The sequence below is a fragment of the Alteriqipengyuania abyssalis genome (assembly GCF_019857185.1).
Classification (GTDB): domain Bacteria; phylum Pseudomonadota; class Alphaproteobacteria; order Sphingomonadales; family Sphingomonadaceae; genus Alteriqipengyuania; species Alteriqipengyuania abyssalis.
In genome coordinates this window covers 111604-164609 of sequence record NZ_JAHWXP010000002.1, presented here as the reverse complement: position 1 = coordinate 164609, position 53006 = coordinate 111604, and the positions used below count along the sequence as shown (strand labels likewise).

Below are 53006 nucleotides of genomic sequence, written 5' to 3'. Positions count from 1 at the left end.
CAGGAAGCGGTGATTGCCGCGCTCAAGGAAATCTACGACCCCGAAATCCCGGTCAATATCTACGATCTGGGCCTGATCTACGGCGTCGAAGTCTCCGAGGACAAGGACGTGGTCGTCACCATGACGCTGACGACGCCGCACTGCCCGGTGGCCGAATCCATGCCCGCCGAGGTCGAGATCCGCACCGGCTCCGTCCCCGGCGTGCGCGATGCCGAGGTCAATCTGGTGTGGGACCCGCCGTGGGGCCCGGACAAGATGACCGACGAAGCGCGGCTCGAACTGGGAATGCTATAAACTGTCGTCCGAAGTGATACTTCGGACGAGTTGGGATTGATCGATATGGCTACGAAAACTCGCGAACGGCCTGCCGCCGTCACACTGACGCCCGCCGCTGAGCAGCGCGTGGCCGACCTGATGGCGAAGGCACCCGACGATGCGATCGGAGTCAAGCTCTCGACGCCCCGACGCGGGTGCTCGGGCCTCGCCTACTCGGTCGACTATGTGAACGAGGAACAGGGTTTCGACGAGAAGATCGAGACCCCTGGCGGCACCTTCTACATCGACGGAGCCTCGGTCCTCTACCTCGTCGGCAGCGTGATGGACTGGGTGGAGGACGATTTCTCCGCCGGGTTCGTGTTCGAGAATCCCAACGCCAAGGGCGCGTGTGGCTGCGGCGAGAGCTTCATGGTATAGGGGGCAGATGAACCCAGCCGCCAAAATCGTTGCTCGAATGGTCGCGCTTGCGGTCGTTCACGGCCTTCGCAGCAGGCAGAGCCGCATCTCGATGGAAGAGCAGGCCCCCTGGCTGTTCCAGAACCGGCAGCCGAAACGGCGTCGCAAGCCACCTGAGGCAGGAACGCCCGTCCCGGCAGTGCCACCGCGCGGACCGTTGCCCATGCAGGGTGGGGCCGAAGCCCCGCTCGATTTCCGAAAAGGCTGACGCGCTAGCGCCGCAGCGCCTTGGCGCAGGCGCCCCGGTCCACATCCAGCGCATCGCTCGCGCGGCGGGCGTCGACATAGGTCGCGGTCGGCTCTGCGCCGGGCGATAGCGGGTAGAGAAACACGTCGAGCACGCATTGCTCGCCTGCGAATTGCAGCTTGCGCGCATCCCCTTCCAGAACATCCAGCCGGGGCTGGCCGAAGATCTGTTCCAGCTGGCTCGCCCGCGATCCGATCACGAAGGACAGCGCGGGGTCGTTCATCACCTTGGGCGCGATGAACGCGCCGGGCACGCTCGGCCTGGGTTCGCTCGGCGGGATCGGCGTGGTCCGGGGCGGCGGGCCGCTGGTGCGCGGTACGCTCGGCTGGCCGGTGCGCGGCGCAGGTGCACCCGGCGCGGCGCAGGCGGCGACCAGCGGCAGCAGCGCGAAGCCGAGTAGGGTCTTGGGAAGATCAGGCATCGCGCATGCGTCCTTGAACGAGATGGGTTGCAGCGGCCGCGCCAATGATCGGCGCGATGAAATTGAGCCCGGGTACGGTCAGCATCCCGGCAATGATCAGCCCCAGCGCGAAACGCGTGCCGCGGCCGATCGGCGGTTCCTCGTCCGAATCCTTGCGATGGCGCAGCCACGCCATGTCGCGCAGTTCGCGCCCCAGCAGCCAGGCATTGACCAGCGCGAACAGGACCACCGTGCCGAAGCCGGTCACCAGCAGCACCAGCGCCAGCGGCAGGATCAGCAGGTTGACCAGGATCACCCGCACCGCGCCCTTCAAGCTGATCCACATGCTCTCCGCAAAGCCGATCCGCCGCGCGCTCTCCAGCGCCTCTGGGTAATAGCGCGCCTCGACCGCCTCGACCACGTCGTCGGCGAAGAACTGGATCGCGGCCAGCGCGGTCACGCGGAACAGCAGCCACCCACCCAGCACCACCGTCAGCAGCGTGCCGATCGTGGCCAGCGCGCTCGCGACATCGGGTGGCAGGTTGGCATCGACCAGCGCGCCGAGTCCGCGGTCGAGCAGCCAGGCGAGCCCGAAATAGACCGCCACCCCCAGCAAGGCGAACAGCAGCACCGTCACCAGCAGCGACTTGATCAGCAGCCACAGCACGCGGGGGTCCGCGAGTTGGGCGAAGGCGCGGGCGAGAGAGGAGGGGAGCGATGTCATCGGGCGGGCCTTTTTCCGTTGGCGATGGCGCCAAGTCAATCGCCGCAGCGCGATCACCGGCTTGGCCTTGGCTCGCTTCATCGCTAGGCCCCCCACCAACATCAACGCATTGCTTGCATTCCCTACAGGAGACCGCCCCTATCATGGCCGACCCCAAATTCGACGTCATCGCCATCGGCAACGCCATCGTCGACGTCATCGCCCCGGTCAGCCACGAATTCCTGAAAGAAGAGGAATTGCCCGCCGGCTCGATGCGGCTGATCGACGCGGAACGTTCGGTCGATCTCTACGGCAAGATGGGCCAGACCAAAGAAATCTCCGGCGGCGCGGCGGCCAACACGCTGGCGGGTGCGACCATGCTGGGCCTTAAGACCGCCTTCATCGGCCAGGTCGCGGACGACCAGCTGGGCGAGATCTACCGCCACGACCTCACCTCCGTGGGCGTCAGCTTCGATACGCCTGCGCGCCCCTACAGCGACAAGGAAAGCGAGCCGCCGACCGGCCGCTGCCTCGTTCTCGTCGACCCGGATGGGGAGCGGACGATGAACACCTCGCTCGGCGCATCGCAGTTCCTGCCCGCCGAAGCGATCGACGACGATCTGATCCGCAGCACGAAGGTGCTGTTCCTCGAAGGCTACCTGTGGGACCCGACTGAACCGCGCGAGGCGATGAAGCGCGCAATCGGCGTGGCGCGCGATGCGGGCGTGAAGATCGCCTTCGCCACCTGCGCGGACTTCTGCGTCCACATGCACGGCGGCGATTTCCGCGCGCTGATCAATGACGGGCTGATCGACATCCTGTTCGTGAACGAGGAAGAGGCGGGCATCCTCGAAGGCTCCGACCCCGACACCGCGTTCGAAAGCCTCGCCAACGACGTGCCGCTGGTGGTGATGACCTGCGGGCCCAAAGGCGCGGTTGCCGCCCGTGGCGATGAGCGCGCGAGCGTGAAGCCCGAGCCGGTCGAGAAGGTGCAGGACCTGACCGGCGCAGGCGACCTCTTCGCCGCCGGCTTCCTCTCGGGCTATTGCCGCGATGCCTCGCTGGAAGAATCGCTGATCCGTGGTGCCGTGGCAGCCGGCGAGGTCATCTCGCACTGGGGCGCCCGGCCCGAGGCGGATTTGCAGGCGCTGGTGGCGAAGCGGCTGGGGTAAGGACTACAGCGAGATCAACTTGGCAATTGGGTCTCAGGCTCTCGCTCTTATCCGATCGATTAGCAGCGCCAGTGCCGTGATCGCGAAGGGTGAGACAAGCATCAGCAAGCCTATCCCGATATTGGCATCGCCCGAGCCATTTCGTGCCGAGACCGCAAACGTTCCCCACGCGCCGAGTGTCGAAACCAGTGCGAAGAGCCACGGAGTGCGGCGTTCAATGCCCGCAATCGTGAATACGAGAAACGGGAACGCTACCCACACGACATTGAACAGCAATGGCCACTTTTCGTCGGCAAGCTCCGAATAGCGCAAGGTCGCGCTGCGAGCGATTGTCAATGCGCCTAGTACAGTCGCAAGACTGAAGGCGATTGCGAATGCAATCGCTGCCAGTCGAGAGGCAAGCTTCGTCATTGCATTGAATTAGAGTGGAAGCACGCCCACGGCAATTAGGGGGGCAGTCTTTTATCCGACGGTTCCCTTCTCCCGCTCTACCTCCCGCCAGCCGATATCGCGGCGGCAGAAGCCGTCGGGGAAGGTGATTGCGTCGACGGCCTTGTAGGCGGCTGCTTGTGCCTGCGTTGCGTTGCTCCCGCGTGCGGTCACGTTGAGCACACGCCCGCCGCTGGAGACCAGCGCGCCGTCCTCACCCCGCGCGGTGCCCGCGTGGAAGACCTTCGCGCCGTCAGACTCGGCATCGCCCAGCTCGATAACGCCGCCCTTCTTGGGCGTATCCGGATAGCCCTCTGCCGCCATCACCACGGTCAGTGCGGTGTCGTCGGAGAAGCGCACCGGATCGGCCTTCGACAGGTCGCCGGTCGCGCAGGCCATCAGCAGCGCAGGCAGATCGCCTTCGAAGCGCATCATCAGCACTTGGCACTCGGGATCGCCGAAGCGGATATTGTACTCGACCAGCTTGGGGCCTTCGTCGGTCAGCATCAGCCCGGCATAGAGCACGCCGCAATAGGGCATCCCCTCTGCGCCCAGCGTGCGCACGGTGGGGACCACGATCTCACGCATCGCGCGGTCGACCAGATCCTCGGTCAGCACCGGGGCGGGGCTGTAGGCGCCCATGCCGCCGGTGTTGGGGCCGGTATCGCCTTCGCCCACCCGCTTGTGATCCTGCGCGGAGCCGAAGGGGAGGATGGTCTCGCCATCGGTCAGCGCGAAGAAGCTTGCCTCCTCGCCGCGCATGAACTCCTCGATCACGACTTCGGAGCCGGCCGAGCCGAACCTCCCGTCGAACATTTCGGACAGCGCGTGCTGCGCGTCCTCGCGCGTCTCGGCGATCACCACGCCCTTGCCCGCCGCAAGCCCGTCCGCCTTGAGCACGAAGGGCGCGTTGAAGTGCTTGAGCGCGCCCCATGCCGCTTCGAGCGAGGTCGCCCGCTCGTACCGCGCGGTGGGGATGTTCGCGCGCGCGCACAGATCCTTGGTGAAGCCCTTGCTGCCTTCGAGCTGGGCGGCGGCCCTGCCGGGGCCGAACACCGCGATGCCCTCGCCGCGCAGATCGTCCGCCAGCCCCGCGACCAGCGGTGCTTCGGGGCCGACCACGACGAGGTCGATGCCCTTCTCGTGGCAAAAGCCGATCACGGCCTTGTGATCGCTGGCGTCGAGCGCGACAATGTCCGCGTGATCGGCGATGCCCGGGTTGCCCGGCGCGGCGTAGAGCATGGTGCACGAGCGCGCGGCGGCCAGCTTCCACGCCAGCGCATGTTCGCGGCCCCCCGATCCGAGCAGAAGGATATTCATGAGCGCTTCCTATTCCGACGATGCTGACCCTTCGCTGCTAGCGAACAGCAGACCGGGCGACAATTCCGAGCCGCTGAGCGTTAGCGATCTCTCGCGCAGCCTCAAGCGCGTGGTGGAAGATCGCTTCGGCTTCGTCCGCATTCGCGGCGAGCTGTCGGGGGTGAAGCGGGCGGCTTCGGGCCACCTCTATTGCAGCCTCAAGGACGACAAGTCGGTGATCGACGGGGTGATGTGGAAGAGCGCGGCTCCGCGCCTCGCTTTCCGGCCCGAGGACGGGGTCGAGGTGATCGCCAGCGGCAAGGTCACCACCTATGCCGGGCGCTCCAAGTACCAGATCGTGATCGAGCGGATGGAACTGGCGGGCGAGGGCGCGCTGCTCGCGCTGCTGGAGAAGACCAAGGCGCGGCTGGAGGCTGAGGGGCTGTTTGCCGATGCGCGCAAGAAGCCGCTGCCCTTTCTGCCGCGCACGATCGGCGTGGTCACCTCGCCCACCGGCGCGGTGATTCGCGACATCCTCCATCGCCTGTCGGACCGTTTTCCGAGCCACGTGATCGTGTGGCCCGTGGTGGTGCAGGGAGAGACCGCGAAGGGGCAGGTGAGCGCCGCCGTGCGCGGGTTCAACGCGCTTGAACGCGGCGGTGCGATTGCGCGGCCCGACCTGCTGATCGTCGCGCGCGGGGGCGGCTCGATTGAGGATTTGTGGGCCTTCAACGAGGAAGAGGTGGTCCGCGCGATCGCCGAATCGGAGATACCCGTGATCTCCGCGGTAGGACACGAGACCGACACCACGCTCGCCGATTTCGCCGCCGACCACCGTGCGCCCACCCCCACCGCCGCCGCCGAACGCGCGGTGCCGGTGCGCGCCGAACTGGCGGCAGGGATCGCCGATCTCGGTGCGCGGCAGATGCGCTGCGCGACGCGGCCCGTGGCTCTGGGGCGAGAGCGGCTGGAGGCCTGTTCGCAGCGACTGCCCAGGCCGGACGCGCTGCTGCAGGCGGCTGCCCAGGCGCTCGACGATGCGACTGAACGCCACCGCCGCGCGCTGGTCGACCGGGTCGCGATCGGCCGCGCCACGCTCGGCGAAGCGGCGGCGCGGCTGAGCCCGGCGACGCTGAATTGGCGGCTCGGCCAGGCGCGCGAGCGGCTGGAGCATGTCCGCCTGATGCCCGCCACGCTGACCACCCGCCACGCCCGCGCGACCGAGCGACTGGCGGCAAATGTCGCGATGCTCCGCTCGCTCGACCCCGATGCGCCGCTGGGGCGCGGCTATGCGATGGTGTTCGACGGGCAGGGCGCGCTGGTCCGCAGTGCCGGGGATGCGCGCGCGGCAGGCACGCTCAGCCTCAAGTTCGCCGACGGGCGGGTTGCGGCAAGCACTGGCGATGCGCCGCCACCACCCGCAACGCCCGCCCCTGCCCCAAAGCCCAGGCGGAAGAGCCCCCCGCCGCCCTCGGGGCAGGGCGACCTGTTCTGAAGAGGGTGTTTCGGCGGCGCAGGATCGCTATATTGCGGCCATGCTTACCACTTCCAGCGATCAGCCTGCCAAGCTTCACTATGGCCCCAACTCCTTCCGCGTGATCCGCAACGGGCGCTTCGTCCCCTGCGCGGTGACTGGCGAGCCGATCCCGCTCGACACCCTGCGCTACTGGAGCGCGGAGCATCAGGAGCCCTACGCGAGCTGCGAGATCGCGACCCGCCGCCTGACCGGCCAGGTGTGAGCTTGCAGTCCACGAAGCTTGCCGCCGCGACCGGTGCTTCGCTCGCGATCCTGCTCGGCAGCTGCTCGGCACCCGGCGATACCGGAGGGCCGCGCGAAGTCGTCCAGCCCGTCGTCGCGCCGAGCCCGAGCCCGGGCCCGACACCCAAGCCTGTCGCCACGCCGACGCCGGCGCCCACGCCTGCCCGCACCACCTTCGCCTTTCGCGGGGAGCTGGAGCAGGGCGGCTGGATACGCGGGCAAGTGCCCAGCAACACGCGCAGCGCGCGGCTGGGCGAGCAGTCGCTGCGGTTCGACGAGGATGGCAATTTCTTCGCCGCGTTCGATCGCGATCAGGGCCCGCAGACGCAGCTGGTCGCGACGCTGGAGGATGGGCGCACCATCTCCAGCCCGCTGACCATCCGCCCACGCGACTGGCAGCTCGAATATATCAACGCACCCTATCGTGCCGGGCGGAGCAGCGCGGAATTCCAGCGGCTGCGCGAGGGCGAACTGGCGCAGATCGTCGCCGCGCGCGCAAAGCAGACCGGGGCGGACGGCTGGCGGCAGGACTTCATCTGGCCGGTCACCGGGCGCATTTCCGGCCGATTCGGTTCGCAGCGGGTCTATCAGGGCAAGCCCGGCCCCTATCACTCCGGCCTCGACATCGCGCCGGGCGCAGGCGTGCCTTACGTCGCGCCTGCCGACGGGGTGGTCACGCTGGTCGCGCAGGACCCCTTCACGCTGGAAGGGCGGCTGCTGATGATCGACCACGGGATGGGGCTGAACAGCGCCTTCCTGCATTCCGCGACCATCGTCGTGCGCGAGGGGCAGCGGGTGAAGCAGGGCCAGTATCTCGGCACGATCGGCGCGACCGGCCGAGCGACCGGCCCCCATCTGCACTGGAGCCTCAAATGGCAGGATTCGCGGCTCGACCCGCTGCTGTTCGTGGGGTCGATGCCCGACTGACGGCGCGAGGGCCGAATCGCCCTTGCCGCCTAAGCCCTGACACACCTGACACACAGTCCAGGGGCTGAAAAACCTCGCCCGCTGTTGGCGTAAATCCCGCGGGTGGACCGACGATGTGAAAGAGCCGCGCCAGGCTAGCGCGGGCGCGCGATGTAGGACAGCAGCGCGTGTCTTGCAGACATACGTAGGGCGCGTTTCGCAGCAACCTGCGAACGCGCCCGACCTGATTCGAATGTGAAAGCCGAACGGCTCAGGCGGCGGGTGCAGCCGCCTTCTTGAGCTCGCGCTTGACCTTGAGCGCACGGGCCGAGAGCTTCTCGTCCTTGGTCTTCAGCAGCCAGTTGTCGAGACCGCCATTGTGCTCGACCGAACGCAGGCCCTGCGTCGAGACGCGGAACTTGAAGCTGCGGTCCAGTTTTTCACTCATCAGAGTGACGTTCTGGAGGTTGGGCAGGAAGACACGCTTGGTCTTGTTGTTCGCGTGGCTGACATTGTGGCCGACCTGGCGACCCTTGCCGGTCAGTTCGCAGATGCGCGACATGGCTTATCTCTTCTCAAAAATGGTGATCGGTCTGTGCCGGAAAGTCGCCGCGCTTAGCGGCCAATTGCCGAATCGTCAACAAGGACTCGCGCTTGCGAGCCGCTCGCTGCGCTTCTAGCGCATTTTTCATCATGACGCGATGGCCCTTGCCCGATCCGATGCAAGCCGCGCTGGCACAGGCGCAACTGGCCGCCGATGCGGGCGAAGTGCCGGTCGGCGCGGTGGTTATGCGCGATGGCGAAGTGATCGCCTCGGCGCACAACGCGCCGCGCACGCTCGCCGACCCGACCGCCCATGCCGAAGTGCTCGCGCTGCGCGCCGCAGCGAAGGCGCTGGGGCAGGAGCGACTCGAGGGCTGCGACCTGTGGGTGACTCTGGAGCCCTGCGCGATGTGCGCAGGCGCCATAGCCCACGCGCGAATCGGGCGGCTGTATTACGGGGCTGCCGATCCCAAGGGCGGCGCGGTGGCGCACGGCGCGCGCGTGTTCGACCACCCGCAATGCCATCATCGGCCAGAGGTCTATTCGGGCATGGGGGAGGAAGAGGCGGCGAAGATGCTGCGGGAGTTTTTCAGCGAGCGCCGGGGCTAGAGGCCCCGCCAGATCTTCGCCGGAGCATCATCCGCTGCCCCGCGCGCCGAGCGCTTGCATGCCGCCGGAAGCCAGTCGCGGCCATAGCAAAGCCGCAGCTCCTCCAGCCAGCCGCGCTCATTGAGCATCACCGCGATCATCTCGGGCCGCCAGTTGGTGTTGGCCTGCATCCACGCCTCGCGAACATCGCCTGCGGTCAGCCCCTCCTTGCGCGAGAGGCGATCGAGGTCGGGCCAGTCGAGGCTGCGGTGGAGGATGCGGGTGATGCGGAAATAGCGGTCGGGCCGGTCCGCTATGCAGCTGCCGTGCTTGGCCCATTGCCGCATCGCGAGGCTGGTGGAGGGCTGAACGCACATCTGCCGGGCGAGCTGCGCGCCTGTGGGGCGGACGTTCCGCGCGGCGCACCATTGCGGCCAGCTGCGGGCACCTTGCGGCCAGAGTCCGTGGAGGATCAGCCCGAAGCTGCCGTTGCGGCCCGAGCATTGCTGCGCATGGCGTGGCGATTCCTTGCGGGTGCGGCAGAACTCGGGGCTCCAGCTGAGCGAGAGGACGTAGCCGGTAACCGGCATCGCGCGGGTCGGCCCCTCGCGCGCGATACCGGGCACCGCGACGCTGCGCGGCGGTGTGCACTGATAGCTCTGCGCGCTGGCGGTGCCCGTCAGAGCGGCGCCCAGCGCCAGCGCCAGCGCGATTCTCCGCATGGCTCAGGCGGCGGGAGGCGGTGTGTCGTCCGTCGGCCTGTCGTTGAGCCAGCGGATCGCATCGCCGCGGAACAGCATGGCCACCGCCAGCGCCTGCGCAAGCAGGCCGACCAGGCCGTAAATGCGGGACAAGACCAGCGGCCCGCCGAAATAGTCGCCCATCCCGATCAGCGAGAACAGGAAGAAGGCGACGATCACCCACTTGGCGATCACCACCCTGCGCTGCGACACCAGATACCACAGCAGCAGGCCGATCAGCACGCCGACGGCATAGCCGATCCAGATCACGCTCGGCGGCACGGCGACGCCGGTCTGGGCACCTTGCGCTGCGAGCTGGGCCTTGAGCGTGGGATAGCTGCTGATGAAGGCCAGCAGGCCGAGAAACATCGACCCGAGGTAGAAATAGTCGAACAGTTTGATGGATTGCGGCTTCACCGATGTGCTCCCCTGGGTGTCCCGAGGGGGCGAAGGTGCCGCATGGCGCGGGTCTCCGCAAGCCGCGGCTCACGCCAAGGTGGTGAAATCCAGCCCGATATCCGCTGCGGGCGCGCTCTGGGTGAGCCGCCCGACCGATACATAATCGACCCCGGTCGCCGCCTTGGCGCGGATCGTGTCGAGGTTGATCCCGCCCGATGCCTCGGTCGGGACGCGCCCCGCAACCAGCGCGACCGCTTCGCGCAGGGTATCGGGTTCCATATTGTCGAGCAGCAGGCGCGTTGTGCCCGCATCCAGTGCGGGCCCGATCTGGTCGATCCGGTCGACTTCGCAGATGATGTCGGCGACGCCCGCATCGCGCGCGCGGCGCACCGCCTCGCCGACCGATCCGGCCACCGCGACGTGATTGTCCTTGATCATCGCGGCATCCCACAGGCCCATCCGGTGGTTCGCCCCGCCGCCCATCCGCACCGCGTATTTTTCGAGCATGCGCAGCCCGGGCAGGGTCTTGCGCGTGTCGAGCAATGTGCATTCCGGATTGTCCATCGCCTGCACGTAGCTGCGCACCAGCGTGGCAATGCCGGACAGGTGCTGCACCGTGTTGAGCGCGGCCCGCTCCGCGGTCAGCAGCGCGCGGGCATTGCCCTCGATCCGCATCAGGTCGGTGCCAGGCGCGACCTGCGCGCCGTCCTCGACCAGCTGCTCGATCGTGCATGTCGGGTCGAGCGCGCGGAAGAACGCCGCTGCGATCGGCAGTCCCGCCACGCTGATCGGATCGCGGCTGTCCATCACCCCGGTGAACTTTGCATCCGCCGGGATGACGGCTTGCGAGGTCACATCGCGCCCGCCGCCGGGCAGGCCTTCGCCCAGATCCTCCGCCAGCGTTGCGCGCACGAAGGCATCGAGGTCGAAGCCGGCGATCTGGAAAGCCATACACACTCCCGCTCGCCCTGAGCTTGTCGAAGGGCCGCACTTTTATCTGAAAGGCACCGCGCAGGAAGGAAAAGCGATCCTTCGACAAGCTCAGGACGAGCGGTGCTTGTGAGCAGAGAGCCTAGTGCACGAAGCGCGCGACGACGTCGCGGTAGGAGCGCGAGACCTTCACCTCCGCGCCCGAGCTCAGCACCAGGAAGCACTCGCCATTGGTGTGCGGCTTCACCTGGCGCACCTGGTCGAGATTGACGATGGTCGAGCGGTGGACGCGCTGAAACTTGCGCGGGTCCAGCCGGCGTTCGAGATCCTTCATCGTCTCGCGCAGGATCAGCGAGTTGTCACCGGTATAGATGCACATGTAATCGCCCGCGGCCTCGATATGCTCGATCGATTCGACTTCGACGCGGAAGATCTTGCCCTGATCCTTGACGTTGAGCAGCTTCTCGAACCGGTCCGAACCGTCGGCCGCGCCGTCCTGCAGTTCCTCGGCCGCTTCGGGGGCGACTTCGGCGAGCACGTTCATCAGCTTTTCCGCCTCGTCCGCGCCGCGCTTTTCGGTCATCCGCTGGCGCACCCGCTCGATCACGTCGGCCAGCTTGTCCTCATCGACCGGCTTCATCAGGTAATGCAGCGCATTGGCCTGGAACGCGCGGATCGCGTGTTCCTGAAACGCGGTGACGAATACGAACAGGGGCGGTTCGATATCCATCACGCCCTGGACCACGCCGAACCCGTCGAACCCGGGCATCTGAATGTCGAGGAAGACGAGATCGGGGCGCAGCGTCTTGATCTTGCGGATCGCCTCGCGCCCGTTCGAGCAGGTGTCGATGATCTCGACATCCTCGAACTTCTCGAGCCGCAGTTGTAGGCCCTGAATGGCCAGCTTCTCGTCGTCCACGATGATCGTCTTGATGGTCATTTTTCTCACTATCCAATCGGGCTGGGGCCCATGGCGCGGGGGTACGCCGGTGAATCAACGGACCGCCCATCATCCTGTTTCCGGGCCTCCTGGCTGCCATCTGCCGGCTGTACGCCCCGCGCTTGCGGAAGAAGCGAGGGATGGGTGGTCAGCTCGGGTGGCGGCACGAGCGCGGCGGCGGGTTCTTCGCCTTCGCGCTCGAAGGGTATTTCGACCACCACGGTGAAGCCGCCCTGAACCGGGGAGCGGATTTCGAACAGGTGGTTGTCGCCATAGGCCTGGGCGAGCCGGTTGCGGATATTGGCAAGGCCGACCCCGGTCGAATCGGGGCTGTCACTGCGCGGGAGCCCGGTGCCGGTGGCATCCAGCGGGGTCTTGAGACCGGGCCCGGTGTCTGACACCACCAGCCGCAGGCGCGAGCCGGACAATTGCGCGGTGAGCGAGATTTTCGCGCCCTCCTCCAGCGGGGAGACCGCGTATTTGATCGCGTTTTCGACCAGCGGCTGCAGCAGCAGCGAGGGCAGGCACGCCTCGGCAGCTTCGTCCGCGATGTCGAATTCGGTCTGCAAGCGCTCCTCGAACCGCATCCGCTCGATATCGAGGTAGAGTTTCAGCGTCTCGACCTCCTGCGCCACGGTCACCGTGCCGCCCGGCTGCGAGACCAGCGTGTGGCGCAGGAAGCGCGACAGGCGGGTGAGCATCGCATTGGCCGGCTCGGTCTGCTTGAGCAGCACCAGCGTGGAGATCGAGTTGAGCGTGTTGAACAGGAAATGCGGGTTGAGCTGGTAGCGCAGCATCGCCAGCTGCGCGCTGGTCGCCTGCGCCTCCAGCCGTTCAAGCCTGTCGGCCTGTTCTTCCAGCTGGAGGAAATAGTTGATCGCGTAATAGAGCCCGGTCCAGGCACCCAGCAGCGGGCCCTCCACCGCAAGGTAGAGGAAGAACAGCTGGGTCAGCGTGGTTTCGCGATCGAAATAGTACAGCCCCGCAACCCATGCCTCGATCAGGACCAGCGCACTCAGCGCGATGGCGAGGGCGATTGCGGTGAACCCCCAGGTGACCAGCGGCTGCCGACCCATCAGGTTGCGATAGATCACCGACAGCACGAGGCTGAGCGACAGGCCGGTCACGGTGGCCGGGAGCACGATCGCCAGCAGGCCGAGGCCCTGCCCGTTGACGAGGCCCTGCACACAGCGCAGCAGCATCGCGCCGCCCCAGCCCGCGAATTGCAGGTTCCAGAAGGCGCGGTTCTTGTTCGCGAAGAACGGGGCGGGGCGATAGGGCAGCACGGCCATGGCCCCCATTTAGCGCAACCGGTCGCATTCTCACAAACTTTTGCGCAGGCCACGGCGATCGGTTGGTTTCGCGCGCCGGGGAGAGGACCGGCGCAGCCTCTGCAACCGCAGAATATCCGGGCCACCCCTCAGCGTAGAATGCGCTGGCTAGCGCCCGGCGAGATCCTTGCCCGGCAGCTCTTCGCGCCGGAAACCTGTTGCCCAGTCGGCCCCGTCGCCCTGTGCCAGCTGCGCCTCGATCAGCGGGATTTCGGCGAGGATGAATTCGGCCCGTTCGTCCCACCCGTCATGGCTGCGCGCGCGCAAGATCCAGCCGCCGTGGCGCGGGCCCCAGCGTTCGAAGAAATGCGCCCCCGCAACCGGATCGAAGCCTGCATTGGCGAGCAGCCATGGCATCAGCCGGTCCGCCTCGCGCTCGGTCAGGCGTACGGTGCTCTGCTTGCGCCCGCCATTGGCGTCGAACCATTCGCGATGGCGCAGGATGTTGTGCGCGAACTCGTGCCCCAGCACCGCGGCGAGCAGCGGATCGGGATAGTCGATCCCGGCAAATTCGGGACCGATCACCACCCGGTGCCCGTCTGCCACCGCGCGGCCGCCTTCGCCGATCTCGAACCGGCTGCGGCAGGCGGGTTCGCCGGTGATGGTCAGCGTGACCGGCCCGTCTGCGCGCCGAACGGTGAGCGGAAGGGTGCCGGTCTGCGCGAGCAGGCTTTCGGTCTTCGCGCGGATCGTCTCGATCCGCTCCCACGACTTGGCCTTCTTGGTCGGGATATCGGCAATGACGAGGTCGCCCACAGCAAGCACGGTATCGTCCACTTGCAGCCCGGCGCGTGCGGCGGGACCGTCCGGCACCAGCGCCTGCACGCCGATGTCGCCGGTCAGGCCGAGCAGGCTGCGCAGGGTATCGCCCTCGCCATAGGCGCCCATATCGTGCAGCAGCAGCCCGGCAGTGTGCGTTCTGTCCGCGCAGAAGCGCGCATTGCCAGTGACCAGTCGATAGCCGAGCCGTAGGACGCGCTCGTCCTGTCGGCGCAGTTCGGCGATGTCCGGGGGCAGGGCTGCGCGCGGCGCGTCGACCGCAGCCGGAGGAGCCTCGGGCGCCTGTGCCTGCGCGGGCAGCGCGCCGAGCCCCGACGCGAGCGACAGGGTAGCTGCCGCGATGGAAACTGGGCGGATCATGGCTTTGCGGCGCTGTCCTCGATCGCCTTGGCCAGACGCTCGGTACCCTGCGCGCCCTGCAAAATCCGGTTGCCGGTGATCCACGCGGGCGTGCCGGTAAAGCCGAGATCCTGTGCGAGGGCGGCAGTGCGCATCAGCTCCATGGTCACATCCTGCCCCTGCGCATCCTTGCGCGCGCGCTCCATGTCGAGGCCGATCGCCTGGCCGACCTGGTCGACCGTCTGGCTGTCGGCCACCTCCTTCGCGTAGAGCGCATCGTGGAACGCGGCGTACTTGCCCTGCTTGGCAGCGGCGAGCGCCATCCGCGCGGCGACGTCGCTGCCTTCGAAGATCGGCCATTCCTTGATTACCACGCGCAGTTCGGGATCGCGCGCGATCAGCTCTTGCACATGCTGCAGGCTCATCCGGCAATAGCCGCAATTATAGTCCGAGAACTCGAACAAAGTGCGGCTGCCCTTCGGATTGCCAAGCACTGCGCCGGGGAACGGCTCGCGCCACTCATCGCCCGCCTGTGCCAGCCGCCGTTCGGTTTCGCGCGTTTGCAGTTCCTCCGCCATGCGCGGGAGGATTTCGGGATTGTCGAGCAGGTAGGCCTCTGTCCACCGGTCGCCGAGGCCGGTCGCGGCGAACAGCCACGCGCCGAGAAAGCCGCCGAGCAGTGCGAGTGCGAGCACCCCCACAAGGCGCAGGATTTCGTTCTTCATGGGAAAGGCCCTCTAGCTGTCTTCGCGCGCGGCTTCGAGTGCGGCCTGCGCCTGCATCCGCACATCCTGCGCGCGCAGCCAGTCTGCCGATCCTTCGGGGAGGGCGGATTCGGCAAGCTGGGCGCTGCGCAGCGCCTCGATATACTGGCGCTGCATCACCTGCTGTTCCGCGCTGGCGAGATGCGCGCGGGGCATGTCGCCCTTCGCGGCATAGACCATGCCCAGCTGATACCAGGCGAAGGGATTGCGGCGGTCCTTGGCAACCGCGGCGCGCAGCACGCTTTCCGCCTCGTTGTAATGGCTGCGATCCTCGGTCGCGATCAGCGCATGGCCGAACAGCGACGCGATCAGCGGTTCGCTGTTGGTCAGCTCGGTCGCGCGGCGCAGTGCGGGCAGCGCTTCGTCGGGCCGTCCGGATTCGAGCAGCACCTGGCCGCGCAGTTCGAGGAAATAGGGGTTGTCGGGATCGCTGGCGATCAGCGCGTCGGTTTCGGCGAGTGCCTGATCGATCCGTGCATCCTTGTGATAGGCATAGGCACGGGCATAGCGGGCTGGGACATCGGTCCGCGTCACCGGATAGGCTTTGAGCGTGCGGGCGGGCTCGGCGAGATAACCGTAAAGCTTGGCACGCACGCGTTCGAAGCGGGCCTGCAGCTGCGGATCGGGCGGCGTGTTCCACGCAGGGTCCTTCTCGTACACTTCGCGCAGGCGCGCGATGCGATCGCCCGAGAGCGGGTGGGTGCGGTTGAACCCGGCCTCTTCGCTCTGGCTGCGGCTGTAGCGGTATTCCTGGTTGAGCAGCTTCCCGAAGAATTCGAGCGAGCCCTTGCCGGTGATCCCCGCGTCCGAGAGAAACTGCGCCCCGGCCGCATCGGCTGAGGATTCCTGCGCGCGGTTGAAGGCGAGATACTTGCCCATCGCCGCGCGCTGGCCGGCCATCATCGCGCCCATCGCGGCATCGCCCCCGCCTGCGGCGGCCAGGGCCACCCCGATCAGCAGAGAGAGAATGGAGATGGTCTGCGCCGCGCTCGCCCCGTCGGTGTTGATCACGTGGCCGCCGGTGATGTGGCCGAGCTCGTGCGCGATCACCCCCTGAACCTCGTTGGCGCTGTCCGCCGCGTTGATCAGGCCGGAGTGGAGATAGACCACCTGCCCGCCTGCAACGAAGGCGTTGATCGACGGGTCGTTGACCAGCACCACGTCGACATTGCCGGGCCGCAGCCCCGCTGCCTCGACCAGCGGATCGGCAAGGTCGCGCAGCAGAGCCTCGGTCTCCGCATCGCGCAGGATGCTCTGCGCCATCGCGGGCTGGGCGGTCAGCGAGAAAGCGATCAGCAGCGCGACGAATCGGGCCAGAGCGCGCCGCAGCGCAAGGTGCGGCGTGATGCGGGGGAGGTGCGCGATCATGCCGGCATGCTAGCCCCCGGCGGGCTGAATGTCTCCTGAAGCTTGCGCTGCGGGAGGAGCCGGGTCGCGGACTTCGCGAGTGGGCGGGCTGTCGGCATCGCGGGTCGCCGCCATCTCGCGTGCGCGGCGCTCCGAACGGACGCGTTCGCGTGCGGCATCGCGGATCTGCTCGCGCAGGAACCCGGAGACCTCGTCCTTCACCCGCCGGTCGTAATCGAACGGCTTGGCGAGGCCCATGACCAGCGTAATGTGGCCGATGTCCTCCAGCACCACGCGCCGGACGGGTGCGCCCTTCGCGGCGAGCGCATCGTAGAGCTTGCGCACATTGTCGGGGCTCACCTGCTCGTCGTCCGCACCGGTGATCAGCAGCATGGGCGGCGCATCCTTGCGGGCGAAGCGGATCGGCTGGGTCGCGGCGAGCGGCTTCGCCTCGCCGAACGCGTTTTTCATCCCCTCTCCTTCCAGCGGCAGAAAGTCGTACGGGCCGGCCAGCCCGATCACGCCGTCGATCGTGTCGTCGGGCAGGCCCAGGCGGCGGGTCCAGCGGCGGTTCAGCCCCAGCATCACCGCATTATAGGCCCCGGCGGAATGGCCCATCAGATAGATCTGGTCGGGATCGCCGCCATATCTGGCGATGTTCTGCGCGGTCCACTTCACCGCCGCCGCGCTGTCCGCCAGCATCGCCGGATAGCGCCCTTCGGGGACCAGCCGGTAACCGGCATTGACCACCACGAAGCCGCGCGGGGCGAAGTTGCGGCCGATGAAGCCGTAAGCCTCGGGGCTGCCATTCGCCCAGCTGCCGCCGTGGAAGAACACCAGCACGGGCAGCGCAGCATCGCTGCGCGCCGCTTCGCTGCGGGTAATGGTGAGAACCTGATCCTCGTGCCGCCCGTAGGCGATCGGCCCGCGCACCTCGACATCGTTGCGGAAGGTGAAGGCGAGGTCCGCCTTGTCGAGCAGGTGGTGGCGCAGATCGGGCCAGACCCCGTGGTACAGGTTGTATGCGAGGATCGTCAGCGCGAGGACGAAGATCATCTGGACCAGGCAGCAGCCGCCCGGTTCCTTAGGCTTCTTCTCCATTTCGCGGACCCACCGTTTCCACGATGCGCGATGTTTCCCCATGCGGTGCCACCCCTGCTGCTCTCAGGAAATCCCGACCGATGGCATAGCTGTTCCCCAGCCACAGGGGCACCCCAAAGCTCTCTATGACCCGTTTCGCGTCAAGTTCCTTTTCCGACAGCGCCTTTTCGGTGGTGCGGATGAACACCGCCGCGATCCGATCGGGCTCGCGCGCGACCGCTTCGGCGAAGGCGGGCAGGTCGCCCTGGGTGTCGTCGCCGATGAAGGCGAAACGCAGGTGCGAGAAATGGGCGAGGATCTCGCTGATCGCCTGATGCTTGTGCGCGCCGTGGCTCTTCTTGCCGATGGTCGCGCGGTTGAAGCCCCAGTTGCGCAGGAACAGCGCGCCGAGCGGCAATTCGCGCGATTGCTGGAACGCGACGAGGTAGGAAAACAGGTTCCACGGCGAGGACGAGATGTAGAAGAACGGCCGGTGCGTTGTGGGAATGACGGCACCGGTCGGCGGTTCGGACTCGCTCACCGTCAGCCCGCCGCCGATCGCGCCGTAGAAGGAATCCGCGCCCTCCACCAGAATCCGCTCGTGCGGCATCTGCGCGAAGATCCGCTTCCAGTTGCGCACGACATTGTGCCACCCGCCGGTGATCCCGGTCTCGATGATCGTGTCGTCGATATCGGAGATCACGCCGATCTGCGCGTCGGCCCCCGGCACCAGCACATGGCCGGTGACGCTCTGGTGCCCGTCGCGGTTATCCCACCCCAGCCGGACGACCTCCCACGCGGTCTGTGCGGGATAGGGCCAGTCGCCTTCCAAATCGATCTCGAAGCGGAAATAGCCGTCGTCGTCGGAGGTGGTCGTGTAGCTGAAATCCTCCCCGTCGGAACGGGTCAGGCACAGGGTCACGCCGACATTGCGCACTTCCGAGGCGAAGAACTGCGACATCATCACGCGGAACGTGCGCCACCGTCCCGCTTCTTCGAACTCGGGCGGGCGCGAGCGCTGGGTCCGCCCCACGAGCACCAGCCGCTCGCGGTTGCGATACCCGAAGAAGGGTTGCACGCGGACCGGTCGGCGAGTGAAAATCCCCATCCAAGGCGCGCTAGCGGGCCTCTCGCGCGGAGTGAACCCCTCAATGCCGCAAGATGCGGCAGAAACGGGGGTTATCGCGTGGCGTGGGTCAGATGTTTCGCTGCGCGGGCGAGCAGACGCTCGTCATCGGCGACTTCGCCGAGGAAGGCGATCGCCCCGTCGGCATCACGGCGGATCACGCAGACGGAGAACTCCGCGCCCTTCACCGGAATCGCCTCGATCGGCTGGGCGGGCAGGGTGGCCAGCTTGCGGCGCACGCGTGCCTTTGCGCCGCCGGCGGCGGGCTTGCCCGCGGCTTCGCGGCGGAAGGTCCGCTCGCGCGAAACCACGCCTTTCAGGCCGCCCTCCGCCGCGTCGAGGAAAGCGGCGAGGGCGCCATGGGCGATCCGCTCGCGCTGGGCGAAGGCGAGCACTGCGGCATATTCGGCGATGCGCGACTTGTCGTAGTCCGTCCCGAAGACGAGCTTGACCACCGGGGTCATCGGCGCGCGCGGCGCAGCCTCGATTGCATGTTCGTGCAGCAGCGCGGCAAAGGCCTCGGGCTCCGCCTGCGCGGCGAGGGCGACATCATGCGCACGCGACACCGCAGCGTAGAGCGCCACGCGGCTGCGCGCATCGGCCTGCCCGGCGGCTTCGACCAGCGCGCGTGCCTCGGCGAGGCAGGCGTGGAGGCCGGTCGTGTTTGCGGACGTTGGTGGTTGATCGTTTCCGGTCGCGCGCGACATCGGCGGCGAGAGCGGGCCGCCGCCGACATGCGCGTCGAGCCGGGCGAACGTGGGGCTGGGGACGGGGCTGGGCACCGGTCGCGCGGTTTCGCGTGCGCTTTCCTCACCATGGGACTGATCGGCGGAAGAGCCGGGGCCATCCGCCCAGCGCGTGATCGACGGGGTTGCGGTGACCCGCCTCGCGGGAGCGGGCAGTTCGTCGTCATCTTCGCTCTGCGGGCGCGGCCCGCTGTCGAGCGCCTGATCGATCTGGAGCAGCAGCGCGTCGGTGGTCAGCTGGTCGGCGACTTCCTTCCAGTTGATCACGCCGTAGATGAAGTCGATCGTCTCGTCGTCGGACGAGAAGGGCAGCAGGATCCCGCGATAGAGCACGGTCGAGCCGGTATTGTTGACGAACTCCGCCTCGAACCCGATCGGTGCCTCGTTGGCGAGGATTTGCAGATAATGGTCGGTGATGCGGCTCAGCAGCGATCGGCTGGGCACGTCGGCCAGCGTCCGGATCGGGTGATCGCAATGGCATTCGCCAGCCAGCCTGTCGCCCAGGAACACGATCGCAGGGTCTTCCACGCCGCTGGTGAAGTCCAGAAGCACGCTGTTTTCGCTGAAATCGGGCAGCCGGTCGGATTCGATATCCTCGACGCTGGGGAAGGTCCGGTCGCCCAGCAGCCCTGCCCAGTAATTATAGGCGCGCACCTGCATCCGGCGCTCGTCCTGGCCCACAAGGGTAGGCGGGGTCTCGTCGACCGACAGCTCGCCGTCGGTGTCGCTCTCCTCCCACGACGTGTCGTCCGGCAGTTCGTCGAACACGCCAGGATTTCCGCGCAAGCTATCCATCACAAAAACAGACCCTTTTCAAACTTCGGGTCCGTTGTGCAGCACCGTGGTAAATTTAAGGTTATGATTTGCTTCGGGAAGGTGCCGCGCCGACGCGGATGGCCCTAGCGGCTGAGATAACGCATCCGGATCGTCTGATAGACCGGCGCATCCGCCCCCACGGTGAAGGCCGCGGCGGAGAACTGCGGCGGGCCGAAGCGGACCTTGGCATCGCGCGAGAAACCGAACCCCTCCTTGGGGATGAACAGCGTCTTGTCCGCCTTGCCGTTGCCGTTTTCGTCATGCAGCAGCGAGATCGCATATTCGCCCGGCTGAACGTCGTTGAACACGATGGTAACCCGCGCATTGGCCCGCACGACCCGCTTCTGCGACGTTTCATCGTGGCCGCAATCGGGGAAGGTGCCCGATCTGTCTGTCAGGCAGGCGAGCACGGTGCCCTGCGTCGAGCGCAGGTCCACCACGGTCACCACCACATCCTGCCGCACGCCCGGCGCATTGCCGAGCGTGAGCATTGCCGCGGTGGCGAGCGTCAGGGTTGAAAGCTTTTCGAGAGACCTCGATCGGTTTTGCATAAACGATCCCAGAACCGGAAATAGAGCCCGTAATTGCATTGGTAGCGTTCGTGGTGGAGCTGGTGATGGCTCGCGGTGATGATCCATCCGCCCACGGGCGAGCGGACCAGCCATCGCGGAAACATCTCCCACCCCATATGATTCGTCACCCCCATGACGGTCATCACGGTCAGCACCACCCCCAGCATAGCGATGTGAATCGGCACGAGGAAGACGAGCAGGGGTATAACCACCGCACCTGTGAGTGCTTCTATCGGATGAAAGCTCATCGCGGCCCATGCGGTCGGCGGGCGGCTGGCATGATGGACTGCGTGGGCCACGCGGAACACGCGCGGTTCGTGCATCCAGCGATGCGTCCAGTAGAACCAGGTGTCGTGCGCGAAAAGGTAGAGGAACACCGACAGGGGCAGATACCATAGCGGGTAGGCGTTCCAGTCGGCGTAGATGCGGGTCCAGCCCAGGCTGTCCCAGCCCCAGGCGACCACGCCTGCGGGAATGCCGTAAATCGCGGCGGAGACCAGCGACCAGCCGATCTCGCGCCGGATCTGTGCGCCAAGCCCCGCGTGATGGCCGGGTCGCACCCGCGTGGTCAGCGCGGCGAAGGCCCCGCTGATCGCGAGATAGCGCAGCGCCACGATGGCGACCATCGCCATGGTGGAAAGGATCAGGGCCAGCAGCATGATGGCGCGCCTTATGCCGCGCGCGCGAAGATTAGGCGAGGGGCTTGTGCGAAGCCCCGGCATGCGGCCATTTTACGTCGCTGCTCCGCTATTTCTCGCCGCCCCAGGGCGCGCAATCGGGATCGCAGGCGACCGTCGATCGGCGCATAACGGTGCGCGCGAGCCGCTCCACCTCGACCTTGCGCCGCGCCGGTGCCAACGGGTGGCGCGCCGCCGGGCGGATGATCTCCGCATCGTAGCCATCGGCGACGATCAGCCCGCACCGTTCGGGCAGGAAGGCCTCTCCTTCGAGAATTCCCCGGTCGAGATGCGTGCCGATGCCCCAGTAGAACTTGTCGCAATGGTCCAGATAATCGGTCCACTTGGCATCGCCCGTCAGGTCGGCGCGCGACACCTTGATCTCGACGATGATCACGTGGCCCTTCGCATCGATTCCCATCAGGTCCGCGCGGCGCCCTCCGCGCAGCGGCATCTCGGTGGTGCACCAGATATCGTTGCGCGCAAACAGCCGCATGATCCCACGCGCCGCGCCGCTCGCATCGCACGGATGCTGCGCCGCCGGGGATGCCGGGCTGGTGGAAGGGTCGAGCAGGAAGGACGATTCGGCCATGCGGCTCAAGAACAGGAGGTGAACACCGCTGTCAAGCGCGGTGTGGTCAGTGGCGTGTCGCCAGCGCCGCTTCGCGCAGGGTCGCCGCGCGACCGCGCTGGTATTCGCGCCACAGGCAGTTCGCTGCGGGGCGCGGATCGGCGCTCGTGCCGTGCGCGGCGAGCAGCGCGTCGAGCCCGAAGCGCATCGTCGCGACCAGTTCGTCGAGCGCCAGGATAGAGGCTTGCGTGCGGCCGGCGTCGGCTCTGGTGAGGCGGGCGATCAGCATTCGCGCCGAGGCGTCGTGCTCGGGCGCAGGCTGGCCCGCCAGCAGTGCGAGCACCCGGGCGGCATCTTCCACCGCCGTCCATTGCTCGATCAGGGTCGCATTGCCCCGCTCGAACCCGTCGCTGTCGTTACCGGGCGCGCGAGCGGGCGGATGGCCGGGAAAATGATCGGGGGCAAGATCGCTCATGGCCGCACGAAGCTAGCGATCGTCCCTTGCCAATCCGCTAACGCGCGGCAAGATGATGCGCGGTGCGGATTTTCCGTTGGCGCACAGCCGTTCGCTTTGCTAAGCGCGCCATCCGCATCGCGCGATGCACCCGTAGCTCAGCTGGATAGAGCGCTGCCCTCCGAAGGCAGAGGCCACAGGTTCGAATCCTGTCGGGTGCGCCAGTTTCTCAGAGCAGCAGAATTGCGCCACAACGCTTTCCCATCGGCGGAGCAGGCGTGACTTCGTGCCCGGTGGTTTTCCGGGCACGAGCCGCTGGTCCTGGTCCGGTCAGAAGTCGGCGGAGATCGATGCGCGCACCGTGCGCGGGCGGCCCTGCAGCAGCGCGTTCGAGAAGGTGTCGAAGGCAGAGGCCCAGTAGGCTTCGTTGCCGACATTCTCGACCGCGAGCCTGAGCGTGACCGGCACATCGCCCGCCGCGAAGACGTAGCGTGCGCCGAGGTCGAACACCGCCCAGCTATCGATCTCCAGCGTGTTGGCCGCATCGACATATTGCTCGCCGGTGTAGAGCGCGCGGCCCGTCAGCGTGAGGCCCGGCACGAAGGGCAGGTCCCATTCGAGATCCGCATTGGCCGCGAACTCAGGCACGCCCGGCACGGTGTTGCCGCCGTCCAGCTTGGCGTCGGTGTAGGCGAGGCCGGAGATGATCCGCAGCCCGCGCGTGATGTCTCCGTTGAGCGTGAACTCGATGCCCCGGTGCCGCTGGTCGCCCAGATAGCCGAACTCGCCGCTCGGCAGGATGCCTTCGCCCGGCCGCTCGATCTGGTAGGCGGCGAGCGTGGCGAACAGGCCGCCAAAGGCCAGCTTGCCGCCCACTTCGTACTGGATCGAGGTGCGCGGGGCGAGCGTTGTGCCCGGATTGGTGACCAGCGAGGGGTCGAGCGGCGCGCTCGGCCCCTGTTGCAGCGCTTCGATCCGGTTGGCGTAGAGCGAGAGGCCGGGGGCGGGCTTCACCACGAGGCCGACGACCGGGGTGATCGCATCCTCATTATACTCGCTGTCGAGCGCGCCGCCGAAATAGCTGAAGCTGCGCTGGCGGATCGACTGCATGCGCAGGCCACCGGTCAGCAGCACGCGATCGTCCCACAGGCCGAAGGTGTCGGAGGCGAAGGCGCTCATCAGGCGACGGGTCGCGATCGGATAGGGATCGTCGAGATCGCCGCCGGCAAAGGCGGTCGGTTGGGGCGAGACCTGGACCGGATCGTAGAGATTGGTTGGGAAGGCGGAGAAGAAGTCGTAAGCGGTGCGATCTTCCTGCCACGCGATGTTGCCGCCGAAGTTGATTTCCTGCGTGATGGTGCTGCCCAGCCGCACGCGCACGCCCGCCTCGAGCGCCTGATTGCTCGCCTTGAACGGAATGTAGGAATGGAAGCCGCTGGTCCCGTCGCCGGTGATCGCGTCGGTCACCTGAATGCCGCCGTAAACGCCTTCCTCGTCGCCCTCGCGCGCGCCCGCCTTGGCGTAGAGCGTGGCGTTAGGGGCGACATCGTATTCCACGCTCGCCACGCCGAACAGCTCGGTCAGCTCGCTGTAGCTATAGTCCTGCGCGTAGTTTGCATCCGGCTGGGGCACGGCGGGGATCGCGCCGCTCGCAATCGTCACCTTGGGCCGCAGATTGTCGACCCGGATGTCCTGGTAGGCGAGGTCGAGCGTGGCGCGCAGGTTGCCGCCGTCGTAATCGAACCCGGCGCCGATCACCTGCGTGCGGCGATCCTCGCCATCGACCGCAGTCTCGCCATCGCGAAAAGCGCCGTTCACGCGCACGCCGAACTGGTCCGCATTGCCGAAGCGGCGGGCGACGTCGACGCTGGCACCGAAGCGCGAGCTTTCGCGGAACCCGGCGGTCACGCGGGTGAGGTCTTCGTCCGCCCGCTTGAGGCGCAGGTTCACGCTGCCGCCGAGGCCCGATCCGCCCGGGGCCGCGCCGTTGAGGAAGGCAGTCGCCCCGTTGAGCACTTCGACTCCGCCGAGCAGTTCGGGCGCGACCAGCTGGCGCGGGGTGATGCCGTAGAGGCCGTTGAGGCCGATATCGTCGCCGAAAAGCGGGAAGCCGCGAATGACGAAGAGTTCGGAGGCATTGCCATAGCCGTAGGAGGTGCGGATCGTCGGATCGTTCTGCAGCACCTCGCCGAGCGAGAGCGGCTGCTGGTTGAGGATCAGGCTCTCGTCATATGTGCGTACCGCGAAGGGCAGGTCTTCGGCGGGCTTGTTGCCCAGCACGCCCGCACTGCCGCCATTTTCCACTGCACTCGCGTTCTCGCGCTGGGCAGTGACGACGATCTCGCTCTCATCCTGCGACTGGGTATCCTGCGCAAAGGCGGGAGTCGCGAGGACGGTCGCGATGACGAAGGCTGGCAGGCTGTTACGCACGGTCATGGGAGGGGGCTTTCGTTCTTGCAGGGGAGTTGATGGGGCGGGCGGGCCTGCCCGCGCGCCAGTAGGCAAAGGCGATGGTGACCGGCGCGGAACCGAGCAGCAGCCAGGCGAGCACATCGCGCGCGCCGTCGCCAGTCAGCCCAGCGACCAGCCCGATCAGGCTCAGCACGGCGATGAACATCGGCCAGGCGAAGATCGCGCGGGTGCTGCGGGGGTGGCGGCGTGCGCTCATGCCGGTGCCCTCGTGGTGCCGCCGCTGCGGATCTCCGCGATCCGGCGGTCGATCGCACCGGGTCGTCGCCTGAACCACAGCAGCACGCCGGTCCACAGCACCCAGATCGTCGCCAGCGTCAGCAGCGCCCAGACGATCTTGAGCGGGAGGCCCGCGTAGTCGCCGAAGTGGAGCGGCTTGGACATCATCAGCGCCTGGTTGATCGCGGGCATCCGCGCCACATCGGTCACCGCGGCGGTGCGCGCGTCGACCAGCGCGGGGGTCAGCAGATATTGCGTGAGCGGTCGGTCGCCCTGGAAGAAGATCGCGTAGTGATGCGCGCTGCTCCACCCGCCGCCGGGAAAGCCGATGAATTGCGGATTGCGCCCGGGCAGGGTCTCGCGTGCCGAGGCCATTGCCGCGTCGAGCGATCCGTAGTCTGCCGGATCGAGTGGCGCCGCGCCTTCGTAGGCCTGCGTCATCTGCGCCACCTGCGTGTCGCGCCAGTTATCGGTCAGCGGATCGGCGAAAGCGTTGATCGCGCCGGTCAGCCCGATCACCAGCGCCCAGGCGAGAGTCACGATGCCGAGCATGTTGTGCTGGTCGAGCCGGGCGACGCGCTTCGACTTCTCCAGCCGCAGCGTGGCAAAGCCGAGCTTGCGCATGAAGGGCGCGTAGAGGACCGTGCCCGAGATCAGCGCGATCACGAAGCTGATCCCCATGACGCCGAGGAACAGCATTCCCGGCAGGCCCAGCAGCATGTCCGTATGCAGCTGCAGGATCGTCTCCATCACGCCGCCAGAAGGTGCCGGGCCCAGCGAGTCGCCGGTCGCGCGGTCGAAGAACAGGAGCGTCATCCTGTCGCCGGGTGCATCGGGCGAGGGGCCGGTGGTGACGGTCAGCAACGGGCTGTCCTGGCTGAAGGCCATGAACAGCGGTACTTCGCCCGGCCGCTCCGCCAGAGCCTTGGCGAGCATGGTGTCGAGCGGCAGACCACCTTCCGCCGAGGGCGCGCCGGCGAGCGTGCTGTCGTAATCTTCCCCCAGCGCGGCATCGATCTCGTCATGGAAGATCAGCGGCAGGCCGGTGATGCACAGCATCAGCAGGAACAGCGTGGGGATCAGGCTGCTCCACTTGTGAACCACGTACCAGAATCGGATTGCGCCGCGAGACATGGCCGCCCCGTAAACCGCGAGCCATGTAAGTGCAACGCATTCGCATTATACGTGCGCTGGGTTTTTGCCGGAGCGCTTGACCCTGCGCGCGGGCTTATGCAGCATCGGTTGCAAAGCGCCACGTAATCGCGAAGGCGCATGGGAGAGAGACATGAGCGACGATATTCTGACCGAGGTGAAGGACGGCGTTCTCGTCATCACCATCAACCGCCCCGACGCAAAGAACGCGATGAACAAGGCCGGCGCGGAAGGCATCGCCGCCGCGCTCGACCGGCTCGATGCCGAAGACGATCTGCGCGTTGCGATCCTGACCGGCGCGGGCGGCACCTTCTGTTCGGGCATGGACCTCAAGGGCTTTCTGCGCGGCGAGAGCCCGATCGTCGAAGGGCGCGGCTTCGGCGGTCTGACGCAGAAGAGCCCGGCCAAGCCGATCATCGCCGCAGTCGAAGGCTATGCGCTGGCAGGCGGGCTCGAACTGATGATCTCGTGCGACATGGTGGTTGCCCATAGTGGTGCGAAATTCGGCATTCCCGAGGTCAAGCGCGGCCTTATCGCGGCGGCCGGCGGCCTGATGAAACTGCCCGACCAGATCCCGCCCAAGATCGCGATGGAGCTGGCGCTGACCGGCGATTTCATCGACGCGCCCCGCGCCTACGAGCTCGGGCTGGTCAACCGGGTGACCGATGGCAGCGTCATGGACGGGGCGATGGAACTGGCGAAGGCGATCGCCGCCAACGGCCCGCTCGCGGTGAAAGTCTCCAAGCAGGTGATCGAGGAATCGCGCGGCTGGAGCCTCGAATCGCGGTGGGACGAGCAGGGCAAGCTGATGCCGCAGGTGTTCATGAGCGAGGACGCGCGCGAGGGCGCGGCGGCCTTCGCCGAGAAGCGCGCACCCAACTGGAAGGGCAAGTAATGGCGGGCCCGCTCGCAGGGCTGCGCATCGTCGAATTCGCAGGCATCGGGCCGGGTCCGTTTTGCGGCATGATGCTGGCCGACCACGGCGCCGAGGTGATCCGCATCGACCGTGCGAGCGGCGGGCGGGGTGGTTCGCAGCCGATCTCCAACAAGGATATCCTCGCGCGCGGGCGCAAGTCGATCGCGCTCAACCTGAAGGAAGAGCAGGGCATCGCGCTCGCGCGCAAGCTGTGTGCGAGCGCGGACGGGCTGATCGAAGGCTTTCGTCCCGGGGTGATGGAGCGGCTGGGGCTGGGACCCGACGCGCTCCTCGCCGACAATCCCAAGCTGGTCTACGGGCGGATGACTGGGTGGGGGCAGACCGGGCCTTATGCCCCTTACGCGGGGCACGACATCAATTACATCGCGCTTGCCGGGGCGCTCGCCCATTTCGGGCGCGCGGGGGGCAAGCCCACGCCGCCGATCAACATGGTCGGCGATTTCGGCGGCGGCGGGATGATGCTCGCCTTCGGGATGGTCTCCGCGCTGCTGAATGTAGCGCGTGGCGGTGAGGGACAGGTAATCGATGCCGCGATGACCGATGGCACCGCGGTGCTGATGAGCATGATCCACGGCATGGCCAACCAGGGCGTGTGGCGCGAGGATCTGGGGGCAAACCTGCTCGATACCGGCGCGCATTTCTACGATGTCTACGAGACGGCGGACGGCAAGTTTGTCAGCATCGGCAGCATCGAGCCGCAATTCTATGCCGAGCTGCGCGCGCGGCTGGGCCTCGGCGAAGACCCGGACTTCGATGCGCAGATGAACCCCGCGCAGTGGCCCGCGCTCAAGGACAGGCTCGCCGCGATCTTCAAGAGCAAGACCCGCGCCGAGTGGGACGAGGCTCTGGAACATACCGACGTCTGCTACGCGCCCGTGCTGACCATGAGCGAGGCGCGCGAGCATCCGCACATCGCCGCGCGCGAAACGTTTATCGATGTCGCCGACAGCCCGCAGCCTGCGCCCGCGCCGCGCTATTCAGGCACGGCAACCGCGAGGCCTTCGCCCGCGCCGATGCCGGGCGACGATAGCGACGCGATCCTGCGAGAGCTGGGGATCGGGCAGGCCGATATCGCAGAATTGCGGGAAGCGGGAGCAGTGTCCTGAAGCGGGGCGGCGATCAGCCCCCCGCGCGGCAGGCGTCCATCTGCTCCCTCGCGCTCTCGGCGTTGGCTAGCGGGATCGTGACTCGCTGCGGTCCGTCGAGGGTGTCGCCGTCGATCACCACGTCGATGGACCGTTCGAGGTCGCCGAAGGGCAAAAAGCTTCTTTCCACTGACGTTATCAGCACGCCGTTGCCGCCGTTCGGATCGAACTGCGCAAATTGATCGTAGATCGGCCGGAGCATCCCGTATCCCTTGTCAAACCAGATCTTGATCGTCCCGCGTTCCTGCGGCAGCGCCCAGCCACTCCGCGAGAGGGTCATCCCGAGCAGCCCGTCGGGGCGGTCGAACAGGGTCAATGCGCCCTCCGTCTCGCCCGATTCCTCGGGTCCCAGCGGCAAGATCATCGCGCAGACGTCCCCCTCGCGACCGACCTGCCATTCGCCCAAGGCTTCAGGCTGCCAGGAAGAAGGGATCGTCGCTGGGTTCGCAGCCGCTGCAATCATCAGTGCCTTGCCAATGAACATCGATCGAACTCCCCATCACGATGTGCAGAATGAGTCCGGTCTAGGCCGGGCGAGATGAACGGTTCCTAGCCGGTTTTTACTCGCGCGTAGTGCCACGCATATCCATTGCAGTTCGCAACCGATTTGATAGGCTCGCCCGCAAAACGAAAACCTTTGGAGAGGATCGAGATGCCCGCACTGGACGTACCGCAGCCCGCATTCATGGACGAGGAAGAGATCGCGGTGTTCGCCGACGCGGTCGGCAAATTCTACGAAAAGCACGCACCCGAATCCCGCGTCCTCAAATGGCGCGATGATGGCCAGGTCGACCGCGATTTCTGGCGGGAGGCTGGTCAGGCCGGGCTGCTGGGCGCTTCGGTGCCCGAGGAATATGGCGGCCACGGCGGCGATTTCCGGCACGAAATGGTCGTGATCGACCAGCAGGGCCGGCACAATGTCGAAGGCTTCGCCGCCAGCCTGCACAACACGATCATCCTGCCCTACCTCGTGCGCCACGGGACCGAGGAGCAGAAGAAGAAATACCTGCCGCGCCTCGTCAGCGGCGACCTCGTCAGCGCGATCGCGATGACCGAGCCGGGCGTGGGATCGGACCTGCAATCGATCACCACCACCGCGCTGAAGGACGGCAACGGCTACAAGATCAATGGGGCCAAGACCTATATCTCCAACGGCCAGATCGCCGACTTCATCATCGTCGTCGCCAAGACCGACCCGAACGAGCGGGCCAAGGGCATCTCGCTGATGCTGCTGGAGACCGAGGGGGCCGAGGGTTTCCAGCGGGGCAAGAAGCTCGACAAGATCGGGCTCGATTCGCAGGACACCAGCGAGCTGTTCTTCGACGATGTGTTCGTTCCCGCGGAGAACGTGCTCGGCGGGGAGGAAGGCAAGGGCTTCTACCAGCTGATGGGTGAGCTGCCGCAGGAACGCCTGATTATCGCGATGGGCGCCATGTCGACGATCGAGCGCGCGCTGGAAGAGACCATCGCCTTCACCAAGGAGCGCAAGGCCTTCGGCAAGACGATCTGGGATTTCCAGAACACCCAGTTCACGCTCGCCGAGCTGAAGGCGCGGGCGACCGCCGGCAAGGTCTTCGTCAATCACTGCATCGCGCAGCATCTGGAGGGCAAGCTGGACGTGCCGACCGCGTGCATGGCCAAGCTGTGGCTGACCGAACTGCAGGGCGAAGTGGTCGACAAGTGCCTGCAGCTGCATGGCGGATCGGGCTACATCAACGACTACCCCATCGCGCGCATGTTCCGCGACAGCCGGGTCAGCCGCATCTTCGGCGGATCGAACGAGATCATGAAGATGGTGATCGCGCGCAGCATGTAACCGCGACCTTGCAACCATGTTAACCTATGTTGGTGGGCGTGTCCCAGCTCGGGTTCGCGCCCTCTGGGCGACTTGAGCAGGCGCCCGGACGGTGTTTGATTAACGCTAGTCAGACATTTGCCGAGCACCGATTCGGATCGTCAAGCAGGGGGAAAGCGCACATGGCCGTCATCGCCGTCTACAGCATGAAGGGTGGAGTCGGGAAAACGACCATGGCGGTGGATCTCGCCTGGCGCTTCTCGCAGACCGGCGGCCACGAGACCCTGCTCTACGATCTCGATCCGCAGGGCGGGGCGGGTTTCCTGCTGGGCCATGAAGAGCGCAAGGTGCAAAAGGCAATCTCCGCCTTCCATCACGCCCGCGCCCCGCGCGACCTGATCGAGCCGACGAAATACGACCGCCTCTCGCTGATCGGGGCCGACCAGAGCCTGCGCGATCTCCCCGTGCAGCTGGTCCGCATCGGCGCGAAGAAGCGGCTGGCGCAGATGCTGTCCTTCATGAAGGGCGAGTATCCGCGCATCGTGCTCGACTGCCCACCGATGATCAACGAGGTGAGCGAGCAGATCATGGAAGCCGCCGACCTGATCGTGGTCCCGCTGCCCGCCTCGCCGCTGGCCGCACGTGCGTTCGGCTTCATCCGCAACGAACTGGCGAAGCGCCCCGGCCATCCGCCGGTGCTGCCCGTGCTTTCGATGTACGACCAGCGGCGCAAGCTGCACCGCTGGGTGCGCGAGAATGCGGGTGCCAACTGGCCGATCGTCCCGGCGAGTAGCTACGTCGAGCAGGTCGCGGTGCGGCGCGAGCCGATCGCCGCCTTCGCCAACTGGTCGCCCGCCGCCAAGGGGCTCGAACATCTGCACCATGCGCTCGAGGCGAAGCTGGATCAGATGGGCCTTGGCGGAACGCCTCCGGGCGGTGGCAAGCGTGCGCTTCCCGGCCCGCAAAGCCGCCCGCTGGCCGCGCCACAGGCCGAGGATTCGCGCGTCGTGCCGATCCGCAGCGCGAGCTCTGCCGGACGGCGCGATACGCCCGGCATGATGCAGGCCCCCCGCCGCGCGTCCGAAGGGCTCACCCGCAGCGCCTTCAGCTTCTGAGCCGATCGCATGATGCCGCGCGCACTAGCGGCGCGCGCAACTTGTCATTCATCCCCTTGCGCCTACATTCACAGGCGAAAGGACTCGGTTTTTCATGAGCGAACAGAACACGCCCGACGGGCAGGGGCCTGGCGGTCCGGGTGGCGGCGGGCCGAACCCGTGGATCCGCAGCCTGATGATCTGGGGCGGGGTCTTCCTCGCCCTACTGCTTGCGGTCTCGATGTTCGGCGGTGCCAGCCAGAACACCGGCACTACGATCAGCTATTCCGATTTTCGTGACCGCGTGGCCAGCGGTACGGTCAAGGAGGTGCAGATCTCCGACGACCGGATCACCGGTGTGCTCAAGAACGACGAGACGTTCAACACCGTCCCGGTCGGCAGCGACAGCGGGCTGACCAAGCTGCTCGACGATAACGGCGTCACCTATTCGGGCACGCCGAAGGAGCAGATGAGCATTTTCTGGGTCATCCTGATCCAGTCGCTGCCCTTCCTGCTGATCCTCGGCATCGCGTTCTTCGCGCTGCGGCAGGTGCAGAAGAACGGCGGCGCGGGCGGCGCGATGGGCTTCGGCAAGTCCAAGGCCAAGATGCTGACCGAGAAGCAGGGCCGGGTGACGTTCAAGGATGTCGCCGGGATCGACGAGGCGCGCGAAGAGCTGGAAGAAATCGTCGAGTTCCTCAAGGACCCGCAGCGCTTCTCCAAGCTGGGCGGCACGATCCCCAAGGGCGCGCTGCTGGTCGGCTCGCCGGGGACCGGCAAGACGCTGCTCGCACGCGCGATCGCGGGCGAGGCGGGCGTCCCGTTCTTCACAATTTCGGGCTCCGACTTCGTCGAGATGTTCGTGGGTGTCGGCGCGAGCCGCGTGCGCGACATGTTCGAACAGGCGAAGAAGAACGCGCCGTGCATTCTGTTCATCGACGAAATCGACGCCGTCGGGCGTAGTCGCGGCCACGGCCTCGGCAATTCGAACGACGAGCGCGAGCAGACGCTCAACCAGCTTCTGGTCGAGATGGACGGGTTCGAAGCGAACGAAGGCATCATCATCATCGCGGCGACCAACCGCCCCGACGTGCTCGACCCCGCCTTGCTGCGCCCGGGCCGCTTCGACCGTCAGGTCGTGGTGCCCGTGCCCGACATCGAAGGGCGCGAGAAGATCCTCGACGTGCATATGAAGAAGGTGCCGCTGGCGCCCGACGTAAACCCGCGCACGATCGCGCGCGGCACGCCCGGCTTCTCGGGCGCGGACCTCGCCAACCTCGTCAACGAGGCTGCGCTGCTGGCGGCACGCCGCAACAAGCGGCTGGTCGCGATGCAGGAGTTCGAGGACGCGAAGGACAAGGTCATGATGGGCAGCGAACGCCGCTCCATGGTGATGACCGACGACGAGAAGAAGATGACCGCCTATCACGAGGCGGGCCACGCGCTCGTCTCGCTCAACGAGCCGGCATCGGACCCGATCCACAAGGCGACGATCATCCCGCGCGGCCGCGCGCTGGGCATGGTGATGCGCCTGCCCGAGCGGGACAATTACTCGTACCACCGCGACAAGATGCACGCCGACCTCGCCGTCGCCATGGGCGGCCGTGTGGCGGAGGAAATCATCTTCGGGCACGACAAGGTGTCGAGCGGTGCCTCGTCCGACATCCAGTACGCCACCTCGCTGGCGCGCAACATGGTCACCAAGTGGGGCATGTCCGACAAGCTCGGCCCGCTCCAGTACGAGGAACAGCAGGAAGGCTACCTCGGCATGGGCCAGTCGGCGCGCACGATGGGCTCTGCCGAAACCAACAAGCTGATCGATGCGGAAATCCGCGCGCTGGTCGAAGGGGCGCACAAGCGTGCAACCAAGATCCTGACCGACAAGGAAGACCAGCTGCACCTGCTCGCCCAGTCGATGCTCGAGTTCGAGACGTTGACCGGCGAGGAGATCGACCAGCTGCTCAAGGACGGCAAGCTCGACCGGCCTGACGAGCCCCGCGGCCCGCGCAAGCCGCGCAGCGTCGGCGGATCGGCGGTACCCAAGGCGGGCAAGCGCTTTGGCAGTGAAGGAGGGGCGGCTCCACAAGGCGCGTAACACCCTGTACTTGGCTTAATATTCGGGCCTTCCGCGCGACTGGACCTCCAGTCATGCGGGAGGCCTTTTCATGTCCCGCAGCGGCATTTTGCAAATTTGCTGCTCTCGCCACGCGTCGGCTGGGTTAGAGGTCGCATGGGCGGCGGGAACCCCGCTCGCCCGATGATGGTTAACATTTGCGAATACGCCAGGGAGTACTTGCCATGAACCGCCCGAATACCGCTGTGTTGCTTGCCCTTGCCGCCACCTCGCTGGGCCTCGCCGCCTGTTCCGAGGAAACCCAGGAAAGTGGCAAGGCCTTCGCCGAAGGTGCCGCCGCCGACACCGCCGCCAATGCCGAAGTGGTCGGCGAGAAGCTGGAAGAAGCGACCGTGGTCGCGGCCGACAAGGTTAGCAAAGGGGCTGCCGATCTGCGTGACGACGTGGCCGACAAGCGCGAGAAATCCGAACCCACCGACGGCGAGCTCGACGGGACCGATTGACCTCCTGCCGGCATCGCCCCGGCGCATCGGCGTGTCGGGGCGATGCTAGAACGCGCCCAGCAACAGCAGGGTCTGCAGGAATAGCGAGAGCACGATAAAGATCGCGAACAGCAGCACGAGCAGCCGCCAGATCGCCGACCAGCGTGACAGCGCGTAGCCCTGCTTCAGCTGGCGGTAGATGTGCAGCGGCGCGATCGTCGCGAAGATCGTGAACAGCCACCCCAACCCGACACCCGCCTTCGCCAGCAGCGACAGCGCGATGAACATCAGCGACATGAAGCTGAGCGAATAGGTCACGAACACCGCGTGGTCGTAGGCCTTGAACTCGCGCCGCCACGCGAACAGCAGCCAGACAAACGGCAGCGATAGCGGAATCAGCAGCCACGAGAATTTGTAGCTGTTGGACTGCAGCTTGTAGAGCATCAGGCCGGGGTTCTTGCGCCACTTCTCATTGAGGTGCTCCAGGAATTCGCTGCCGGCGGGATTGCCGATCGTGATATTCAGGTTCGATTTGCCATCCTTGTCACCCTCGATCGCGGATCGGCCGGTCTCGATCGACGCGATGTCCTGATCGACCTTGTCGATGGCACTGCGAATCTTGCTTGCCTCGGCCTCGTCCTTGGTCGCCTCAAGCCGGGTCAGCAGGTCCGCGCGTTTGCCCTTGAGGTCCGCCTGCTCCTTTTCAAGGACGCTGCCGATCTGCTTCATGTCGGGCACGGCGATATCGGTCGGAGTGGTGAAGCCGACCGCCTGAAACACCGCGAACATCAGGAACACGGTGAACAGGAACATCGCCATCGGCGAGACGAAATCGGCCCGCTCGCCCGCGATATAGCGGCGGGTGAGATCGCCGGGACGCCACGCGAGTAGCGGCAGCGTGCGCCACAGCTTGCCGTCGAGATGGAGCACGCCGTGGACCAGATCGTGCCCGACCGCGGACAGCGTGCGGTGCAGGTGCGCCGCCTGACCGCAGGTGTGGCAATGCGGGCCGACCAGCTCGGTCCCGCAATTGAGGCACGCGGTTTCGGCGAAGTGTCCGTCCGCGTCGGTGCTGCTCCCGCCGCTTTCGCGCGAGATCGCGCGCGCGAACAGGCCGCCCTCGCTTGCCGTACCGATTGCCTCGGGAATATCGCTCATGCCCGCCTGCCCCCTGACCGTCCGCCTGTGCCTCTAGCACAAGCGCACTGCCCGTCGAGCCGTCAAGCGCAGCGTTCAGCCCAAAATGGCGAGCCTGACGAGGACGATCCGCGCGCCGATCAGGATCACGGTCAGCAGCACCAGCAGGGGGGCAAGCCGCAGCAGCGTGGTTGCCCGGTCGAGCCGCGCATGATCGCGCAGCCGCCATGCGTTGAGGACTACGATCGCGCTGACCAGCGGGGCGAGCACGAACTGCGCCGGCAGCCCCAGCTGGTGCAGCGCCAGCGCGAGTGCGATAAACGCTGCCGAGCCGCCCAGCGCTTCGCCCGCGAAGATTACCGGCCATTGGGGGTGGCGCATGCCCGTGGCGGGGCAGGTCAGCCGCGCCGCGAGTGCGCCCAGCGGCAGCAGCAGCCAGCCCAGCGTCCACAATTCGCCGAGGAAGGTCAGCAGCGCGGAGGCGCCGCGATCCTGTTCGGCAGCGCCCGTCTGGTCGATCTCCCCGCGCCGCCAGGCGAGGTTCGCCTGCTCGACGAAGAACGCTGCCGACTGCGCGCGCTCGCGCCGCTCCGCGCTTTCCGCATCCGAGGCGTCGGGCGTCTCTTCCCCGATGTCGCCCACCACCGTGGCCAATGCGTGATCCGTGCCTGACAGCGCCCGGTCGATCGCGATATCCTCCCCCGCGCGGTCGCTCGGCTCGCTGACCAGGTCGAGCGCGAGCAGCAGCACCATGCCGGCAAGGAACACCGCCAGCGCGCGGATCAGCGGGTCGGCGAAACGGCCGCCGAGCATCGGCGCTCGCTCGTTTGCGGATGAGGGGGCGTCGGGCATGATCCCGTCATAGCGCACCTCTTCCCCAGCGCCAGCCTGTGCGATCCCAGTTCGCGGGAACGTATCGAGAACGCCGCTCGTTGCAGGGGAAAGGAGACACGTACCGTGGAAGAGATCACCCAGCACCCCAAGGCCGAGCCGACCTCGAATGCCGAGAAGGCTCCCGAAAACTGGACCACCGGCGATGAGCGCATGACCGGCGCGCAGGCCAGCTATCTGAAAACGCTGGCCGAAGAGGCGGGCGAGCCCGAGGCGTTCGATCCGGGCCTGAGCAAGGCCGATGCGTCGCTGCGGATCGATGCGCTGCAGGAAAAGACCGGTCGCGGCGGCGCGGACTAACCCTTCGCGAGCGTGCGCTCGATCAGGGTCCACAGCGCCTTGAACGCGCGCGCGCCCGGGCTGCGCGGGGCGAAGGCGCCGACCGGGGCCTGCCGCGCCGCGCATTGTTCGATTGCGCTCGACGCGGGGATCACCGCCCAGTCCGGCGAGGCCGCGATCGCATCGCGGTGCAGCGTGCGGCGACGGTCGACCATCGAGAACACCGGCATGATCGGCGGGGCCTTCTTGCCCTCCGCGCTCACTTCCTCGCGCACGATCTCGAGCGCGCGGGCGGACAGGGGCGATGGCGGGATCGGCACCACCACAAGATCGGCGGCGCGCACGATCTGGCTGGAGAGTTCGTTGAGCACCGGCGGGCAATCGAGCAGCAGCCGGTCGTAATCCTTGATCAGGTCGGCGGTCAGCTTCGCGATCCGGTTCTTCTTGCCGATCTCGGCCAGCTGCGCGTCGATCGCGCGGATCGATTCGTCCGCGGGCAGCAGGTCGAGCCGGGGATAGCCGGTCTTGCGGATCAGCTTGGCAGGATCGATCTCCTTGCTGATCACGCTGGTTGCGAGCCGTTTCTTCTTCGGATCGACGCCCAGCAGGAAGCCCGCGCCGCCCGCCGCATCCAGATCCCACAGCAGCGTCCGGCGGCTGGAGTGGGTCGCTGCGCACCATGCCAGGTTGGCGGCGAAAGTGGTTTTACCGACCCCGCCCTTCACGCTGTAGATCGCGACGACCGCCATGCCTGCCCGTCTCCTTCTGCGCGCGGGTGAAGAGGCGCGCCGTGTTGCAGCTTCATTACATATAGCAGTTTGCCCCCTGCAAAAGCGGGCTTCTCTCTGGCCCCGAAACGAAAAACGGGGCGGCACCTCCTGAGAGGTCCGCCCCGCTTCAATGTGTTCGGGAGGGCTGCGCGTCAGCCCAGGGCAGATCAGCCTTCGTAGTCGCCGCCGACCGAGGTCGAACGGGCCGGGGTCGCCGCGGTCACGCGCAGCGCTTCGGCCGACTGGCTGAGCGAGCCGATTTCATCGACCTCGTCATCATCGTCCGGCAGGATCTTCTGCAGGTTGGTGACCATGCTTTCCTGCAGGTCCTTGGGCTTCACGGTCTGCTCGGCAATCTCGCGCAGCGCGACGACCGGGTTCTTGTCGCGGTCGCGGTCGAGCGTGATTTCCGCACCGCCCGAGATTTCGCGCGCGCGCTCTGCGGCCAGCAGCACGAGATCGAAGCGGTTGGGAATCTTGTCGACGCAATCTTCAACGGTAACGCGCGCCATAAGCGGAGGCACTCCATGCACTTAAATTTCGGGATCAAAGTGACCTATAGGGGCTTGCGCCGCGATTTTCAACGTGAATCCGGTGCGGGGCCCCGCGCCTGATCCTCGACCCTACTCCTCGCCGAAGTCCGAATAGTCGCGGTACGAGGGCGAGCTGAACTTGGTGTATTCGCTCTGGAAGATCAGCGGCACGTTGCCGGTGGAGCCGTGACGCTGCTTGGCGACGATCAGCAGCGCCTTGTTCACCAGCTTCTGATGCTCTTCCATCCAGTCCTGGTATTTCTGCGCGTCGTCGGGCGATTCGGAGCCGTCGGGCACGTTGGGCATCTGCGCCTTGTGGTAATATTCGGCGCGGTAGATGAACCACACCATGTCGGCGTCCTGCTCGATCGAGCCCGATTCGCGAAGGTCGGCCAGCTGCGGTTTCTTGTCCTCGCGCTGTTCCACCGCACGGCTCAGCTGCGACAGCGCGATCACCGGCAGCTCCAGCTCCTTGGCCATGGTCTTGAGGCCACGGCTGATCTCCGAAATCTCGTTCACGCGGTTGTCGCTGGCGCGGCCCGAGCCTTGCAGCAGCTGCAGGTAGTCGACCACGACGAGGCCGATCTTGTTCTTCCGCTTCAGCCGCCGCGCGCGCATCCGCAGCGCATCGATGGTGAGCGCGGGAGTGTCGTCGATATAGAGCGGCAGGTCCGCGAGACGCTGGCTGGCTTCGGACAGGCGGGTGAACTCGTCGCGCCCGATATCGCCCGAACGCAGCTTTTCCGAACTGATCTCCGCCTGTTCGGCAAGGATACGCGTCGCCAGCTGGTCGGCGCTCATTTCGAGACTGAAGAAGGCGACCGGTGCGCCGCCGCTGTCCGGCCCGCCGTCGCGCATCTGCTTCAAATATTCGTAGGCGGTATTGAACGCGATATTGGTGGCGAGCGAGGTCTTGCCCATGCCCGGACGCCCGGCGAGGATCACGAGGTCGGAATTGTGCAGGCCGGCGGTCTTGTCGTCGATCGTCGAGAGGCCGGTGGTGCGGCCCGACAGGCCGCGATCCGAATTCATCGCCTTCTGCGCCAGCTTCAGCGCGGCGATCGACGCGTCCTTGAAGGTGCTCGCGTCGGAGCCGATGTTGGTCCCCTCCGCGATCTCGTAGAGCGCGGCCTCGGCCTTCTCGATCTGCTTGAGCGGCTCGACCGTCTCGGAGGTGTCGAGCGCGCCGCCCACCAGCGCGCGGCCCACCGTCACCAGTTCGCGCAGCAGCGCGAGGTCGTAGATCTGTTCGGCCAGCTGGCGCGTGGCGAGCAGGCCGTGACCGTCCGCGGTCAGCCGCGCGAGATAGGTCGTCCCGCCGAGCGGTTCGAGATGCTCGTTACCATCGAAATAGGGCTTGAGCGTCACCGGGCTGGCCGTTGCCCCACGCTCCATCATGGTCAGCACGCGTTCCATGATCAGGCGGTGCGCGGGGACGAAGAAATGCTCGGGCCGCAGCGGGTTGGGCAGTTCCTCGTAGACCGAATTGTCGATCAGCACCGCGCCAAGGAAGGCGGCCTCGGCCTCCACGTTGGAGGGCAGCGAGCGGCCTTCCTCGCCAATGGCGGTGGCGGGGGCGTCGCCTGCGGAACTGGCGGGGGCGGAATCGAGGATCAGACTGCTATCGGACATTGCCCCGCTTCTTGTGCGAGGCGGCGGCAGCCCGCAAGCGATCCGACCAGGAGAAATGCCTCGCCCCCCTGTGAATATCGCGCACAAGCGTTAAGCGCCTTGCCCGAGGCCCCGATAGTCTGCGAAGGCAACCCGTAACGACATGGCCGATTATCGCATCTCTAACATCTCGCTCGACGACTCGACGATCCTGTGGCGCAATGCCGATGTCGAGCAGGAGCGACGGGTGGCGATCTTCGATCTGATCGAGGAGAACACCTTCAAGCCGGTCCGTTCTGCACAGCGCGGGGCGCACGGCCCCTATCATCTCGCGCTGTCGGTGCGCGACGACCGGCTCGCGCTCGATGTCACGACCGAGGATGGCGACGAGCTGGAGACGATCCTGCTGGGCCTGGCGCGCTTCCGCCGCTCCATCCGCGACTATTTCGCGATCTGCGACAGCTATTATCAGGCGATTCGCAAGGCGACCCCGGCGGAGATCGAGACGATCGACATGGCCCGCCGCGGCGTCCACAACCGCGCCGCCGAGCTGCTGGTCGAGCGGCTGGAGGGCAAGGTCGAAACCGATTTCGCGACTGCGCGGCGGCTGTTCACGCTGATCTGCGTCCTGCACATTCGTGGCTAGGCGCACAATGGCCCGCAAGACCAAGCGCCCGCTGTGGTTCAAGGCGCTGCTGGTGCTGCTGATCGCGGCGCCGGTGGGCGTTGCCGTGTGGCTCTATCAGGATCTGCGCCACTGGCGGCCCGAGGAAAGCGCGTTTCCCGAACAGGGCGTGGACCTTTCGCGTGGCACTGCGGGCGTCAATTTCGAGGTGCTGAAAGGCAGCGGCGCCGATTTCGTCTATCTCTCCGCCAGCGCGGGCGATGGCGAGCGGTCGGCGGAATTCACCCGCGCGCTGGTCGCCGCGCGCAAGGCGGGGCTGGAGGTCGGTGCGGTCCACCGATTCGATCCGTGTGTCCCGGCAGACGGGCAGTCGGCCAACTTCGTCACCATCGTACCGCGCGATCCCGCGCTGCTGCCGCCTGCGATCGAGCTAAGCGATCCCGGCGCGGACTGCATCGATCCGGTCGATAGCGGGCAGGTGCGCAGCGAGCTGACGATCCTTGCCAACCAGATAGAGGCCCATGCGGGCAAGCCGGCGATCCTCAAGGTGAGCCGCGAGTTCGAGGCCGCGCACGGCGTCGCCGCGCGGATCGAGCGTAACCTGTGGCTGGTGCGCACGCGGTTCGAGCCGGATTATGGCGGGCGGCCCTGGCTGCTGTGGACCGCGAACGAGAATTATGTGGGCCCCGGTAGCGAGGAGCCGATCGAATGGATGGTGGTGCGACCGTGAATGATGACGAACTGATTGCCGCAGCGCGCGAGGCGGCGGCCACGGCCTATGCGCCCTATTCGGACTATCCGGTCGGCGCCGCGCTGCGCTTTGCCGACGGGGCGATCATCACCGGCACCAATATCGAGAACGCGAGCTACGGCCTGTCGCTCTGCGCGGAGACGGTCGCGGTCGCCAAGGCGCTGGCCGAAGGGCGGCGCGGCGGGCTGGAGCGGCTCGCGGTGACCGGGCCGAAGGGCAAGGGCGGCGATGCCCCGATCACCCCGTGCGGGCGCTGCCGCCAGGTGCTCAACGAAATCGCCCAGCTCGGCGGTACGGACCCGGCGATCCTGTGCGTCGGCGCGCATGAGGTGATGGAACTGCGCCTGTCGGACCTGCTGCCGCACGGCTTCGGCCCGGCGCATCTGGATTAGACTTTGCTCTGACAAACTAATCCGCTTGCCCTGAGCCTGTCGAAGGGCTGCCTTTCTTCTTCGGAGCCAGGCATGAAAGAAAGGGCGATCCTTCGACAGGCTCAGGATGGGCGGTTGATCAGAACGGGCGCTACCCCTCGTCGCTCTCGAGCCATTCGAGCAGCGCGCCGAGGCAATCGCGGGCGAGCAGCTTGGAGCGTTCGGGGCTCCATCCCTGCAGTTCGTCGGGATAGTCGGCATTGTCCTTGAACGGCATCTCCAGCGTCATTGCGGTCGCGGCATAGCGCTCCGCCACCTGGTTGGTGCTGATCGTCAGGTTGGCCTTGCCCGGACCGGACTTGGGATAGCCCTTGGCGGTCTGGAAATCGGGGCTGCGGCGTTCGAGAATGCGCTGGTAGCGATAGAACCGCTCGCCATGCTCGTCGCTCCAGCTCGGAATGCCCTCGAACCCGGCGAGGAACACCGCGTCGATCGCCTCGTCGCCGTGGACGTCCATCGCGAAATGCACCCCGGTGTCGTCCATCGCATTGCGGATCGCGAGCACTTCGGGCGAATTTTCGGCGGTGGGTTCGGCCCATTCGCGGTTGAGGTTCACGCCCTTGGCATTGGTCCGCAGATGGCCGCGGCGGCTGCCGTCGGGGTTGCAGTTGGGCACCACGTGGAACCGGCACTTCTCGCGCAGCGCGCGGCCCAGCGTATCCGCCGGATTGCCGAGCACTTCGAGCGCGCCTTCCATCCACCATTCGGCCATGCTCTCGCCCGGGTGCTGGCGGCCGTAGAGCCACACCTGCGTCTCGCCCTCGCCCATTTCGAGGCAGTCGAGCGGCTGCCCGTCGAGCGTTTCGCCCAGCTTGCGGTAGGTCACGCCTTCGGTGCTCGCGCATTCGGCGACCAGATCGTGGTGCCGTTCCATCGAGAACGGCGCGAAATAGGCGAACCACACCAGATCGCAGGTCGGGGTGAAGCGGATCGTCAGCGTGCCGCCTTCCTCGTCCTTGTCGAAGGTGGAGGGTGCGCGGCCCCAGAAGGCGCGGTCTTCGCTGACGCAGGCGTTGTAATCGGGCCAGCCCGCCGGATAGGCGCTGTCGTTCAGGCCGACGATCTTGATCACCAGCTCGCGCCCGCCGGTATTGGCGACGCGGAAGTGGAACCACTGCTTGAACTCGCTCTGGTGGTCGTTCTTCAGACGCAGCATCGCGCTCGCCTGATGCACGGTCATGACCTCGATGCTGCCGCTGTCGAAGCCTGTGTCGATGGTGATATTGCTCAAGGATTGACCTCCACTTCGATGGTTTCACCGCTGTTGCCGGGGAAGCCCCGGAACAGCGCCTCGGCGAGAGCCGCTGCCGCTGCATCGCTTTGTGCAAGACGGGAGCCGACCGGCGCGTCGAGTCGCGCGCGCCCTTCCCACAACACGGTGCCGCTTGTCACGTCGCGAAGACTGACAGAGAGGCGGGTGATCACTCGCTCGTCCGCGCCGCCGCCCAGATTGATGCCGACGCCCAGCCCTACGCCGCTGCCGTAGCTGCCTGCCGATCCGCCCGCGCCGACCGAGACCGGGCTGCGCCGCCCGCCTTCGGTCAGCTGCTCGCGCTCGACACTGACGCTGGCGAGCTGCCGCGCTGAAGGTCGAGCGTTCTCGGCATAGCCGAACGTGCTCAGCTCGCGCGCCACAGCCTGCGTGTAAGGCAGCATCGCGAGGCCCTGCTCTTGCGATCCGGGCGCGGTTTCCACCCTGAGCGTGGTGTCGCCCAGCTGCGCGCGCGAATCGGGCGCGATGAAGCGGGTCACCTCGATCGGGCCGGCAGGGCGCGCGGTGGTGCATGCGGAAAGCGGCAGCGTGGCGATCGCTGCGATAAGGGCGAAAGTCCTGTGGCGGGCGATCATGGCGGTGGGCATCCTCTGGCGATAGTGCTTGAATTCCGGCGCGAAACCGGGTCTGGCATGGCGATAACGCATGGACCGGGCAAAGCGTGCCCTGTCGCGCGCCTCGTCGCGTGGGCCGCGCCGGTGCTCGCGTCCGCGATGCTTGACTTTGAAGCCTTCGTGGCTAGATAGCGCGGCAATGATGCCGGCATCGCAGGCTGTTCTGCGGTGCCGTTTCTTTTGCAGTCGATTTTTTTCGGTCGATGATTTTTCCAGGGTAGTGCCATGAAGATTCGCAACAGCCTCAAGTCGCTCAAGAACCGTCACCGCGATAACCGCGTGATCCGTCGTCGCGGCCGGACCTATGTGATCAACAAGACGAACAAGCGGATGAAGGCGCGCCAGGGCTGATTCGCCCCGGTGGCTGCTATCATCGGATAGAGTTTCGCGAGCGGAGCGTGGGGCCATCGGGCCCCGCGTTCCCTTTGCTGCGTCTATTGGCGACGCCATGAAAAAGCCCTCCAGGCCATGATGGCCGGAGGGCTTTTCCTTTGCCGGTCGTCTGGGAGGCCGACCGGCAGGTGGATCGTTCGATCAGGCTTCTTCGGTCTTGCAGCTGGCGAGGGTTGCCTCGTCCACGTCCTTGCCCGCGACCGAGAAGCTCGCGACCGGGCCGAATTCGCCGGCCAGCTTCTTGCACACCAGTTCGGGGCGCGAGCGGGCCTTGGTGCCGACGCACACGGTGCCCGAGCAGATGAAGGTGCCGCCGCGGATGATCTCGGTCCGCTTTTCGACCGGCTGCTGCAGCGTGGCGCGGTAATAGGCACCGGACTGGGCGTAGGCCGGGGCCGGGGTCACCGTGGCGCCGAAGGTGAGCGCGGTGGTCAGCACGGCAACGCTGCCGATGGCAAGCTGGCGAAGGGGGTTCACGCGGTTGGTCATCTCGATCTCCTGTTTGGCAATAATCGGGCCGCAGAACTGCCCGGACAGTTTAGGTTGCGAATCACTACCTATCGTACTAGGTTGCAGGTTGCAACTAAAAACCGAGTTTCAATTTTGTGACCCCGCACATTTGGGGTAAGCCTGCCATTTGGAGAGGTTGACGATGGGTACAGACGTTCGCGAACCGCTGAAGGAGCTGAGCGCCTGCGGGCTGCCCGCCGCGCTGGAGGTGATGGGCGAACGCTGGAGCTTCATGATCCTGCGCGCCAGCTTCAACGGCGTGCACCACTTCGAGGAATTCCTGAGCGAGCTGGGCATTGCCCGCAATATCCTGTCCAACCGGCTCAGTCGGCTGGTCGAACACGGCATTCTCGACCGGGTGCAGGACGAACAGGATCGCCGCCGGGTGGAATATGCGCTGACCGAGAAGGGCTTCGACCTGCTACCCGCGATGGTCTCGCTGCGTCACTGGGGCCTCAAATACGGTGTCGAAGGCATCGGCATGGACCCGGTGATCGTCGACGAGCGCGACCGCATGCCGATCGGCCCGGTCGCGATGCTGGCGCATGACGGGCGCATTCTGGGCCCGGCGGACCTCAACATGATGGCCCGCAAGGATCTGCCCGAAGCCGGGCGCAACCGCCGCGAAGGTGCCCCTGCTGATGGCGATGCCGAGCAGGACCTGCCGCGCGAAGCGGCGGAGTAACCGACTGCGCGCCCGATCTGACAGGGCGTAAGGCAGGCCAGGCGGATTGGCGCAAGGCGCTGTTCGCGCATCGATCTTGATTGCGCAGGGCACTACCGCGAATTATAAAAGACGTAACGTTACCGGGCCCCTCTGGCGAGCGCGTTTGGCGCGCTCGTGATGTCGGAACGAGATGTTCTCCGCAGCTCAACCCGGTCCGTTTCCCATGTCCTTCTGGCACTCATCTCCCCGCGCACCTTCGGTAGCGCCGTCCCGTAAGGCGAATCGCCTGTGATGCAGGCCATCGTCTATCTCCTCGATGCGGCGATCGTAGTCGCGGCCGTTCTCTCCGCGTGTTTCTGGCTACGCGCGAGCGGCAAGCGCGTGCGCCGGGTCAGCAAGCACGAAACCTTCGACTATGCCGATATCAACCGGCTGGTCGTCGCCCTCAACCGCGCGCAGATCCTCAATGCCAGAGCAGCCAAGGCCACCGCCGCCGCCGCCCTGCTGGGTGGCCTGCGCGTCATGCTGGATTTCCTCCCATGACTATTCTTCTCCTGATTGCGGGCCTCGTCCTGCTGGTGGTGGGCGGCGAGCTGCTGGTGCGCGGCGCGGTCGCGATCGCGGGCAAGCTGGGCGTATCGCCGCTGATGATCGGCCTGACCATCGTCGGCATGGGCACCTCGATGCCCGAACTCGCCGCGAGCGTGCAGGCGGCCCTCGCAGGCTCGCCCGGCATTGCGCTGGGCAATATCGTCGGCTCCAACATCGCCAACAGCATGCTCATCCTCGGCGTGGCGGTGCTGCTTGCCCCGATAGCGGTCGCGCGCGGCACGCTGTGGCGCGATGGCGGTGTCGGCGTGCTGGCGGCGGTCGCGCTGCTGGCACTCGGTCTGACCACCGGGCTGGGCAGGGTGGCCGGGCTGACGCTGATCGTGCTGATGGTCGGCTACCTCGTGCTCGCCTACCGGCAGGAAAAGCGCGCCGCCGCGCACAGCGCCGCGTTCGACAAGGCGGCGGCGCTGGAGAATATCGACCCCGCGCTCGGTACCCAGACGCAGCGCCAGTCCGGCTGGGCCGTGTCGCTCGCCTTCCTGCTGGCGGGGCTGGCCTGCATCGTCGGGGGCGGCACGCTGCTGGTCAATGCGGCGGTCACCATCGCCAGAGAATTCGGCATGTCGGAGACGCTGGTCGGCCTGACCATCGTGGCGGTCGGCACCTCGCTCCCTGAACTGGTGACCTCGGCAGTCGCTGCGCTGCGCAAGCAGTCCGAAGTCGCGCTGGGCAACGTGCTCGGGTCAAACATCTACAACGTGCTGTTCATCGGCGGGGTCACGGGGACGATCGCCCCCACGACGGTGCCCGAATCGATCCTCGGCTTCGATCTGCCGCTGCTGATCGCGATCTCGCTAGCGGTGATGGCGATGGCGTGGACCGGCGCGAGGCTCTCGCGAATCGAAGGTCTGGCGCTGGTGGCCGGTTACGCGCTCTATATCGCCTTCACCGCCGGGCTTATCTAACGCCAGCGCCCGCCGATGCGGCATTTCGGGCTTGCGACGTAGCCCTTTCTCTCAGCAGTACTTGTTGACCGGATTGCCCAGGCACAGGTTCTTCTCGTACCGCTGCCAGTTCGCGATATCGCGCGCCGAGCTGCCGAATGGTGTGGTCGGCGCGCGGTAGGTGCCGGGCGAGGTGTAGCCCGCATTATAGGCCTGCGATCGCCATGCGCTGGCCTGCTGTGCAGCCGCCTCGCGCCGCACCTGCGCCTCTCGGGCGGCGTCTGCCTGGCGATCTTCGTAGTCGACGCGCTTCTTCAGCCGCGCGGCGTCGGGGCAGCTTTCCTGCAATCCGGTCTCGCAAGCCTTGCGATGAAACCGGTAGGCGCGGCGATGATCCCAGTTGGCCTCCAGCGCCTCCGCCCAGACGCGGCAGGCGCTGCCCGATTCGTACCGCTCGCACAGCGTTTCCGCGAGGTCGTAGGTGATCGCGTTGTAGAAGCCCTTCTCGTTCCGGAAGTACGCCAGCGCGCGATAACACGTGTCGGGCAATGCGCCCTGCATGCACATGTCCGCCATCACCAGCGCGCGCTTGCCCGGATCGGTGGTTTCGAAATCGTCCCACGGGCGGCACAGATCGGATATTCCCGCAAAGCAGGAAACGCGCGCGAACATGTGGGAGATGGGGTGCGGGTCTTCCGCGAAAGTCGTGTTCTTGAACCGGCGGTAGCCGATTTCGCAGCGGTCCTGATCCCCGGCGAGGCAGGCCTTCATCCAGGTGGTTGCGACATCGCGGTCGGTGCGTTCGAACAGCTGCGCGGCAAGCTCCACAGCCCGGTCGCATGCGGGCCGGTTCTGCGAACTGCACGCCTCCAGGCTGGACCACCATTGCGCGCGTGCGCCTTGCGTATCGTTGCCCTGCGCTGCCGCGACCCCTCCAGTCGACAGCAGCAGCAGGGCAAGGACGAACGGGACCAGCCGGGACGGCATCAGCTGTTATCGGTCTCGCAATCGTCCAGCGCGGTCCACACCGCGCCCGTACCGGTCCAGGTGAAGGGGCCGTAGCTGTTCCCATCCATTTCGACGGAGAACGAGCTCGCCCCCTTCAATGCGGCGTAGGTGGCATCCGATGCCGCACCCGGACCCCAGCCGGCCCAGGCATATTCCTCGAACCCGCCGACATCGTATCCGCCCGAGCGCGAGGGCGCGCTGCTGCCCGTGTCGAACACCACCGTGACGGGATAGTTCGCGTCGGGATCGGCCTGGCGGAATTTCCGGATGAACGGGCCGTAGAGCGACACGCCCAGATTGCCGTCGCGCAACCGGCGCGAGAATTCGGCCCGGATTTGCTCGCCATCGCCATCCGTGCCGAACACGCTGACCCGGCACACGCCGTTGCCATAGTCGACCGCCATGCCGTTCGCGTCGGGCTTGGGCCCGTCGACGATGGTCAGGCTCTGCAAGGCAAGGGCAGGCGACAGGGCGAGCCCGAGGGCGAAGGCGATACTCATGGATGAAGCTCCCGGCGAAGTGGAGTTCGCAAGGTAGCCGGGGCGCCGCGGGGCTCCAGTTACAAACCCTGTCAGGTTTGCCCGGGCGGCCTATTGGGCTTGCTTCAGCCCCACACCTCGATCTGGTCGCGACGTTCGACGCGGATCGGCAGGTCGATGTCGATAAACGCCGTCAGATCATGTTTGGCGAACAGCGCCCTCGCCTCTGGATGCCGTCCCGCATCGATCAGCCGCTGCCACAGGAAGAAGGTGTAAGGCTGCACACCGCCGGTATAGGCCACGTCGCGGAACGAGGTCTCGACCGTCCCGATCACGCGGCGGTGCGGCCTGTCCGTCACCGGATCGCCGGCCTTGGGCTGATGCTGCGCCACGTAGTCGCGCAGGAAGGTGAGCCGGTCGGTCAGGTCGGGGATCAGTTCGCGGCCGATCTGCGCGAGCAGCGGCGCAAGTGTTTCGGGCACTTCGTCATCGGGGAACTCGGGTGCGGGCGTGGGATAGTCCACGCTGTCGAGATCGGGCGCATGCATCCGCTCGACCCAGCGGAACACGTGCGGTGCCTCGCGCTGCATGATCGCCAGCGGTACCGGATCGCGCCCCAGATGTGCGAACAGCGGGCCGAACATGGCGTAGTCGGCAATACTGGGGCTCGCGCCCAGCAGGAACTGATACACCGCGAAATGCGCGTCCAGCGCGGCGAGCAGCTCGTGATAGCTCTCCTCGATCGCGGGAATCGTTGCCGCATCGACGCCCAGCATCGGCAGGTAGGAATGCATCCGCCCCATCGTCGCCTCGGCGCGGCTTGCATCGCTGCCGGTCGCGAAGGCGTGACGCAGGAAAGCCTCCTGCTCACCCAGATAGCTCCAGCGATAGTGCATCGCGTGGCGGGTGAGGCCGTCGACCGCGTAGAGCTCGAACAGATGCGCCAGCGCCAGCAGGCGTGCGTCGGCGGGGCAGGCGGGGTGGGGCACCGGGCCTTGCGCTGTCCCCTCGCGCTCGAAATGGTCGATGATGTCGACCGTATCCTGGATGATCGTCCCGTCCGCCAGCTCCACCACCGGGATGATCGCGCGGCCGATCGTGGGCATCACCCGGCTGGCGAACTCGGGATCGGTCGGCGGGCGCTCGACATAGGCGATGCGCTGCTTGCGCAGATAGCTGCGCGCGCGGCCGGTGTAGAGGGAATGCGGCAGGCCCCAGAGGGTAACGGGTTTGGTCATGCCCGCCGTGGTCCGGCCTGCGCGCGGCAAGGTCAAGCCTGACCTGCCGCGCGCAAACCGTCGCCCGGGCAAGGGTTCGGGGAGGGGAACCCGGGCGAAGGGGAAAGGATCAGGCGGGGGCGGTCTGTTCCTCCCGCATGTCTGCCGCAGCGGGCAGGCCCGCCTTGAGCAGGAAGAACCCGGCCAGCGCGGCGATCACGGAGCCGGACAGCACCCCGATCTTGACCGCATCCACCTGCGCCGCGCTGTCGAACGCGAGGTTGCCGATGAACAGGCTCATGGTGAAACCGATCGCGGCGAGCAGCGAGACGCCGTGGACCTGTCGCCAGCCGACATTCTCCGGCAGGCGCGCCAGCCCGGTCTTCACCGCGAGGAAGGCGAAGCCGAAGATGCCGATCTGCTTGCCGATCAGCAGGCCCAGCGCGATGCCCAGCGGCAGCGGCGCGAGCAGGTCGGCAAATTCCAGCCCGCCCAGCGAAACGCCCGCATTGGCGAAGCCGAAGATCGGGATCACCAGGAAGGCGACCCACGGGTGCAGGAAATGCTCCATCCTCTCGAGCGGCTGCGATCCGTCGCGCGCACGCATCGGGATGGTCATCGCCGCGGCGACGCCCGCCAGCGTGGCGTGGACGCCCGACTTGAGGATGAACACCCACAGCACGATCGCGAACAGAATGTAGGGAATGCTCGATGCGACCTTGAACCGGTTGAGCACGATCATCGCCGCCAGCGCCAGCGCGCCGCCGCCCAGCATCGCGGTGTCGATCGAGCCGGAATAGAACAGCGCGATGATGGTGATCGCGCCGATATCGTCGATCACCGCGATCGCCAGCAGCAGCGCCTTGAGCGCCACCGGCACCCGCGGGCCGAGCAGCGAGAGGATGCCCAGCGCGAAGGCGATGTCGGTCGCGGCAGGAATCGCCCAGCCGGAGATATTGGCCGGGCTGCCCATGTTGAGGCCGACGAAGATCAGCGCAGGCATCGCCATCCCGCCGATCGCCGCGACCAGCGGGAGCGAGGCCTGGTTCCAGCTCGACAGCTGGCCTTCCACCACCTCGCGCTTCACCTCCAGCCCGACGAGGAAGAAGAACACCGCCATCAGCCCGTCGTTGATCCACAGCAGCAGCGGCTTGTCGATCGCGAAGCTGCCGACCGCCACGCTGACGGGCGTGTCGAGCGCACCGAAATAGCTGCCCGAGAACATGGTGTTCGCCGCCAGCAGCGCGAGCGCCGCGGCGGCGATGAGGACGATGCCGCCCGCGCTTTCCTGCTTCAGGAAGTCGCGCAGGGCGGCTGCTGCCGATACGATCATGAAATGCCTATCCCTTGGCCGTGGTGCGATCGGGCTGCGAAAGCGCGGCGATCCTGTCCTTCAGGCGGAGCCGCAGCCGCTTGAGCCGCTTGACCTCTTCCTGCCGCGCCAGCGCGCGGGTGGTGTCGATCAGACGATCCAGCGCGCGGTGGCGCTGGCGCAGGTTGTCGAGGCGTGGCTGGCTCATGCTTGCTCTCCTTGTGCTGGTAACAACCTAGGGCCGCACTGCAATTGATACCAATTGATTTGCAGAGCTGATCCGATAGGCACTATCTATCGCCGTATGGTTTCGCTCCGCCAGCTCGAATATCTCGTCGCGCTCGACGATCACGGTCATTTCGGTCGTGCTGCCAATGCGCTCAACGTGACGCAGCCGACGCTGAGCCAGCAGGTAAAGCAGCTGGAGGTGCGGCTGGGGTGCGATCTCATCGAGCGCACATCGACCGGGGCGATCCCGACTCCGGTGGGGCGGCAGGTGGTCGAGCGGGCGCGGCAGGTGCTGATCGGGGTCGACGATATCCGCAAGCTCGCCGCGCAGGCCTCGGGCGGGCTGGTCGGCACGATCCGTTTCGGGGTGACGCCCACGCTCGGCCCCTATCTGATGCCGGTGGTGATTGCGCGCCTGCACCGCGCCTATCCCGATGTGCGGATGCACGTGCGCGACGGCATTCCGGACGAGCAGCTGGACGATCTGCGGCGCGGCCATCTCGACCTGATGCTCGCCCCCCTGCCGCTGACCGGCGACGATATCGAGCTCCAGCCGCTGTTTCGCGAGCGGCTGGTACTGGTCGCCCCGCCCGACGATCCGCTGTTCGACCGGGCGAGCGTCACTCGCGCCGATCTCGCCGGGGCGGCGCTGCTGGGGCTGGACAAGCGGCACCACCACCACCGGCAGGTGATGCGCACGGCGGAAGAGCTCGGCGCGCAGGTGCTGGGCGATTACGAGGGCACCAGCCTCGATTCGATCTGCCAGATGGCCGCCAGCGGTCTGGGGCTGGCGCTGCTGCCCGAACTCTACCTGCTGTCCGATGCAAGCGCGAACAACTCGGTCCGCCGGATAGAGGTGGAGGACTGGTCCGCCAGCCGATCGATCGCAGCCGTCTGGCGCCGCGGCTCCCCGCTCGAAGCAATGTTCGCCGAGATCGCCGAACGGATCGCGCACGAGGCGCGGGAGACGTTGGAGGGAGAGGCTGGGTAGCGGGAGGCACGGCGTAGCCGGTGCTCCGCAAGCTATCCCGTTCAATTCGCTTGTCGGCCGATGGGGAATGTGTTCCCTTCCATACATGAAGCGCGGACTTCTTCTCGGCATCATGGCCTGTCTTGTTCCGGCCCAGAGTGGTGCGGCCGGGGAGGAGCCGTCGATTGCGCTGGAGGATGTCGAGCGTGCCGACGCGATGGCGATCGCCGATCGTCTGCTGCCGCCAGAGATACTCTCGACCGTGATCGAGGGCACGGTGCGCCGTGAGTGGCTCCCCGGCAACGTGTTCGTCGCAAACTATCGGACCGCTCCGCGCCCAACCGGACCGGACCTGTGCGAGAGAACGCTCTATTCCGTCCGGATGAGTAGTGGCCCGCCGCCGGCGGGCGCGGACAGTGGCGGTACCGATCTCACGATAGGCTCGATCGAGGCAACCCGGCTGGAAGCAGTTGTCTTTCCCGCCGCTGCGGCCGATGCGGAAAGCTGCCGCCTCACCGAAGGCTATATTGCGCTGGGCCCGGGCATGAGTCCGCGCGAGCCGGAGCTGAGGCTCGCGGCCTATCGCCGTCTGGTCGAGAGGATGCGCGCCGCGAGGGGGCCCGCGCCGCTCCAATTCGAGATCGAGTGCAAGCCGATCGACGATGCTTCATGCACCGACCTGCGGGAAGCGCTGGCCAACCTGCCGCTGGGCGCGCTCTTCAGGATCGATCTGGACACTGCGCGATACGAGATCATCCGCGAAGATGGCCGCGCGAGCTTCAGGCAGAGGTTACCGGTCGACCCGACTCGCGACTACCAAGTGGTGTTCGAATTCGGGGCGTCGGGAAAAGACGGCAAGTCATGGCGCGTGTCATGGCAGGAAGGCACCCCGGAACCCGCGATGCTGCTCGAACGACAGGCGATCATCTATCACTAGAAGGGGCCGGGTTTTTAGCCGCGAAGCTGCGGCCCGGTTATTGCGAAGCCTGTCCTACACGCGCGCATGGCGCTACCCCGGACAGCGCTCTTTCACACCGTCGATCTCCCGCCGGAAATGCGCCTGAAAAGGCCCGCAGGTTTTTGACCCCTGGACTGTGTGTCAGGTGTGTCAGGGCCGACCCTCCGGCCGGCCCCGACAGGTCTTGCTCACTCCGCGATTCGCAGCACATCGCCCTGCCGCGCGGCCTCGATCTCCTCTGCCGAGAAGGGCAGGCGGTTCCAGGCCTTGATCGCGTAGGCCTCGGTCTGGTCCGCGTAGTGCGGGGAGGCGGGGTTGGTCGATTGCGAATAGCTCAAGATCGCGTCGGCCACAGGCCCGTCCTCGTCGAAGCCGACGATCTGGATGTAGCTGGTCCCGTGGAACGGGGTGATCCCGCCCTCGATCGGGTTGGCGTATTGCACGTTGAGGATGCCCGCATCGCCCGGTCCGCCATGGATCGGGATCCGCGTCCCGTTGCGCGGTGCGAACTGGACCTCGCCCCACGGCGCGTCGAGCGCGATGCCCTTCGCCTCGACCTCGCTCGCCGCCTCGACCAGCGCGGCGAGCAGCTTGGTGCCAGCCTCGCCTTGCGTGTTGAGATCACGCGGGGTGTTGACCGGGTCGGCGGGGTCGAACGGGGTGCTCCACAGGTCGGGGCGCTTGCTCACCTTGTCCCAGAAGGTGGTGAACAGGAACGCGCCGCGACTGTCGATCTCGACCCGGCGGTCCCACCCCGCCAGCACCCCGCACGCGGCCTTCGCCGCCGGTTCGGCCTCGCAGATGGAGAGCAGCGGGTCGACCACCATCTCCGCCGCGAGGCTGCGGTTGGAGAAGGCCAGCGCCTGCGCGCGCTCGCGGGTCAACGGGCCGATCGCCAGCACCGCGTCGGTCTCCTGGAAGTTGGCGCGGGTGCGCAGCGTCACAGGCTCGCCCCATGCGCCAAGGATGGGGGAGAGCTGCTTGTTGGGCGCGCTCGCATTGCTCAGCCAGTAGCTGTCATTGCTGTTGGTCACCGAATCGCGGCGCTGCTGGATCGCCTGCTCGCTGGCGGGCAGCAGGCCGGGGACGGGCGTGC

The 53006-nt window shown here is 66.6% G+C and carries 61 protein-coding genes and 1 tRNA gene (2 of these 62 only partly in view); 24 read left to right on the top strand and 38 right to left on the bottom strand.

The features are described 5' to 3' along the window. A protein-coding gene (locus tag KYN89_RS05910; protein ID WP_010235496.1) for an SUF system Fe-S cluster assembly protein crosses the window boundary here: on the top strand, nucleotides 1-294 show its 3' portion. The gene continues 210 nt to the left of window position 1, outside the view; the window shows 294 of its 504 coding nt (coding positions 211-504); its start codon lies off the left edge, out of view; it ends in the stop codon at nucleotides 292-294. A gap of 45 nt (nucleotides 295-339) precedes the next feature. Next, nucleotides 340-693, top strand: coding sequence for a HesB/IscA family protein (locus KYN89_RS05905; protein ID WP_222824251.1), 354 nt, complete (start codon nucleotides 340-342; stop codon nucleotides 691-693). Between the two features lie 251 nt (nucleotides 694-944). Here KYN89_RS05905 and KYN89_RS05900 read toward each other — a convergent pair whose 3' ends face one another. After that, nucleotides 945-1400, bottom strand: coding sequence for a hypothetical protein (locus KYN89_RS05900; RefSeq protein ID WP_222824250.1), 456 nt, complete (start codon nucleotides 1398-1400; stop codon nucleotides 945-947). Next, nucleotides 1393-2103, bottom strand: a complete 711-nt coding sequence (locus tag KYN89_RS05895; RefSeq protein ID WP_222824249.1) for an EI24 domain-containing protein — start codon at nucleotides 2101-2103, stop codon at nucleotides 1393-1395. Before KYN89_RS05895 ends, KYN89_RS05900 begins: the two co-directional genes overlap by 8 nt. A 143-nt stretch (nucleotides 2104-2246) precedes the next feature. On the opposite strand from KYN89_RS05895, the gene KYN89_RS05890 reads away from it, so the two are divergent. Then, entirely contained in the window at nucleotides 2247-3254 is a 1008-nt protein-coding gene (locus KYN89_RS05890; RefSeq protein WP_222824248.1) for an adenosine kinase, read from the top strand. Between the two features lie 33 nt (nucleotides 3255-3287). On the opposite strand, the gene KYN89_RS05885 is transcribed toward KYN89_RS05890, so the two are convergent. Both KYN89_RS05885 and purD read right to left on the bottom strand, forming a co-directional pair. After that, nucleotides 3288-3665 (bottom strand): hypothetical protein, encoded by a 378-nt coding sequence (locus KYN89_RS05885; RefSeq protein ID WP_222824247.1) that lies wholly within the window; start codon nucleotides 3663-3665, stop codon nucleotides 3288-3290. A gap of 51 nt (nucleotides 3666-3716) precedes the next feature. Beyond that, complete coding sequence (gene purD / locus KYN89_RS05880) at nucleotides 3717-5003, bottom strand: phosphoribosylamine--glycine ligase (protein WP_222824246.1); 1287 nt, start codon at nucleotides 5001-5003, stop codon at nucleotides 3717-3719. Here purD and xseA point away from each other — a divergent pair. From xseA to KYN89_RS05865, 3 genes are read left to right on the top strand one after another with little or no spacing between them, the layout of a single operon-like run. Beyond that, nucleotides 5002-6477 (top strand): exodeoxyribonuclease VII large subunit, encoded by a 1476-nt coding sequence (gene xseA, locus KYN89_RS05875; protein WP_222824245.1) that lies wholly within the window; start codon nucleotides 5002-5004, stop codon nucleotides 6475-6477. The genes purD and xseA overlap by 2 nt on opposite strands. Nucleotides 6478-6517: 40 nt before the next feature. Continuing rightward, the gene (locus KYN89_RS05870; protein ID WP_222824244.1) at nucleotides 6518-6721 is read left to right on the top strand and encodes a DUF2093 domain-containing protein; all 204 of its coding nucleotides are present in this window, start codon (nucleotides 6518-6520) and stop codon (nucleotides 6719-6721) included. Further along, nucleotides 6718-7668 (top strand): M23 family metallopeptidase, encoded by a 951-nt coding sequence (locus KYN89_RS05865; RefSeq protein ID WP_222824243.1) that lies wholly within the window; start codon nucleotides 6718-6720, stop codon nucleotides 7666-7668. The genes KYN89_RS05870 and KYN89_RS05865 overlap by 4 nt, the downstream gene beginning before the upstream one ends. 250 nt (nucleotides 7669-7918) lie before the next feature. Here KYN89_RS05865 and rpmB read toward each other — a convergent pair whose 3' ends face one another. Continuing rightward, nucleotides 7919-8209, bottom strand: coding sequence for a 50S ribosomal protein L28 (gene rpmB / locus KYN89_RS05860; RefSeq protein ID WP_010235480.1), 291 nt, complete (start codon nucleotides 8207-8209; stop codon nucleotides 7919-7921). Nucleotides 8210-8340: 131 nt separating this feature from the next. Here rpmB and KYN89_RS05855 point away from each other — a divergent pair, with 131 nt between their 5' ends. Beyond that, nucleotides 8341-8799, top strand: coding sequence for a nucleoside deaminase (locus KYN89_RS05855; protein ID WP_222824242.1), 459 nt, complete (start codon nucleotides 8341-8343; stop codon nucleotides 8797-8799). On the opposite strand, the gene KYN89_RS05850 is transcribed toward KYN89_RS05855, so the two are convergent. From KYN89_RS05850 to KYN89_RS05780, 15 genes are all read right to left on the bottom strand, one after another. Further along, complete coding sequence (locus tag KYN89_RS05850) at nucleotides 8796-9500, bottom strand: ribonuclease T2 family protein (RefSeq protein WP_222824241.1); 705 nt, start codon at nucleotides 9498-9500, stop codon at nucleotides 8796-8798. The two genes, KYN89_RS05855 and KYN89_RS05850, sit on opposite strands and share 4 nt — an antisense overlap. Before the next feature lie 3 nt (nucleotides 9501-9503). Beyond that, complete coding sequence (locus KYN89_RS05845; RefSeq protein ID WP_222824240.1) at nucleotides 9504-9935, bottom strand: hypothetical protein; 432 nt, start codon at nucleotides 9933-9935, stop codon at nucleotides 9504-9506. 69 nt (nucleotides 9936-10004) lie between these two features. Continuing rightward, complete coding sequence (nadC, locus tag KYN89_RS05840) at nucleotides 10005-10868, bottom strand: carboxylating nicotinate-nucleotide diphosphorylase (protein WP_222824239.1); 864 nt, start codon at nucleotides 10866-10868, stop codon at nucleotides 10005-10007. A 121-nt stretch (nucleotides 10869-10989) separates the two neighbouring features. Then, nucleotides 10990-11787, bottom strand: a complete 798-nt coding sequence (locus tag KYN89_RS05835; RefSeq protein ID WP_197635165.1) for a LytR/AlgR family response regulator transcription factor — start codon at nucleotides 11785-11787, stop codon at nucleotides 10990-10992. Between the two features lie 8 nt (nucleotides 11788-11795). Further along, entirely contained in the window at nucleotides 11796-13079 is a 1284-nt protein-coding gene (locus KYN89_RS05830) for a sensor histidine kinase (RefSeq protein WP_222824238.1), read from the bottom strand. 147 nt (nucleotides 13080-13226) lie between these two features. After that, nucleotides 13227-14258: a M48 family metalloprotease gene (locus KYN89_RS05825; RefSeq protein WP_222824237.1), complete on the bottom strand. Its 1032-nt coding sequence runs from the start codon at nucleotides 14256-14258 to the stop codon at nucleotides 13227-13229. After that, nucleotides 14255-14962, bottom strand: coding sequence for a DsbA family protein (locus KYN89_RS05820; RefSeq protein WP_222824236.1), 708 nt, complete (start codon nucleotides 14960-14962; stop codon nucleotides 14255-14257). The genes KYN89_RS05825 and KYN89_RS05820 overlap by 4 nt, the downstream gene beginning before the upstream one ends. A 12-nt stretch (nucleotides 14963-14974) precedes the next feature. Continuing rightward, nucleotides 14975-16369: a M48 family metalloprotease gene (locus KYN89_RS05815; protein ID WP_222824235.1), complete on the bottom strand. Its 1395-nt coding sequence runs from the start codon at nucleotides 16367-16369 to the stop codon at nucleotides 14975-14977. Between the two features lie 9 nt (nucleotides 16370-16378). Beyond that, nucleotides 16379-17449: an alpha/beta hydrolase gene (locus tag KYN89_RS05810; RefSeq protein ID WP_222824234.1), complete on the bottom strand. Its 1071-nt coding sequence runs from the start codon at nucleotides 17447-17449 to the stop codon at nucleotides 16379-16381. Continuing rightward, nucleotides 17433-18536 (bottom strand): phosphatase domain-containing protein, encoded by a 1104-nt coding sequence (locus KYN89_RS05805; RefSeq protein WP_222824233.1) that lies wholly within the window; start codon nucleotides 18534-18536, stop codon nucleotides 17433-17435. Before KYN89_RS05805 ends, KYN89_RS05810 begins: the two co-directional genes overlap by 17 nt. Nucleotides 18537-18607: 71 nt before the next feature. Further along, nucleotides 18608-20095, bottom strand: a complete 1488-nt coding sequence (locus tag KYN89_RS05800; protein ID WP_222824232.1) for a PAS domain-containing protein — start codon at nucleotides 20093-20095, stop codon at nucleotides 18608-18610. A gap of 104 nt (nucleotides 20096-20199) precedes the next feature. After that, nucleotides 20200-20607, bottom strand: coding sequence for a DUF2141 domain-containing protein (locus tag KYN89_RS05795; protein ID WP_222824231.1), 408 nt, complete (start codon nucleotides 20605-20607; stop codon nucleotides 20200-20202). Between the two features lie 17 nt (nucleotides 20608-20624). After that, nucleotides 20625-21347, bottom strand: coding sequence for a sterol desaturase family protein (locus KYN89_RS05790; RefSeq protein WP_222824230.1), 723 nt, complete (start codon nucleotides 21345-21347; stop codon nucleotides 20625-20627). Nucleotides 21348-21435: 88 nt separating this feature from the next. Continuing rightward, nucleotides 21436-21957, bottom strand: coding sequence for an MmcB family DNA repair protein (locus tag KYN89_RS05785; RefSeq protein ID WP_222824229.1), 522 nt, complete (start codon nucleotides 21955-21957; stop codon nucleotides 21436-21438). Between the two features lie 46 nt (nucleotides 21958-22003). Further along, nucleotides 22004-22411 (bottom strand): hypothetical protein, encoded by a 408-nt coding sequence (locus tag KYN89_RS05780; RefSeq protein ID WP_222824228.1) that lies wholly within the window; start codon nucleotides 22409-22411, stop codon nucleotides 22004-22006. Between the two features lie 126 nt (nucleotides 22412-22537). Here KYN89_RS05780 and KYN89_RS05775 point away from each other — a divergent pair. Then, a tRNA-Arg gene (locus KYN89_RS05775) sits at nucleotides 22538-22614 on the top strand. Between the two features lie 106 nt (nucleotides 22615-22720). On the opposite strand, the gene KYN89_RS05770 is transcribed toward KYN89_RS05775, so the two are convergent. From KYN89_RS05770 to KYN89_RS05760, 3 genes are read right to left on the bottom strand one after another with little or no spacing between them, the layout of a single operon-like run. Continuing rightward, nucleotides 22721-24826 carry a TonB-dependent receptor gene (locus KYN89_RS05770; protein WP_222824227.1) on the bottom strand — a complete coding sequence of 702 codons (2106 nt, stop codon included), beginning with the start codon at nucleotides 24824-24826 and terminating at the stop codon, nucleotides 22721-22723. Continuing rightward, entirely contained in the window at nucleotides 24813-25058 is a 246-nt protein-coding gene (locus tag KYN89_RS05765; protein ID WP_222824226.1) for a hypothetical protein, read from the bottom strand. Before KYN89_RS05765 ends, KYN89_RS05770 begins: the two co-directional genes overlap by 14 nt. Beyond that, a complete protein-coding gene (locus KYN89_RS05760) occupies nucleotides 25055-26212 on the bottom strand; it encodes a PepSY-associated TM helix domain-containing protein (RefSeq protein WP_222824225.1) in 1158 nt (385 codons plus the stop codon). The genes KYN89_RS05765 and KYN89_RS05760 overlap by 4 nt, the downstream gene beginning before the upstream one ends. 151 nt (nucleotides 26213-26363) lie before the next feature. On the opposite strand from KYN89_RS05760, the gene KYN89_RS05755 reads away from it, so the two are divergent. Together KYN89_RS05755 and KYN89_RS05750 are read left to right on the top strand one after the other, a co-directional pair. Then, entirely contained in the window at nucleotides 26364-27125 is a 762-nt protein-coding gene (locus KYN89_RS05755) for a crotonase/enoyl-CoA hydratase family protein (RefSeq protein ID WP_222824224.1), read from the top strand. Beyond that, nucleotides 27125-28273: a CaiB/BaiF CoA transferase family protein gene (locus KYN89_RS05750; RefSeq protein ID WP_222824223.1), complete on the top strand. Its 1149-nt coding sequence runs from the start codon at nucleotides 27125-27127 to the stop codon at nucleotides 28271-28273. Before KYN89_RS05755 ends, KYN89_RS05750 begins: the two co-directional genes overlap by 1 nt. A 13-nt stretch (nucleotides 28274-28286) precedes the next feature. On the opposite strand, the gene KYN89_RS05745 is transcribed toward KYN89_RS05750, so the two are convergent. Continuing rightward, nucleotides 28287-28796, bottom strand: coding sequence for a hypothetical protein (locus KYN89_RS05745; RefSeq protein ID WP_222824222.1), 510 nt, complete (start codon nucleotides 28794-28796; stop codon nucleotides 28287-28289). A gap of 168 nt (nucleotides 28797-28964) precedes the next feature. On the opposite strand from KYN89_RS05745, the gene KYN89_RS05740 reads away from it, so the two are divergent. The 4 genes from KYN89_RS05740 to KYN89_RS05725 all read left to right on the top strand — a co-directional run bounded on the left by KYN89_RS05740 (nucleotide 28965) and on the right by KYN89_RS05725 (nucleotide 33778). Then, nucleotides 28965-30128 (top strand): acyl-CoA dehydrogenase family protein, encoded by a 1164-nt coding sequence (locus tag KYN89_RS05740; protein WP_222824221.1) that lies wholly within the window; start codon nucleotides 28965-28967, stop codon nucleotides 30126-30128. Between the two features lie 161 nt (nucleotides 30129-30289). Then, nucleotides 30290-31222, top strand: a complete 933-nt coding sequence (locus KYN89_RS05735; RefSeq protein WP_222824220.1) for a ParA family protein — start codon at nucleotides 30290-30292, stop codon at nucleotides 31220-31222. A gap of 94 nt (nucleotides 31223-31316) precedes the next feature. Further along, complete coding sequence (gene ftsH, locus KYN89_RS05730; RefSeq protein ID WP_222824219.1) at nucleotides 31317-33296, top strand: ATP-dependent zinc metalloprotease FtsH; 1980 nt, start codon at nucleotides 31317-31319, stop codon at nucleotides 33294-33296. A 203-nt stretch (nucleotides 33297-33499) separates the two neighbouring features. After that, nucleotides 33500-33778 carry a hypothetical protein gene (locus tag KYN89_RS05725; RefSeq protein ID WP_222824218.1) on the top strand — a complete coding sequence of 93 codons (279 nt, stop codon included), beginning with the start codon at nucleotides 33500-33502 and terminating at the stop codon, nucleotides 33776-33778. A gap of 45 nt (nucleotides 33779-33823) precedes the next feature. Here the strand turns inward: KYN89_RS05725 and KYN89_RS05720 are convergent, their stop codons facing one another. After that, the gene (locus tag KYN89_RS05720; RefSeq protein ID WP_222824217.1) at nucleotides 33824-34915 is read right to left on the bottom strand and encodes a DUF3667 domain-containing protein; all 1092 of its coding nucleotides are present in this window, start codon (nucleotides 34913-34915) and stop codon (nucleotides 33824-33826) included. 75 nt (nucleotides 34916-34990) lie between these two features. Next, complete coding sequence (locus KYN89_RS05715; protein ID WP_222824216.1) at nucleotides 34991-35707, bottom strand: hypothetical protein; 717 nt, start codon at nucleotides 35705-35707, stop codon at nucleotides 34991-34993. A 144-nt stretch (nucleotides 35708-35851) separates the two neighbouring features. On the opposite strand from KYN89_RS05715, the gene KYN89_RS05710 reads away from it, so the two are divergent. Beyond that, nucleotides 35852-36085, top strand: a complete 234-nt coding sequence (locus tag KYN89_RS05710; RefSeq protein ID WP_222824215.1) for a DUF3072 domain-containing protein — start codon at nucleotides 35852-35854, stop codon at nucleotides 36083-36085. Here the strand turns inward: KYN89_RS05710 and KYN89_RS05705 are convergent. The 3 genes from KYN89_RS05705 to KYN89_RS05695 all read right to left on the bottom strand — a co-directional run bounded on the left by KYN89_RS05705 (nucleotide 36082) and on the right by KYN89_RS05695 (nucleotide 38999). Then, nucleotides 36082-36813 carry a ParA family protein gene (locus KYN89_RS05705; RefSeq protein WP_222824214.1) on the bottom strand — a complete coding sequence of 244 codons (732 nt, stop codon included), beginning with the start codon at nucleotides 36811-36813 and terminating at the stop codon, nucleotides 36082-36084. The two genes, KYN89_RS05710 and KYN89_RS05705, sit on opposite strands and share 4 nt — an antisense overlap. 188 nt (nucleotides 36814-37001) lie before the next feature. Continuing rightward, complete coding sequence (rpoZ, locus tag KYN89_RS05700) at nucleotides 37002-37346, bottom strand: DNA-directed RNA polymerase subunit omega (protein WP_010235404.1); 345 nt, start codon at nucleotides 37344-37346, stop codon at nucleotides 37002-37004. Nucleotides 37347-37457: 111 nt separating this feature from the next. Further along, nucleotides 37458-38999, bottom strand: coding sequence for a replicative DNA helicase (locus KYN89_RS05695; protein ID WP_222824213.1), 1542 nt, complete (start codon nucleotides 38997-38999; stop codon nucleotides 37458-37460). A gap of 142 nt (nucleotides 39000-39141) precedes the next feature. Here KYN89_RS05695 and KYN89_RS05690 point away from each other — a divergent pair, with 142 nt between their 5' ends. Genes KYN89_RS05690 through KYN89_RS05680 form a run of 3 tightly spaced genes read left to right on the top strand, consistent with a single transcriptional unit; the run spans nucleotide 39142 to nucleotide 40746 of the window. Then, nucleotides 39142-39624, top strand: coding sequence for a UPF0262 family protein (locus KYN89_RS05690; RefSeq protein WP_222824212.1), 483 nt, complete (start codon nucleotides 39142-39144; stop codon nucleotides 39622-39624). 7 nt (nucleotides 39625-39631) lie between these two features. After that, complete coding sequence (locus KYN89_RS05685) at nucleotides 39632-40333, top strand: glycoside hydrolase family 25 protein (RefSeq protein ID WP_222824211.1); 702 nt, start codon at nucleotides 39632-39634, stop codon at nucleotides 40331-40333. After that, nucleotides 40312-40746, top strand: a complete 435-nt coding sequence (locus tag KYN89_RS05680) for a cytidine deaminase (protein ID WP_040378680.1) — start codon at nucleotides 40312-40314, stop codon at nucleotides 40744-40746. The genes KYN89_RS05685 and KYN89_RS05680 overlap by 22 nt, the downstream gene beginning before the upstream one ends. A gap of 130 nt (nucleotides 40747-40876) precedes the next feature. Here the strand turns inward: KYN89_RS05680 and KYN89_RS05675 are convergent, their stop codons facing one another. After that, nucleotides 40877-42016, bottom strand: coding sequence for a M14 family metallopeptidase (locus tag KYN89_RS05675; protein ID WP_054525405.1), 1140 nt, complete (start codon nucleotides 42014-42016; stop codon nucleotides 40877-40879). Then, nucleotides 42013-42645, bottom strand: a complete 633-nt coding sequence (locus KYN89_RS05670; RefSeq protein WP_248285045.1) for a DUF4136 domain-containing protein — start codon at nucleotides 42643-42645, stop codon at nucleotides 42013-42015. The genes KYN89_RS05675 and KYN89_RS05670 overlap by 4 nt, the downstream gene beginning before the upstream one ends. A 252-nt stretch (nucleotides 42646-42897) precedes the next feature. Between KYN89_RS05670 and ykgO the strand changes: the two genes are divergently transcribed. Then, nucleotides 42898-43023 (top strand): type B 50S ribosomal protein L36, encoded by a 126-nt coding sequence (gene ykgO, locus KYN89_RS05665; protein WP_010235965.1) that lies wholly within the window; start codon nucleotides 42898-42900, stop codon nucleotides 43021-43023. A gap of 183 nt (nucleotides 43024-43206) precedes the next feature. Here the strand turns inward: ykgO and KYN89_RS05660 are convergent, their stop codons facing one another. Next, nucleotides 43207-43554 carry a CC_3452 family protein gene (locus KYN89_RS05660; protein WP_054527124.1) on the bottom strand — a complete coding sequence of 116 codons (348 nt, stop codon included), beginning with the start codon at nucleotides 43552-43554 and terminating at the stop codon, nucleotides 43207-43209. Nucleotides 43555-43717: 163 nt separating this feature from the next. Between KYN89_RS05660 and KYN89_RS05655 the strand changes: the two genes are divergently transcribed. The 3 genes from KYN89_RS05655 (at nucleotide 43718) to KYN89_RS05645 (ending at nucleotide 45759) form a co-directional block, all read left to right on the top strand. Continuing rightward, nucleotides 43718-44260, top strand: coding sequence for a winged helix-turn-helix transcriptional regulator (locus KYN89_RS05655; protein ID WP_222824209.1), 543 nt, complete (start codon nucleotides 43718-43720; stop codon nucleotides 44258-44260). A gap of 273 nt (nucleotides 44261-44533) precedes the next feature. After that, nucleotides 44534-44785, top strand: a complete 252-nt coding sequence (locus KYN89_RS05650) for a hypothetical protein (RefSeq protein ID WP_248285044.1) — start codon at nucleotides 44534-44536, stop codon at nucleotides 44783-44785. Beyond that, nucleotides 44782-45759: a calcium/sodium antiporter gene (locus tag KYN89_RS05645; RefSeq protein WP_222824207.1), complete on the top strand. Its 978-nt coding sequence runs from the start codon at nucleotides 44782-44784 to the stop codon at nucleotides 45757-45759. Before KYN89_RS05650 ends, KYN89_RS05645 begins: the two co-directional genes overlap by 4 nt. A 51-nt stretch (nucleotides 45760-45810) precedes the next feature. Here the strand turns inward: KYN89_RS05645 and KYN89_RS05640 are convergent, their stop codons facing one another. The 5 genes from KYN89_RS05640 to KYN89_RS05620 form a co-directional block, all read right to left on the bottom strand. Further along, nucleotides 45811-46725: a hypothetical protein gene (locus tag KYN89_RS05640; protein WP_222824206.1), complete on the bottom strand. Its 915-nt coding sequence runs from the start codon at nucleotides 46723-46725 to the stop codon at nucleotides 45811-45813. Beyond that, nucleotides 46725-47246 (bottom strand): hypothetical protein, encoded by a 522-nt coding sequence (locus KYN89_RS05635; RefSeq protein ID WP_222824205.1) that lies wholly within the window; start codon nucleotides 47244-47246, stop codon nucleotides 46725-46727. Before KYN89_RS05635 ends, KYN89_RS05640 begins: the two co-directional genes overlap by 1 nt. 104 nt (nucleotides 47247-47350) lie before the next feature. Beyond that, nucleotides 47351-48463 (bottom strand): glutathione S-transferase family protein, encoded by a 1113-nt coding sequence (locus KYN89_RS05630; protein ID WP_248285043.1) that lies wholly within the window; start codon nucleotides 48461-48463, stop codon nucleotides 47351-47353. A gap of 109 nt (nucleotides 48464-48572) precedes the next feature. Further along, a complete protein-coding gene (nhaA, locus tag KYN89_RS05625; protein WP_222824203.1) occupies nucleotides 48573-49775 on the bottom strand; it encodes a Na+/H+ antiporter NhaA in 1203 nt (400 codons plus the stop codon). A gap of 7 nt (nucleotides 49776-49782) precedes the next feature. Beyond that, on the bottom strand, nucleotides 49783-49962 hold the full coding sequence (locus KYN89_RS05620) for a DUF465 domain-containing protein (RefSeq protein ID WP_010235947.1): 180 nt from the start codon (nucleotides 49960-49962) through the stop codon (nucleotides 49783-49785). Between the two features lie 96 nt (nucleotides 49963-50058). On the opposite strand from KYN89_RS05620, the gene KYN89_RS05615 reads away from it, so the two are divergent. Beyond that, a complete protein-coding gene (locus tag KYN89_RS05615; RefSeq protein ID WP_222824202.1) occupies nucleotides 50059-50973 on the top strand; it encodes a hydrogen peroxide-inducible genes activator in 915 nt (304 codons plus the stop codon). A gap of 85 nt (nucleotides 50974-51058) precedes the next feature. Continuing rightward, the gene (locus tag KYN89_RS05610) at nucleotides 51059-51889 is read left to right on the top strand and encodes a hypothetical protein (RefSeq protein ID WP_222824201.1); all 831 of its coding nucleotides are present in this window, start codon (nucleotides 51059-51061) and stop codon (nucleotides 51887-51889) included. 209 nt (nucleotides 51890-52098) lie between these two features. Here the strand turns inward: KYN89_RS05610 and KYN89_RS05605 are convergent, their stop codons facing one another. After that, nucleotides 52099-53006, bottom strand: the end of a protein-coding gene (locus tag KYN89_RS05605) for a penicillin acylase family protein (protein ID WP_222824200.1). 1351 nt of this gene lie beyond the right edge of the window; 908 of the gene's 2259 nt are visible here — the last part of the coding sequence; its start codon lies beyond the right edge, outside the window; its stop codon occupies nucleotides 52099-52101.

Bases quoted from the DNA above. Each gene is read 5' to 3' on its own strand.
- KYN89_RS05905 (WP_222824251.1), top strand. From the start codon at position 340: ATGGCTACGAAAACTCGCGAACGGCCTGCCGCCGTCACACTGACGCCC.
- KYN89_RS05900 (WP_222824250.1), bottom strand. From the start codon at position 1,400: ATGCCTGATCTTCCCAAGACCCTACTCGGCTTCGCGCTGCTGCCGCTG.
- KYN89_RS05895 (WP_222824249.1), bottom strand. From the start codon at position 2,103: ATGACATCGCTCCCCTCCTCTCTCGCCCGCGCCTTCGCCCAACTCGCG.
- KYN89_RS05890 (WP_222824248.1), top strand. From the start codon at position 2,247: ATGGCCGACCCCAAATTCGACGTCATCGCCATCGGCAACGCCATCGTC.
- KYN89_RS05885 (WP_222824247.1), bottom strand. From the start codon at position 3,665: ATGACGAAGCTTGCCTCTCGACTGGCAGCGATTGCATTCGCAATCGCC.
- xseA (WP_222824245.1), top strand. From the start codon at position 5,002: ATGAGCGCTTCCTATTCCGACGATGCTGACCCTTCGCTGCTAGCGAAC.
- purD (WP_222824246.1), bottom strand. From the start codon at position 5,003: ATGAATATCCTTCTGCTCGGATCGGGGGGCCGCGAACATGCGCTGGCG.
- KYN89_RS05870 (WP_222824244.1), top strand. From the start codon at position 6,518: ATGCTTACCACTTCCAGCGATCAGCCTGCCAAGCTTCACTATGGCCCC.
- rpmB (WP_010235480.1), bottom strand. From the start codon at position 8,209: ATGTCGCGCATCTGCGAACTGACCGGCAAGGGTCGCCAGGTCGGCCAC.
- KYN89_RS05855 (WP_222824242.1), top strand. From the start codon at position 8,341: ATGACGCGATGGCCCTTGCCCGATCCGATGCAAGCCGCGCTGGCACAG.
- KYN89_RS05850 (WP_222824241.1), bottom strand. From the start codon at position 9,500: ATGCGGAGAATCGCGCTGGCGCTGGCGCTGGGCGCCGCTCTGACGGGC.
- nadC (WP_222824239.1), bottom strand. From the start codon at position 10,868: ATGGCTTTCCAGATCGCCGGCTTCGACCTCGATGCCTTCGTGCGCGCA.
- KYN89_RS05835 (WP_197635165.1), bottom strand. From the start codon at position 11,787: ATGACCATCAAGACGATCATCGTGGACGACGAGAAGCTGGCCATTCAG.
- KYN89_RS05830 (WP_222824238.1), bottom strand. From the start codon at position 13,079: ATGGCCGTGCTGCCCTATCGCCCCGCCCCGTTCTTCGCGAACAAGAAC.
- KYN89_RS05825 (WP_222824237.1), bottom strand. From the start codon at position 14,258: ATGATCCGCCCAGTTTCCATCGCGGCAGCTACCCTGTCGCTCGCGTCG.
- KYN89_RS05820 (WP_222824236.1), bottom strand. From the start codon at position 14,962: ATGAAGAACGAAATCCTGCGCCTTGTGGGGGTGCTCGCACTCGCACTG.
- KYN89_RS05815 (WP_222824235.1), bottom strand. From the start codon at position 16,369: ATGATCGCGCACCTCCCCCGCATCACGCCGCACCTTGCGCTGCGGCGC.
- KYN89_RS05810 (WP_222824234.1), bottom strand. From the start codon at position 17,449: ATGGAGAAGAAGCCTAAGGAACCGGGCGGCTGCTGCCTGGTCCAGATG.
- KYN89_RS05805 (WP_222824233.1), bottom strand. From the start codon at position 18,536: ATGGGGATTTTCACTCGCCGACCGGTCCGCGTGCAACCCTTCTTCGGG.
- KYN89_RS05800 (WP_222824232.1), bottom strand. From the start codon at position 20,095: ATGGATAGCTTGCGCGGAAATCCTGGCGTGTTCGACGAACTGCCGGAC.
- KYN89_RS05795 (WP_222824231.1), bottom strand. From the start codon at position 20,607: ATGCTCACGCTCGGCAATGCGCCGGGCGTGCGGCAGGATGTGGTGGTG.
- KYN89_RS05790 (WP_222824230.1), bottom strand. From the start codon at position 21,347: ATGCTGCTGGCCCTGATCCTTTCCACCATGGCGATGGTCGCCATCGTG.
- KYN89_RS05785 (WP_222824229.1), bottom strand. From the start codon at position 21,957: ATGGCCGAATCGTCCTTCCTGCTCGACCCTTCCACCAGCCCGGCATCC.
- KYN89_RS05780 (WP_222824228.1), bottom strand. From the start codon at position 22,411: ATGAGCGATCTTGCCCCCGATCATTTTCCCGGCCATCCGCCCGCTCGC.
- KYN89_RS05770 (WP_222824227.1), bottom strand. From the start codon at position 24,826: ATGACCGTGCGTAACAGCCTGCCAGCCTTCGTCATCGCGACCGTCCTC.
- KYN89_RS05765 (WP_222824226.1), bottom strand. From the start codon at position 25,058: ATGAGCGCACGCCGCCACCCCCGCAGCACCCGCGCGATCTTCGCCTGG.
- KYN89_RS05760 (WP_222824225.1), bottom strand. From the start codon at position 26,212: ATGTCTCGCGGCGCAATCCGATTCTGGTACGTGGTTCACAAGTGGAGC.
- KYN89_RS05755 (WP_222824224.1), top strand. From the start codon at position 26,364: ATGAGCGACGATATTCTGACCGAGGTGAAGGACGGCGTTCTCGTCATC.
- KYN89_RS05750 (WP_222824223.1), top strand. From the start codon at position 27,125: ATGGCGGGCCCGCTCGCAGGGCTGCGCATCGTCGAATTCGCAGGCATC.
- KYN89_RS05745 (WP_222824222.1), bottom strand. From the start codon at position 28,796: ATGTTCATTGGCAAGGCACTGATGATTGCAGCGGCTGCGAACCCAGCG.
- KYN89_RS05740 (WP_222824221.1), top strand. From the start codon at position 28,965: ATGCCCGCACTGGACGTACCGCAGCCCGCATTCATGGACGAGGAAGAG.
- KYN89_RS05735 (WP_222824220.1), top strand. From the start codon at position 30,290: ATGGCCGTCATCGCCGTCTACAGCATGAAGGGTGGAGTCGGGAAAACG.
- ftsH (WP_222824219.1), top strand. From the start codon at position 31,317: ATGAGCGAACAGAACACGCCCGACGGGCAGGGGCCTGGCGGTCCGGGT.
- KYN89_RS05725 (WP_222824218.1), top strand. From the start codon at position 33,500: ATGAACCGCCCGAATACCGCTGTGTTGCTTGCCCTTGCCGCCACCTCG.
- KYN89_RS05720 (WP_222824217.1), bottom strand. From the start codon at position 34,915: ATGAGCGATATTCCCGAGGCAATCGGTACGGCAAGCGAGGGCGGCCTG.
- KYN89_RS05715 (WP_222824216.1), bottom strand. From the start codon at position 35,707: ATGCTCGGCGGCCGTTTCGCCGACCCGCTGATCCGCGCGCTGGCGGTG.
- KYN89_RS05705 (WP_222824214.1), bottom strand. From the start codon at position 36,813: ATGGCGGTCGTCGCGATCTACAGCGTGAAGGGCGGGGTCGGTAAAACC.
- rpoZ (WP_010235404.1), bottom strand. From the start codon at position 37,346: ATGGCGCGCGTTACCGTTGAAGATTGCGTCGACAAGATTCCCAACCGC.
- KYN89_RS05695 (WP_222824213.1), bottom strand. From the start codon at position 38,999: ATGTCCGATAGCAGTCTGATCCTCGATTCCGCCCCCGCCAGTTCCGCA.
- KYN89_RS05690 (WP_222824212.1), top strand. From the start codon at position 39,142: ATGGCCGATTATCGCATCTCTAACATCTCGCTCGACGACTCGACGATC.
- KYN89_RS05685 (WP_222824211.1), top strand. From the start codon at position 39,632: ATGGCCCGCAAGACCAAGCGCCCGCTGTGGTTCAAGGCGCTGCTGGTG.
- KYN89_RS05680 (WP_040378680.1), top strand. From the start codon at position 40,312: ATGGATGGTGGTGCGACCGTGAATGATGACGAACTGATTGCCGCAGCG.
- KYN89_RS05670 (WP_248285045.1), bottom strand. From the start codon at position 42,645: ATGCCCACCGCCATGATCGCCCGCCACAGGACTTTCGCCCTTATCGCA.
- ykgO (WP_010235965.1), top strand. From the start codon at position 42,898: ATGAAGATTCGCAACAGCCTCAAGTCGCTCAAGAACCGTCACCGCGAT.
- KYN89_RS05660 (WP_054527124.1), bottom strand. From the start codon at position 43,554: ATGACCAACCGCGTGAACCCCCTTCGCCAGCTTGCCATCGGCAGCGTT.
- KYN89_RS05655 (WP_222824209.1), top strand. From the start codon at position 43,718: ATGGGTACAGACGTTCGCGAACCGCTGAAGGAGCTGAGCGCCTGCGGG.
- KYN89_RS05650 (WP_248285044.1), top strand. From the start codon at position 44,534: ATGCAGGCCATCGTCTATCTCCTCGATGCGGCGATCGTAGTCGCGGCC.
- KYN89_RS05645 (WP_222824207.1), top strand. From the start codon at position 44,782: ATGACTATTCTTCTCCTGATTGCGGGCCTCGTCCTGCTGGTGGTGGGC.
- KYN89_RS05640 (WP_222824206.1), bottom strand. From the start codon at position 46,725: ATGCCGTCCCGGCTGGTCCCGTTCGTCCTTGCCCTGCTGCTGCTGTCG.
- KYN89_RS05635 (WP_222824205.1), bottom strand. From the start codon at position 47,246: ATGAGTATCGCCTTCGCCCTCGGGCTCGCCCTGTCGCCTGCCCTTGCC.
- KYN89_RS05630 (WP_248285043.1), bottom strand. From the start codon at position 48,463: ATGACCAAACCCGTTACCCTCTGGGGCCTGCCGCATTCCCTCTACACC.
- nhaA (WP_222824203.1), bottom strand. From the start codon at position 49,775: ATGATCGTATCGGCAGCAGCCGCCCTGCGCGACTTCCTGAAGCAGGAA.
- KYN89_RS05620 (WP_010235947.1), bottom strand. From the start codon at position 49,962: ATGAGCCAGCCACGCCTCGACAACCTGCGCCAGCGCCACCGCGCGCTG.
- KYN89_RS05615 (WP_222824202.1), top strand. From the start codon at position 50,059: ATGGTTTCGCTCCGCCAGCTCGAATATCTCGTCGCGCTCGACGATCAC.
- KYN89_RS05610 (WP_222824201.1), top strand. From the start codon at position 51,059: ATGAAGCGCGGACTTCTTCTCGGCATCATGGCCTGTCTTGTTCCGGCC.